Origin of the sequence: Planococcus sp. SE5232 (genome assembly GCF_050686535.1) — a bacterium.
Taxonomy (GTDB): domain Bacteria; phylum Bacillota; class Bacilli; order Bacillales_A; family Planococcaceae; genus Planococcus.
Genome location: NZ_JBOGCP010000003.1, coordinates 230,687 through 288,131 on the forward strand (window position 1 = coordinate 230,687; position 57,445 = coordinate 288,131).

54 protein-coding genes and 2 pseudogenes (1 of these 56 only partly in view) are annotated in these 57,445 nt (G+C 46.0%); 25 read left to right on the plus strand and 31 right to left on the minus strand.

Annotation, left to right across the window (positions count from 1 at the left end):
* Positions 1–23: 23 nt before the first annotated feature.
* From ACRC6Q_RS12335 to ACRC6Q_RS12345, 3 genes are all read left to right on the plus strand, one after another.
* Positions 24–560, plus strand: coding sequence for a cupin domain-containing protein (locus ACRC6Q_RS12335; protein WP_431466655.1), 537 nt, complete (start codon positions 24–26; stop codon positions 558–560).
* A 248-nt stretch (positions 561–808) separates the two neighbouring features.
* Positions 809–1,243, plus strand: a complete 435-nt coding sequence (locus ACRC6Q_RS12340) for an OsmC family protein (protein WP_431466656.1) — start codon at positions 809–811, stop codon at positions 1,241–1,243.
* A gap of 108 nt (positions 1,244–1,351) precedes the next feature.
* The gene (locus ACRC6Q_RS12345; protein WP_431466657.1) at positions 1,352–1,828 is read left to right on the plus strand and encodes an SRPBCC domain-containing protein; all 477 of its coding nucleotides are present in this window, start codon (positions 1,352–1,354) and stop codon (positions 1,826–1,828) included.
* 128 nt (positions 1,829–1,956) lie between these two features.
* Here ACRC6Q_RS12345 and xylE read toward each other — a convergent pair whose 3' ends face one another.
* Complete coding sequence (gene xylE, locus ACRC6Q_RS12350; RefSeq protein ID WP_431466658.1) at positions 1,957–3,366, minus strand: D-xylose transporter XylE; 1,410 nt, start codon at positions 3,364–3,366, stop codon at positions 1,957–1,959.
* Positions 3,367–3,672: 306 nt separating this feature from the next.
* Here xylE and ACRC6Q_RS12355 point away from each other — a divergent pair, with 306 nt between their 5' ends.
* Entirely contained in the window at positions 3,673–4,755 is a 1,083-nt protein-coding gene (locus ACRC6Q_RS12355; RefSeq protein WP_431466659.1) for an AI-2E family transporter, read from the plus strand.
* Positions 4,756–4,841: 86 nt separating this feature from the next.
* On the opposite strand, the gene ACRC6Q_RS12360 is transcribed toward ACRC6Q_RS12355, so the two are convergent.
* Positions 4,842–6,347: a phytoene desaturase family protein gene (locus ACRC6Q_RS12360; RefSeq protein WP_431466660.1), complete on the minus strand. Its 1,506-nt coding sequence runs from the start codon at positions 6,345–6,347 to the stop codon at positions 4,842–4,844.
* Positions 6,348–6,697: 350 nt separating this feature from the next.
* Between ACRC6Q_RS12360 and ACRC6Q_RS12365 the strand changes: the two genes are divergently transcribed.
* Together ACRC6Q_RS12365 and ACRC6Q_RS12370 are read left to right on the plus strand one after the other, a co-directional pair.
* Positions 6,698–7,207, plus strand: coding sequence for a glycine/sarcosine/betaine reductase selenoprotein B family protein (locus ACRC6Q_RS12365; RefSeq protein ID WP_431466661.1), 510 nt, complete (start codon positions 6,698–6,700; stop codon positions 7,205–7,207).
* Positions 7,208–7,222: 15 nt separating this feature from the next.
* Complete coding sequence (locus tag ACRC6Q_RS12370) at positions 7,223–7,462, plus strand: hypothetical protein (RefSeq protein WP_223635426.1); 240 nt, start codon at positions 7,223–7,225, stop codon at positions 7,460–7,462.
* A gap of 186 nt (positions 7,463–7,648) precedes the next feature.
* Here the strand turns inward: ACRC6Q_RS12370 and ACRC6Q_RS12375 are convergent, their stop codons facing one another.
* Complete coding sequence (locus ACRC6Q_RS12375; RefSeq protein ID WP_431466662.1) at positions 7,649–9,181, minus strand: BCCT family transporter; 1,533 nt, start codon at positions 9,179–9,181, stop codon at positions 7,649–7,651.
* 593 nt (positions 9,182–9,774) lie between these two features.
* On the opposite strand from ACRC6Q_RS12375, the gene ACRC6Q_RS12380 reads away from it, so the two are divergent.
* Complete coding sequence (locus tag ACRC6Q_RS12380; RefSeq protein ID WP_223635420.1) at positions 9,775–11,079, plus strand: acetamidase/formamidase family protein; 1,305 nt, start codon at positions 9,775–9,777, stop codon at positions 11,077–11,079.
* A 134-nt stretch (positions 11,080–11,213) separates the two neighbouring features.
* On the opposite strand, the gene ACRC6Q_RS12385 is transcribed toward ACRC6Q_RS12380, so the two are convergent.
* On the minus strand, positions 11,214–12,410 hold the full coding sequence (locus ACRC6Q_RS12385) for a M14 family zinc carboxypeptidase (protein WP_431466663.1): 1,197 nt from the start codon (positions 12,408–12,410) through the stop codon (positions 11,214–11,216).
* Between the two features lie 325 nt (positions 12,411–12,735).
* Entirely contained in the window at positions 12,736–13,734 is a 999-nt protein-coding gene (locus ACRC6Q_RS12390) for an alpha/beta hydrolase (RefSeq protein WP_431466664.1), read from the minus strand.
* Positions 13,735–13,996: 262 nt separating this feature from the next.
* On the opposite strand from ACRC6Q_RS12390, the gene arr reads away from it, so the two are divergent.
* Positions 13,997–14,413 carry an NAD(+)--rifampin ADP-ribosyltransferase gene (gene arr, locus ACRC6Q_RS12395; protein WP_431466665.1) on the plus strand — a complete coding sequence of 139 codons (417 nt, stop codon included), beginning with the start codon at positions 13,997–13,999 and terminating at the stop codon, positions 14,411–14,413.
* A 104-nt stretch (positions 14,414–14,517) separates the two neighbouring features.
* Here the strand turns inward: arr and ACRC6Q_RS12400 are convergent, their stop codons facing one another.
* The 3 genes from ACRC6Q_RS12400 to nadX all read right to left on the minus strand — a co-directional run bounded on the left by ACRC6Q_RS12400 (position 14,518) and on the right by nadX (position 17,379).
* Positions 14,518–14,985 (minus strand): hypothetical protein, encoded by a 468-nt coding sequence (locus ACRC6Q_RS12400; protein ID WP_431466666.1) that lies wholly within the window; start codon positions 14,983–14,985, stop codon positions 14,518–14,520.
* Positions 14,986–15,241: 256 nt separating this feature from the next.
* On the minus strand, positions 15,242–16,420 hold the full coding sequence (locus tag ACRC6Q_RS12405; RefSeq protein WP_431466667.1) for a Zn-dependent hydrolase: 1,179 nt from the start codon (positions 16,418–16,420) through the stop codon (positions 15,242–15,244).
* A gap of 179 nt (positions 16,421–16,599) precedes the next feature.
* Complete coding sequence (gene nadX, locus ACRC6Q_RS12410) at positions 16,600–17,379, minus strand: aspartate dehydrogenase (protein WP_431466668.1); 780 nt, start codon at positions 17,377–17,379, stop codon at positions 16,600–16,602.
* A gap of 534 nt (positions 17,380–17,913) precedes the next feature.
* On the opposite strand from nadX, the gene ACRC6Q_RS12415 reads away from it, so the two are divergent.
* Positions 17,914–18,384 carry an SRPBCC family protein gene (locus ACRC6Q_RS12415; RefSeq protein ID WP_431466669.1) on the plus strand — a complete coding sequence of 157 codons (471 nt, stop codon included), beginning with the start codon at positions 17,914–17,916 and terminating at the stop codon, positions 18,382–18,384.
* 180 nt (positions 18,385–18,564) lie between these two features.
* Entirely contained in the window at positions 18,565–19,368 is an 804-nt protein-coding gene (locus ACRC6Q_RS12420; protein ID WP_431466670.1) for an alpha/beta fold hydrolase, read from the plus strand.
* 147 nt (positions 19,369–19,515) lie between these two features.
* On the opposite strand, the gene ACRC6Q_RS12425 is transcribed toward ACRC6Q_RS12420, so the two are convergent.
* Complete coding sequence (locus ACRC6Q_RS12425; RefSeq protein ID WP_431466671.1) at positions 19,516–20,247, minus strand: glucose 1-dehydrogenase; 732 nt, start codon at positions 20,245–20,247, stop codon at positions 19,516–19,518.
* A 127-nt stretch (positions 20,248–20,374) separates the two neighbouring features.
* Positions 20,375–20,923, minus strand: coding sequence for a flavodoxin family protein (locus ACRC6Q_RS12430; protein ID WP_223635400.1), 549 nt, complete (start codon positions 20,921–20,923; stop codon positions 20,375–20,377).
* A 385-nt stretch (positions 20,924–21,308) separates the two neighbouring features.
* On the opposite strand from ACRC6Q_RS12430, the gene ACRC6Q_RS12435 reads away from it, so the two are divergent.
* Positions 21,309–22,184, plus strand: coding sequence for a YitT family protein (locus ACRC6Q_RS12435; protein WP_431466672.1), 876 nt, complete (start codon positions 21,309–21,311; stop codon positions 22,182–22,184).
* 72 nt (positions 22,185–22,256) lie between these two features.
* Here the strand turns inward: ACRC6Q_RS12435 and ACRC6Q_RS12440 are convergent, their stop codons facing one another.
* Entirely contained in the window at positions 22,257–23,066 is an 810-nt protein-coding gene (locus tag ACRC6Q_RS12440) for a tryptophan-rich sensory protein (RefSeq protein ID WP_431466673.1), read from the minus strand.
* A gap of 408 nt (positions 23,067–23,474) precedes the next feature.
* Here ACRC6Q_RS12440 and ACRC6Q_RS12445 point away from each other — a divergent pair, with 408 nt between their 5' ends.
* Complete coding sequence (locus ACRC6Q_RS12445) at positions 23,475–24,296, plus strand: CPBP family intramembrane glutamic endopeptidase (protein WP_431466674.1); 822 nt, start codon at positions 23,475–23,477, stop codon at positions 24,294–24,296.
* 144 nt (positions 24,297–24,440) lie between these two features.
* Here ACRC6Q_RS12445 and ACRC6Q_RS12450 read toward each other — a convergent pair whose 3' ends face one another.
* The 4 genes from ACRC6Q_RS12450 to ACRC6Q_RS12465 all read right to left on the minus strand — a co-directional run bounded on the left by ACRC6Q_RS12450 (position 24,441) and on the right by ACRC6Q_RS12465 (position 26,801).
* Entirely contained in the window at positions 24,441–24,899 is a 459-nt protein-coding gene (locus ACRC6Q_RS12450) for a type II toxin-antitoxin system PemK/MazF family toxin (protein WP_431466675.1), read from the minus strand.
* On the minus strand, positions 24,899–25,156 hold the full coding sequence (locus ACRC6Q_RS12455) for an AbrB/MazE/SpoVT family DNA-binding domain-containing protein (RefSeq protein ID WP_431466676.1): 258 nt from the start codon (positions 25,154–25,156) through the stop codon (positions 24,899–24,901). Before ACRC6Q_RS12455 ends, ACRC6Q_RS12450 begins: the two co-directional genes overlap by 1 nt.
* 126 nt (positions 25,157–25,282) lie before the next feature.
* Positions 25,283–25,951 carry a DUF1643 domain-containing protein gene (locus tag ACRC6Q_RS12460; protein WP_431466677.1) on the minus strand — a complete coding sequence of 223 codons (669 nt, stop codon included), beginning with the start codon at positions 25,949–25,951 and terminating at the stop codon, positions 25,283–25,285.
* 340 nt (positions 25,952–26,291) lie between these two features.
* Positions 26,292–26,801, minus strand: coding sequence for a YfiT family bacillithiol transferase (locus ACRC6Q_RS12465; protein ID WP_431466678.1), 510 nt, complete (start codon positions 26,799–26,801; stop codon positions 26,292–26,294).
* 224 nt (positions 26,802–27,025) lie between these two features.
* Between ACRC6Q_RS12465 and ACRC6Q_RS12470 the strand changes: the two genes are divergently transcribed.
* Positions 27,026–27,415, plus strand: coding sequence for a VOC family protein (locus ACRC6Q_RS12470; protein ID WP_431466679.1), 390 nt, complete (start codon positions 27,026–27,028; stop codon positions 27,413–27,415).
* A 232-nt stretch (positions 27,416–27,647) separates the two neighbouring features.
* On the opposite strand, the gene ACRC6Q_RS12475 is transcribed toward ACRC6Q_RS12470, so the two are convergent.
* The 3 genes from ACRC6Q_RS12475 to ACRC6Q_RS12485 all read right to left on the minus strand — a co-directional run bounded on the left by ACRC6Q_RS12475 (position 27,648) and on the right by ACRC6Q_RS12485 (position 30,696).
* Positions 27,648–28,877: a DUF1572 domain-containing protein gene (locus ACRC6Q_RS12475; protein ID WP_431466680.1), complete on the minus strand. Its 1,230-nt coding sequence runs from the start codon at positions 28,875–28,877 to the stop codon at positions 27,648–27,650.
* A gap of 272 nt (positions 28,878–29,149) precedes the next feature.
* Positions 29,150–29,944 carry a hypothetical protein gene (locus ACRC6Q_RS12480; protein ID WP_431466681.1) on the minus strand — a complete coding sequence of 265 codons (795 nt, stop codon included), beginning with the start codon at positions 29,942–29,944 and terminating at the stop codon, positions 29,150–29,152.
* 437 nt (positions 29,945–30,381) lie between these two features.
* A complete protein-coding gene (locus ACRC6Q_RS12485) occupies positions 30,382–30,696 on the minus strand; it encodes a hypothetical protein (RefSeq protein ID WP_431466682.1) in 315 nt (104 codons plus the stop codon).
* 294 nt (positions 30,697–30,990) lie between these two features.
* Between ACRC6Q_RS12485 and ACRC6Q_RS12490 the strand changes: the two genes are divergently transcribed.
* Genes ACRC6Q_RS12490 through ACRC6Q_RS12500 form a run of 3 tightly spaced genes read left to right on the plus strand, consistent with a single transcriptional unit; the run spans position 30,991 to position 33,516 of the window.
* Positions 30,991–31,998: a thiamine pyrophosphate-dependent dehydrogenase E1 component subunit alpha gene (locus ACRC6Q_RS12490; protein ID WP_431466799.1), complete on the plus strand. Its 1,008-nt coding sequence runs from the start codon at positions 30,991–30,993 to the stop codon at positions 31,996–31,998.
* A gap of 44 nt (positions 31,999–32,042) precedes the next feature.
* Complete coding sequence (locus tag ACRC6Q_RS12495) at positions 32,043–33,044, plus strand: alpha-ketoacid dehydrogenase subunit beta (RefSeq protein WP_431466800.1); 1,002 nt, start codon at positions 32,043–32,045, stop codon at positions 33,042–33,044.
* A 19-nt stretch (positions 33,045–33,063) separates the two neighbouring features.
* On the plus strand, positions 33,064–33,516 hold the full coding sequence (locus ACRC6Q_RS12500; RefSeq protein ID WP_223635368.1) for a biotin/lipoyl-containing protein: 453 nt from the start codon (positions 33,064–33,066) through the stop codon (positions 33,514–33,516).
* A gap of 80 nt (positions 33,517–33,596) precedes the next feature.
* On the opposite strand, the pseudogene ACRC6Q_RS12505 reads toward ACRC6Q_RS12500, so the two are convergent.
* From ACRC6Q_RS12505 to ACRC6Q_RS12520, 4 genes and pseudogenes are all read right to left on the minus strand, one after another.
* Positions 33,597–33,757 (minus strand): annotated as a pseudogene (locus ACRC6Q_RS12505) (short-chain dehydrogenase); the annotation flags it as partial.
* 117 nt (positions 33,758–33,874) lie between these two features.
* Positions 33,875–34,873: a GNAT family N-acetyltransferase gene (locus tag ACRC6Q_RS12510; protein WP_431466683.1), complete on the minus strand. Its 999-nt coding sequence runs from the start codon at positions 34,871–34,873 to the stop codon at positions 33,875–33,877.
* Between the two features lie 367 nt (positions 34,874–35,240).
* Entirely contained in the window at positions 35,241–35,909 is a 669-nt protein-coding gene (locus ACRC6Q_RS12515; RefSeq protein ID WP_431466684.1) for a type 1 glutamine amidotransferase domain-containing protein, read from the minus strand.
* Between the two features lie 89 nt (positions 35,910–35,998).
* Positions 35,999–38,269 carry an excinuclease ABC subunit UvrA gene (locus tag ACRC6Q_RS12520; RefSeq protein WP_431466685.1) on the minus strand — a complete coding sequence of 757 codons (2,271 nt, stop codon included), beginning with the start codon at positions 38,267–38,269 and terminating at the stop codon, positions 35,999–36,001.
* Positions 38,270–38,694: 425 nt separating this feature from the next.
* Here ACRC6Q_RS12520 and ACRC6Q_RS12525 point away from each other — a divergent pair, with 425 nt between their 5' ends.
* The 3 genes from ACRC6Q_RS12525 (at position 38,695) to ACRC6Q_RS12535 (ending at position 42,044) form a co-directional block, all read left to right on the plus strand.
* Positions 38,695–39,336, plus strand: a complete 642-nt coding sequence (locus tag ACRC6Q_RS12525) for a peptidoglycan-binding domain-containing protein (RefSeq protein WP_431466686.1) — start codon at positions 38,695–38,697, stop codon at positions 39,334–39,336.
* Positions 39,337–39,589: 253 nt separating this feature from the next.
* Positions 39,590–40,582, plus strand: coding sequence for an MsnO8 family LLM class oxidoreductase (locus ACRC6Q_RS12530; protein WP_223635353.1), 993 nt, complete (start codon positions 39,590–39,592; stop codon positions 40,580–40,582).
* Between the two features lie 304 nt (positions 40,583–40,886).
* Positions 40,887–42,044: a DNA/RNA non-specific endonuclease gene (locus ACRC6Q_RS12535; protein ID WP_431466687.1), complete on the plus strand. Its 1,158-nt coding sequence runs from the start codon at positions 40,887–40,889 to the stop codon at positions 42,042–42,044.
* 148 nt (positions 42,045–42,192) lie between these two features.
* On the opposite strand, the gene glpK is transcribed toward ACRC6Q_RS12535, so the two are convergent.
* From glpK to ACRC6Q_RS12560, 5 genes are all read right to left on the minus strand, one after another.
* Complete coding sequence (glpK, locus tag ACRC6Q_RS12540; protein ID WP_431466688.1) at positions 42,193–43,716, minus strand: glycerol kinase GlpK; 1,524 nt, start codon at positions 43,714–43,716, stop codon at positions 42,193–42,195.
* Between the two features lie 24 nt (positions 43,717–43,740).
* On the minus strand, positions 43,741–44,601 hold the full coding sequence (locus ACRC6Q_RS12545) for an MIP/aquaporin family protein (RefSeq protein ID WP_223635345.1): 861 nt from the start codon (positions 44,599–44,601) through the stop codon (positions 43,741–43,743).
* A gap of 448 nt (positions 44,602–45,049) precedes the next feature.
* Positions 45,050–45,616 carry a restriction endonuclease gene (locus ACRC6Q_RS12550; protein ID WP_431466689.1) on the minus strand — a complete coding sequence of 189 codons (567 nt, stop codon included), beginning with the start codon at positions 45,614–45,616 and terminating at the stop codon, positions 45,050–45,052.
* Between the two features lie 58 nt (positions 45,617–45,674).
* The gene (locus tag ACRC6Q_RS12555; RefSeq protein ID WP_431466690.1) at positions 45,675–46,031 is read right to left on the minus strand and encodes a hypothetical protein; all 357 of its coding nucleotides are present in this window, start codon (positions 46,029–46,031) and stop codon (positions 45,675–45,677) included.
* A gap of 330 nt (positions 46,032–46,361) precedes the next feature.
* Positions 46,362–47,204, minus strand: coding sequence for an aldo/keto reductase (locus tag ACRC6Q_RS12560; protein ID WP_431466691.1), 843 nt, complete (start codon positions 47,202–47,204; stop codon positions 46,362–46,364).
* Positions 47,205–47,408: 204 nt separating this feature from the next.
* Here ACRC6Q_RS12560 and ACRC6Q_RS12565 point away from each other — a divergent pair, with 204 nt between their 5' ends.
* The 3 genes from ACRC6Q_RS12565 to ACRC6Q_RS12575 all read left to right on the plus strand — a co-directional run bounded on the left by ACRC6Q_RS12565 (position 47,409) and on the right by ACRC6Q_RS12575 (position 50,464).
* Entirely contained in the window at positions 47,409–48,896 is a 1,488-nt protein-coding gene (locus ACRC6Q_RS12565) for an amidase family protein (protein ID WP_431466692.1), read from the plus strand.
* Between the two features lie 142 nt (positions 48,897–49,038).
* A complete protein-coding gene (locus ACRC6Q_RS12570) occupies positions 49,039–50,082 on the plus strand; it encodes an aromatic acid exporter family protein (RefSeq protein ID WP_431466693.1) in 1,044 nt (347 codons plus the stop codon).
* 208 nt (positions 50,083–50,290) lie between these two features.
* Complete coding sequence (locus ACRC6Q_RS12575; RefSeq protein WP_223635337.1) at positions 50,291–50,464, plus strand: hypothetical protein; 174 nt, start codon at positions 50,291–50,293, stop codon at positions 50,462–50,464.
* Positions 50,465–50,755: 291 nt separating this feature from the next.
* On the opposite strand, the gene ACRC6Q_RS12580 is transcribed toward ACRC6Q_RS12575, so the two are convergent.
* From ACRC6Q_RS12580 to ACRC6Q_RS12590, 3 genes and pseudogenes are all read right to left on the minus strand, one after another.
* Positions 50,756–51,430 carry a metallophosphoesterase family protein gene (locus ACRC6Q_RS12580; protein ID WP_223635335.1) on the minus strand — a complete coding sequence of 225 codons (675 nt, stop codon included), beginning with the start codon at positions 51,428–51,430 and terminating at the stop codon, positions 50,756–50,758.
* Between the two features lie 267 nt (positions 51,431–51,697).
* Positions 51,698–52,471, minus strand: a pseudogene (locus ACRC6Q_RS12585) (uracil-xanthine permease family protein).
* 126 nt (positions 52,472–52,597) lie between these two features.
* Positions 52,598–53,188 carry a TetR/AcrR family transcriptional regulator gene (locus tag ACRC6Q_RS12590; protein WP_223635329.1) on the minus strand — a complete coding sequence of 197 codons (591 nt, stop codon included), beginning with the start codon at positions 53,186–53,188 and terminating at the stop codon, positions 52,598–52,600.
* A 158-nt stretch (positions 53,189–53,346) separates the two neighbouring features.
* Between ACRC6Q_RS12590 and ACRC6Q_RS12595 the strand changes: the two genes are divergently transcribed.
* Both ACRC6Q_RS12595 and ACRC6Q_RS12600 read left to right on the plus strand, forming a co-directional pair.
* Entirely contained in the window at positions 53,347–54,120 is a 774-nt protein-coding gene (locus ACRC6Q_RS12595; RefSeq protein WP_223635325.1) for an SDR family NAD(P)-dependent oxidoreductase, read from the plus strand.
* Positions 54,121–54,245: 125 nt separating this feature from the next.
* Positions 54,246–54,977, plus strand: a complete 732-nt coding sequence (locus ACRC6Q_RS12600) for a glucose 1-dehydrogenase (RefSeq protein ID WP_223635322.1) — start codon at positions 54,246–54,248, stop codon at positions 54,975–54,977.
* Between the two features lie 178 nt (positions 54,978–55,155).
* Here the strand turns inward: ACRC6Q_RS12600 and ACRC6Q_RS12605 are convergent, their stop codons facing one another.
* Positions 55,156–55,611 carry a hypothetical protein gene (locus tag ACRC6Q_RS12605; protein WP_431466694.1) on the minus strand — a complete coding sequence of 152 codons (456 nt, stop codon included), beginning with the start codon at positions 55,609–55,611 and terminating at the stop codon, positions 55,156–55,158.
* Positions 55,612–55,967: 356 nt separating this feature from the next.
* Here ACRC6Q_RS12605 and ACRC6Q_RS12610 point away from each other — a divergent pair, with 356 nt between their 5' ends.
* Positions 55,968–57,445 carry the 5' portion of an FAD-dependent monooxygenase gene (locus ACRC6Q_RS12610; protein WP_431466695.1) on the plus strand. It continues 52 nt past the right edge of the window, so only the first 1,478 of its 1,530 coding nucleotides appear in the window; its start codon is at positions 55,968–55,970; the stop codon falls past the right edge of the window.

The following is a 57,445-nucleotide window of genomic DNA, read 5'->3' on the forward strand; positions in this document are numbered from 1 at the left end:
TAACTATAAAGGAGGTTATACAAATGGCGTCACCACAAACCATCACCAATCCTCGAAGTGGCCAAAGGATGATTTTCCGAAAAACTGCAGAAGACACGAACGGAGCTTTTCTTGAAATTGAAGGCTTTAACCCGCCGTCCGACGAAAAAGAACCGGAACACATTCACCCGAAACAAGAAAGTTCCGCAGAAGTACTTTCCGGGTTCTTGCACTTTTCGATTGATGGCAAAATCCAGATCGTCGGTCCAGGTGAAAAAATAACAATTCCAGCAGGCGTGAGACATTTCTTTTGGAATGAAGGTCCCCTCGAAGCTCATTCCATTCAGTACTTTTATCCTGCAGGAACGATGGATCGTTTTTTGAAGTCCTATTTTGCATTAGCCAAAGCCGGAAAGCTGAACAAAAACGGATTACCCCCTCTGTTGGTGGTAGCCCGTCTCGGATTGAAGCATCAAAATGACATCCGTCTTGTCAAACCACCATGGTTGATGCAAAAAATCCTATACTTGGCCTTGGCGCCCGCAGGAAAAATTCTAGGTGTTCCTACTGAATATGAGTAGCTGCTCTTAGACATCTAATCACTCAGTAATGTGCTCTGAGTGATTAGATGTTTTCATCTCATCATATTATCTATTGGTGGAAATAAGGTCAGAAGTTTTAAACTAAGTAGGAACATTCGTTGATTTTTCCCATTAGCGAATTACAGAAGAGAAGGATTTTTTCTAAAGTTTTAGTGAAGAAATCCAATTTGAATATCTATTCAGATAATTAATGATAAACTGAAAGAAAACTACGAGGAGTATGCCAAATGGAGACAGATCAATTGATGCTCACCACGAAATGGCAAGGGGATTTTGTTTTCTCGGCAGTCGGGCAAGGCGGCCATACGCTGACGATGGATGCGCATAAAGGAGTCGGCAACGAACAAGGCCTTTTGCCGATGCAGGCATTGCTTGGCTCACTTGCAGGATGTGTCGGTATGGACGTCGTCATGATTTTGCGGTCGAAGATGGAAGAGATTCGTTCTCTCGAGATCATCACCGAAGGAGAAAAACGGCGCAACCCACCTAAAGAGTTTCTGTCCATTGTAGTGACCTTACATATTGAAGGTGATATTGCCGCAGAAAAAGTGCTGCATGCCATTGAAGTGAGTGGAGAAAAATATTGTCCTGTCGCCCACTCACTCAAAGCGGATGTCCGCTACCGGCTCATGCTGAATGGTGAAGAAGTCGCTGCTGACTAGCGGCTTTTTTTATAGCATGGAATAGGCTGATTAAGCCCAAGTATCCGGCATAATTTCTAACCCGGATTGGGTATACTATACCAAACGAAATTCAGGAGGTTGTTGAACATGGCGCATCCACCCAGCAACAGAATCGATTCTGCTTCAAGAGTGATTGCAGCAACACCGAAAGCCATCTATCAGGCATTTATGGATCCTGAAGCTTTGCGTTCCTGGCTCCCACCTAAAGGAATGTCCGCTCATCTCGATGTGTTCGATCCTCGTGAAGGCGGAACTCATAAGCTGACGCTGACGTACGAAACCGATCATTCAAATCCCGGCAAAACCTCGGACCATACCGACGTCTCCCAAGGGAGATTTCTTGAACTGGTTCCCGACGCGAAAATCGTGTTGGCCGGCCAGTTTGATTCTGAAGATCCAGCATTTGCCGGCGAGATGATCCAAACCTGGTATTTGGAAGCTGTGTTGGAAGGAACAAAGGTCACCATCGTTTGTGAACATGTTCCTGAAGGGATCCGGAAAGAAGATCATGACGATGGTTTAGCTTCCACACTTGAAAACCTTGCCCAGTTTATTGAGATATAGACTGGGCAAACTCTGCTTCTCTAATGAAGACAAATGAAACCATAAGAATCATTTTTGTTTTCTTTATCTTTTTTAAAAAACCGAGCCGCCCCACCCAGATCATCCTGGATAGAGCGGCTCGGTCCCTTTTATTGATCGACTACTGCTTTTGCGTCTTGTGACTTTTTTAAAATGATTTCAAGTTCTTCCAGTGACTTGCCTTTTGTTTCAGGAATGAACTTCCAAACAAATAAAGCGGAAAGGATGCTCATCACGCCATAGATTCCGTAAGTCATCGCGCCGCTTACTTCCATCATCGGTGGATAAGTTGATGAAACGAAATAATTAGCGGCCCACTGGAATGCAACGGCAATCGCCAATGCCTGCCCTCTGATTTTGTTCGGGAAGATTTCAGACAGCAAGACCCAGACGACCGGACCCCACGACATCATGAACGAAGCCGTGTAGATGATGATGAAGACCAAAGTGGCGGTGCCAATCTGCTCAAAGTATGCAAGACCTGCCACACCGAACATCCCGATGGTCATCCCGATGGAACCGATGATCAATAGCGGCTTGCGGCCGACTTTGTCTACAGTGACAATCGCGATGATCGTGAAGATGACATTGACCAAGCCCATGACGATGGTTTGGAAGAGTGAAGCATCGCGCCCAGCGCCCATGCTTTCAAAGATGCGCGGTGCATAATACAGCGCTACGTTGATGCCGACAAACTGCTGGAACACCGAAAGCAGGATGCCGATGACGATAATTCCTCTACCGTAGGCAAAGAGTTTTTCCTTCTTGTCGTCGAAGGAATTTTTTATTTCATATAAAGTGGCTTTTGCCATAGTGGTATCGTACGTTTTCAGTAAAACACCCATTGCTTTGTCGTCTTTGTGCTGAGACACGAGATATCTCGGTGTTTCCGGAACGAAAAACAACAACAGGAGAAACAGAAACGCGGGAATCGTTTCAGAAGCGAACATGTATCTCCAGCCGAGATCATTGATCCATTCCAAGGTCTGGCCTCGAGCGATTCCCCAGTTGACGAAGTAGACAACCAGCATGCCGAAAATGATGGCGAATTGGTTTAAAGAAACAAGGCGGCCCCTCAATTTCGGAGGAGCGATTTCCCCGATGTACATGGGAGCGACTGCCGAAGCCAGGCCGACGCCGATTCCACCGATGATCCGGTAAAAGTTGAACGTTGCCAGCAAAGCGATAGACGGCTCACCTGGTGTGAAGAACAAAAACTCAGGATACGCAGAGCCAAGCGCGGAAACCAAAAATAAAAATGCGGCCACAATCAATGTGTATTTCCGGCCAATGCCTGCAGAAAAATATCCTGATAAAACTCCCCCGATGATACAGCCAATCAATGCACTGGATACCGTCAACCCGTGGATAAAGGAACTGAGCCCCAGGCTATCGGTGAAATAGGCCTGCAGCGAGCTTTCTGCACCAGAGATAACGGCCGTGTCATAACCGAACAAAAGACCTCCCAGTGTTGCTACTAAGGTAATACCAACGATGTACAAAAGCTTAGAATTATTCATTTGGCTAGCAAGAGCAGCATCACTTCCTGCTCTCTCCTCCTCTCAATCTGTAAGCGTTATCAGTATTGTAGCAATACTCCAATACTTAGTGCAATGATTAAACTAAGTTTTCTTTAAATTTTTATTATTTTGGAATAAATGTTTCTGAGATCTCGTTAGCCCGCTCAGTTTTTACAGCTTTTATGTCAGCGATGTAATATCCGCAACTGATCATGAAGCTCCTAGTTTAACGCGGATGCTTACAGGTAATAGGGAAACAAAGGCTGTTTCTGCGAAACAGGGCAGCCGGAAGCTGGGGGGCTTCGCATGCCGAAAACAAAATGGTTTTTGTTCCTGTACAGCGTTGTTCTTATTCTGATCATTCTGTATCTGGCTGCCCGTATGCCGTTTCTTCTTTATCCGTTCCGTGTCATTTTTTCGACTATCGCTCCAACTGTCATCGTTGGGGGCATCCTCTATTATATTTTCCGTCCGCTCGTCGGGTTGCTGGAAAAGCGGATGGGCCGTGTAACGGCTATCCTGTCGATTTTCTTTTTCTTCACCCTTGCCGTCTTCCTTCTTGGCAGTTGGCTTGGCCCTTTATTGTTAAGCCAAGTCATGACTTTAGTCGATAATTTCCCCTTCATTGTCGGGCGTGTACAAAGCTGGATCAATTGGGCGCTGCAAAGTGACTGGTGGCAATATATTGAAGAACAAAGCGTCATGCCGGCGCTTCAGCCATCCACATTGACCGAGAATTTCTCTACTACCTTTTCTGATCTCGGATCTGGAATCCTTAGCTTTCTCGCCAGCTTTATCAGCATATTAGCCAAACTGGTCATCGTCCCCTTCATCTTGTTTTTCCTGTTGAAAGACGGTGAGCGTCTGCCAGACCGTTTCCTCAAGATCCTTCCTCAGGATTCACGTGACGAAGGGCGGAAAATTCTCCAGGATATGGACGAAAACTTAAGCGCCTATATTCAGGGACAAGCGATTGTCAGCTTGTTTGTCGGTGTGCTTAGTTTGATCGCTTATATGCTGCTCGGCTTGGAATATGCCGTCATCCTTGCCCTTGTTTCCATGTTCACTAACCTGATCCCGTTTCTCGGACCGTTCATCGGTGCGATACCGGTATTGATCGTGGCTTTTTTCCAGGAGCCGCTGCTCGCCTTCTGGACGGCCGTCGCCATCTTGGTCATCCAGCAATTGGAGAGCAATCTCATATCTCCGAATGTCATGGGTCATAAACTTGAAGTGCATCCCGTCACCATCATTTTCCTTCTCTATATCGGAGGAAGTTTTGCCGGAATCATCGGGATGATCCTCGTCATTCCTGTCTATGCGGTCGGCAAAGCCATCGTACAGAATCTATACCGCCTCATCCGGTTGAAGTACCCGGCGCTCCGTTGAAAACCAGACTGCTTGTTTATATGTGTTTGTTCAACACAAAAAGGCTCTCTTTGAAATCCATTGATTTCAAAGAGAGCCTTTTTTAGTTATCCTTTGCTCGCCTGATCGCGCTTCACGATCTTATCGCTCACCTGCTGGCCGCTGAGCGTCACCATCGGCATGCCGCCGCCAGGATTGACGGTCCCTCCGACGAAATAAAGATTGTCGTAGAGTTCGCTTTGTTTTTTATGCTTGAAGCCGCCGTTCCTCTTTTTATCGGAAACGGTTCCGTAGATGGCTCCGCGGTCCGAGCCATAGGTGCGTTCAATATCATGCGGCGTCCAGACGTCGCGTGTCACGATATTTTCGCGCAATCCATGCAAGCCCATGCGTTCCAGCTTGTCGAGCACGACTTCTTCAAACTCCCGGTATTCTTCGGGTGTAAACGGCTTGTCCTGTATATAAGGGATATGCGGCAAAATCTTGATATTCTCATGTCCAGGCGGCGCCTGGGTCGGATCGGTTTTATTGACATTGACCAGATAAATCGTCGGATCGTCCGGCAGCTCGTGCTTTTCGAACACTTTGTCCATCTGTTCACGCAAGTTCTCCGAAAAGAAGAAGTTATGGTGATTCAGCATCGGATAGGTTTTCTTGACGCCCAGATGGAGAACGAGGCCGGAACTTGAAGGCTCATACTTCTCCACGAGTTTCGTGACAAACTTCTCATCCGCGTCCACCATTTTCTTGTAGAACGGAATAACTTCCATATTCGATACATAATAGTCGGCGGTCTTGAACGACCCATCTTCCAGTTCGATGCCCGCGATCTGCTTGTCCTGATTGGTATGCGCCCGGACCACGCCCATGCCGGTATGGATTTGAACGCCTTCTTCGCGCGCCAGCTTCTCTAAGCCTTCCGCCAGTTTATGCGTTCCGCCCTGCACGTACCAACAGCCTTGCGCATGCTGCATGTAGATCATCATGTTGAGGACGGCAGGGGCGCTATAAGGAGAAGAACCGACGTATTTGACGTAATAAGACAGCATATCCCGCAGATGCGGATTGCTGATGCGTTTTGAAATCGCGCTGTACATCGTCGAAGTCAAATCGAATCCGATCAAGGTCGCAAGGATCCCATTTTGCGCAACCGCTTCTTTCGGCGACTCAAAGCCTTCTTTCAAATAGCTTCGTTCAGTCGTCTTGTAAATCCGCTGTGCGTATTTCAATAAAGAGAAATACTCTTTCATATCCCCGTGGGACAACGCAGGATTCGCCCGCTCCATCAAATAGAGGTCATGGTACAGATCCAACACCGTACCATCTGGAAAGAACGAACGCCATTCCAGATCGAGCCGCTTAAGTGTAACGTAATCCGCCATCCGCTTGCCGCTTCCCTGGAACAATTTATCGAAAATATGCGGCATCGTTAAAATCGACGGGCCCAAGTCGAAACCGAAACCATCTTGCTCGAGACGATTCACTTTTCCGCCGATGTGACCATTCTTTTCATATAAAGAAACCGCGTACCCTTTTTGCGCAAGGGAAATAGCCGCGGATAACCCACCGAGTCCTCCCCCGATCACGATTACGGATTTTTTAGGATTCACCATGTATGTACCGCCTTTCTTCTCCAAAGTGATTTTTCATGATGTATTCAAAAAGCACCAAAAGATCTGCATCCCATTTATAATTCCCTAGCCAACCGCTTTAAAAACTTTTTTTATATAGTTTTTGTATAATTTTTATACATACTTTATTATAGAAGCAGAATTGTCTGAATGTCCACATTGAAAGACTTGATTAGGCAATGTTGATAGTACTTTTTAAAATAAAAACCACCCTTCCGGCAATCAGCATGCATTTCAATAAAATAAGCCTAAAGAAAAATTCCATACAGGAATTTTCAACCTGCCAGCGAATACTATCCAGTAGACTAATCGAACTGGAGGAATGGCGGATCATGAAAATGAAGACAAAGCTGAAATCGAAACTGTCGCGGACGTTTTCCAGCAATTTCACGAAGGCCTACCAGAAATTCACCATGAGCCATATGGAAGAAAACAAAAACTTGCCCGAGGCCTTTTTGCAACATCCCTTGTCCAAATGTAAAGTGGCCCTGATTTCGACAGCCGGTGTTCACTTGAAATCGGACAAACCGTTTGATGTGGACAATCCTGCCGGAGATCCTTCGTTTCGGATCATCCCATCAGATATTACAGAACAGGAGCTGACAGTCACACATATCTATTTCGATACCAAGTTCGCCAAAATCGATCCGTCCATCGTCTTCCCGCTCCAGCAGCTGAAAAAGGCAGCAGCGGACGGGAAGGTTGGAACGGTTTCCGAAATCAATATCGGACTGAACGGCGGAATCCTCGACACGACTATTGCGGAAAAAGACTTTATCCCGAAAGTCGTGGAACTCTTCGATAACCAAGGCATTGATGCAGCGCTCCTGGTGCCTGGCTGAGGATCCTGCCATAACGTGCTTGGGCTGTATGCCCGGGCTTTAGAAGCTTCACATATCCCAACAGCCATGATCACCTTGTTTCCGGAAATCACGGACAAAGTCGGTGCTCCGCGAACACTTGAGGTGCCTTTCAAAATGGGCCGTCCGTGCGGTGAACCGTTCGATTTTGAAACGAGGAAAAGAGTACTGGACCAATTGCTCGAACTGCTCACGCTTCCATCCGGTACAAGGGCAATCTATCAGGACAAGTCATAAGGAAGAGGGAACGAGGCTTAAGTTGACGCTCCCAACAAAAAAGGCGGTGCCAACAACTCACTGAGTCGCTGGCACCGCCTTTTCTATTTATTACTGAAGAATTAATGGCCGAAAAGAGACAACAGACAAACCGTTTAACTCGAACACTTGCCTGTTGGCAGATCCAGTATTACAATCTCCTCTCTCTTATCGAACTCTTACTTCTTTTTTGGTTTCTTTCTTTTTAATCAGACCCATTCCCATTTCTCTCGCTTCCAGGTTGACCGCTTTGATCAAACTGAAAGTCATCAAAACAATAACCATGGAAAACGGAAATGCCACGATAATCATGGTATTCTGCAATGCCTGCAGACCACCTGAATAGAGAAGGACAAGCGCTGTAGTAGATAGGAAAAAGCCCCAAATCATTTTAATCCGAACGCTCGGGAAAAGTGATCCATTCGATGTCATCATTCCAAGAACGTACGTACCTGAATCAGCAGATGTAACAAAGAAAGTGACGATGATCATAATGGTCAAAATCGACAAAGCCAGACTGAATGGATACTGCTCCAGCAAGCCAAAGAGCGAAGCTTCTGTCGGTAATGAGGAAAGTGCCACAGCACCTGTGTTTTCTCCTGAAATCGCCGCAGTCCCGAATGTCGAGAACCAAATGAATCCGATAAGCGAAGGAATCAACAAGACGTAAACGACAAATTCCCGGATGGTTCTGCCTCTTGAAACCCGGGCAATGAAAATGCCGACAAACGGCGACCAGGCAATCCACCAAGACCAGTAAAAGATGGTCCAGCCATTGATCCATTCGCGGCCTTGCTCATTAAATGGAGCCAAGCGGAAACTCATATTGACGAATGTCTGGACATAAGCGCCAAGAGTGTCCGTGAACAAATTCATGATCAACAAAGTCGGCCCGAAGATCAGTACACAAATGAACAGGACAGCCGTCAATCCCATATTGGCGTTGCTTAAAATCTTGATCCCTTTGCTCAGGCCGGTTGATGCTGAAACTAAAAACAAAACCGTCAGCACAAGAACGATGACAAGCTGCATCAAGAAACTTGCTGGAACGCCAAACAGGTAGGTCAAGCCGCCGTTGATTTGGGCAGTACCGAATCCAAGGGTAGTCGCTACTCCAATAACTGTTGAAACAACCGCTATGATATCGATTGCTTTTCCGATGAATCCGTCAACGCGGTCGCCCAATAGCGGGCGCAATGTCTTGCTGATTAATCCGAGCTCCCCTTTTCTGAACGTAAAGTAAGCGACGGTCAGTCCGACAATTCCATAAATAGCCCATGCGTGGATCCCCCAATGGAAAAACGTGTACCGCATGGCGTCTTTTGCTGCCTCGTCGGTTCCCGTGATCCCAGTTGGTGAACTGATTGCAAAATGGCTAAGTGGTTCAGCGGTTCCGTAAAAAATCAAGCCAATGCCGACACCGGCACTGAAAATCATCGCAACCCAGGTCGGGCGTGAAAACTCAGGCTTTTCATCCTGTTTTCCAAGTCTAATCTTACCAACCGGGCTGAATAAGAAATACGCACAAACTGCTACAAAAAACGTAACAACCAATAAATAATACCAGCCAAAATGCGTGGTGATGAACGCCTGCATATTGCCGGTCATTTTTTCCAGCGTATCTGGCATGGTGATGCCGAACAAGACAAGCACCAGCATGATCGCCACTGAACTAAAAAATACTCCTGAAACTTTTTTCATCTTAATGTATAGCTCCCGTCTAAAATTATTTGCGGCGGGTTTACTTCTATTGGACTACACATATGTATCATGCAAAACCAATACAACTTATTTTTTATGAAGCAATCGCATTTAACCCATTAAACTGTTCAGGTCTGCTAACTGACCTGTACCGTCTTCCACTTAACTAGTTGTTTTAAAACCTTGTCGAACCGGCCTATTCCTAAGCTTATTCATGCTGGGAACGAGCGGTATTTTGTCAGCCAAAACCGTCCTTTTCCGCTTCCGTGTCACTTTTTTTTCTGAGTCAACAATCAATTATACACGATTTTCATCAAAATTTCAGCTGAACTAGAAAAGTGAAGCTTCATGCACCGAATGGTTCTGACAAAAAAAGAAGGTAGAACCCCTTGTGCCTTTGGGTTTCCGTTCCTTCCTCACCGAACCAAATAAATCATTAAAAAAAATTATTAGTTCCGGATATCTTGGGAAGTTGTGGTCGCCGAACTCCCCTCATACCGATTCATCCACCCGGAGCTAAAAACTATTAAAGATGTTTTCAACGGACTATAATTCAAGTAGTCAGACAATTACAGAAAATGAGGAGGATATTTGTGGACAAAACAGCGGTTGAGACATTATTCGTTAATCATTTTGTAGACGGCATTTTAGATCCCGGAAAAGAAATGCTGGGACCCGTGAAAGACGGCGGAACGATTATCGCCAATACGGCTCCGGGTTGCTGGGGACCCATGATCACCCCAAGCATCAAAGGCGGCCATGAAGTGACGAAACCGGTTTATGTGGAGGGGGCGGAACCTGGAGATGCTATCGCCATCCGAATCCAATCCGTTACCGTGACTTCACAGGCCACCGCTTCCGGCAATGATAAAATGATTGAAGACCGCGCAGACGGTGACGGCTACGTAGCAGCCAAATGTCCCGAATGCGGCACAAAGAATCCCGAAACCGTCATTAAAGGCATCGGCATGGAAGCCATACGCTGTGCGAATTGCGGAGCGGACGCTACTCCGTTTGTCTTCACCAACGGCTATACCATCTTCTTTGGAGAAAAAGGCGATGTCGGCTTGACCTTGCCGCAGGAATCTGCCGAAACCATTGCTCGTGACGGACGTACATTTATGAAAACACCAGAAGCTTCTGTACAGAATCCAGTGGTCACATTTGCGCCGCACGACCTGGTCGGCACAATGGCCCGCATGCGTCCGTTCCTCGGCCAATTGGGGACGACGCCATCACGTCCGACACCGGATTCCCATAATGCGGGTGACTTTGGTTCGTTCCTGGTCGGTGCCCCCCATGATTTCAAGAGCACGCAGGAAGAATTGGAGACCCACCGGACAGACGGACATCTGGACGTCAACCGGGTGCGTGCCGGTGCTGTGCTGATTTGTCCCGTGAAAGTTGCCGGGGGCGGCGTTTACCTCGGCGATATGCACGCCATGCAAGGCGATGGGGAAATCGCTGGGCACACAGCCGACGTTTCCGGCATTGCTCATCTTCAGGTCCACGTTTTGAAAGGCTTGAATATCCAAGGGCCGATCCTGTTGCCGAATGTGGATGACCTGCCTTATACAGCGAAACCTTTCACTGCGGAAGAAAAACAATCCGCACAGCAGATCGCCGACACGTGGAACGTCACGAAAATCGAGAAGTCCTATCCCGTTTCCTTTATCGGCTCCGGACCGAATTTGAACGATGCCACGGAAAACGGTCTGGAACGTGCCGCAGATTTCTTCGGTGTGACCGTACCCGAAATCATGAACCGCTCGACCATCACCGGCGCCATTGAAATCGGCCGCCACCCGGGCGTCGTCACCGTCACTTTCCTGGCGCCTGAGCAGTATTTGAAGAAAACCGATTTGCTGGAGTTGGTAACAACCCAATACGGAGAATGAAAACAACCGCCATTCCGGAAAAGGAATGGCGGTTATCTTTGTATTGGGTTGTGCTGCTGCAGTCAACTTCCACCTAGCAGTGCGCTGATAGTGCTTGGATTGCTTGGAGTGATGGATGATTGCAGCATCCCCGATTAAAATGCTGGACGATAAGCCGTAAGCGGAATCTCTTCGTAAGCTTCCGGATCCAACTGTTCGACGGAACCGTCTGCGACCCCTTCAATGATTCCGGAAAGGCCGCGTTCAACCGATTTGACCAATTGCCCTTTTTCTTTTTGCCCCAGGCTCTGTGTCTGCCCTCTTACTTCAAACAAGACGGTGCCGCTGCCATTCAAAGCGTAGCTTCCGAGTGCTGTTCCGGGAAGGTCAAGCCCTTGCGAATAGAGTGAGATGTTGGTGAATTTCGACTCGCCGTAGGACTGAAGTTCGTTGTATGCCAACAAGTTCAATTGTCTCGAGAAATCGTAATCGTAGTTGTCGGCATACTCGGCATACTTCGCGCCTTCAGGAGTGGATGGATCCGGAACAAATTGTGCCGACAGGGAAAGCGTTACAGGATCAGCTGTGCCATCGACATAGTAAAGGCCCTGGTGGTGCAAGTCGACAAAGACGTCCACATTGCCGAACTCTTCCTGCAGTGAGGTGTAGACGTCACGGGAAGTCTGCGCTTCCGGTGTGATGAACCATCCCGGCTGGTTTGAAGCTCCTGGGAAGTCCTGTGCTTGCGGCACATACTCAAGATCCGGATTGAAATCGCGGTTCACGTCAAACCCGGGATTGGCGCCGTAATCATAGTTTTGGCTGATGCCGCGGTCCAAGTAGTTCCACGAAGGCGTTGCGCCTGCCAATTGAGGGAAGCTTTCCAGCGTCTCACTCCACGTTAGGCTGTTGCGGCGCTTATCCGCTTCCGAAGCATCGGGATTCATCATCGGCATGAAAACGACCGTCACTTCTTCACGGATAGCACGTGATTCCTTTGAATTATTGGATAAGGTTTTCAATAGATTGAGAATCGCGACCGTTCCTGTTTTTTCGTTGCCATGGATTTCACTTTGGACAAGAAGCACCTTGTCTCCCGTACCGACCCGTGCAGTATAGTTATCCAAACCTTCATGAGACTGCCCGGCCACATCCAATTGAACTGTTCCTTTGCTGGTGGCTGCAATTTGCTTCAGACTTTTTTGCAGCTCCTGGTAATCGATAAATCCGGAAATGCCATTATCATGATGATGCTGCGCTGGTTTCGTTTCATTTTCCACCGCATATACCGGCATTGCCAATGCTGTACACAAACTTAATACCCCAACTGTACCCGCCCATTTTCTTTTCAAAAATCCCCACTCCTTCTGTTTTTTTACTTGTAGCTAACACGCTCTTTTGAGGGCCTTTCGATTCTCCTTTTTTCAAGTCTTTTACTTTGCTCAAAAACAGCTTAGCAATAAAATAAAAAATAGTAAATATATTTAGAATATTCAATTCTTTAGTAACAGACGCCCTTAATTTCGTTAGAATTTCTTATACCAATAGACATGTATTGACCTGTATATTTCGACCCACCAAATACCTTACACAAATAAAACCACCTTTCCGAAGAAAGATGGTTTCCGACTGGTGAAGCAACTTCAATTCCCTGCGAACTACAATAATTAGCCGCAATTAGGTATGGTGACGATTCAGAGATGATGGCTGCGGCGCAAAATAATGCACAGTCGCATAGTTAAACGATTCCATCAAAAAGTCCCTCGCCGCTTTGCTGATGTCCGCGTTCGGGTTGGTGATGTCAAAGCCGTGGTAAGCGCCTTTATAGATCCTGAAGTCGACCGGAATGCCTATAGCTCTTAAATTCTCCACATAGCGGATCGTCTCATCCCGGAACGGTTCAAGGTCTCCGACGAACGTGACAGCCGGCGGCAAATTTCGGCAATCGACCGCGCGTCCTGGAGCTGCATAACTCGGCACATTCCGTCCATATAGATCACCAAGATACAGTTTCCAGCCCCAGCGATTGGTAGCTGAATTCCAGACATAAGCGTTATTTTCTCTGGCAGATTCCGATAGCATCCGGTCATCAAGCATTGGATAAAGCGGCATGTGAAACGCCAAGTGAACATCTCCTCTATCACGCGCAAGCAACGCCACTGCCACCGTCAATCCACCACCAGCACTTTCACCTCCCGCCATCAACTGATCTTCGCAGATGCCTAATTCCTCTGTATGGTTTTTCATCCACACCAAGACCTTGTAGCAATCGTCCAGCGCCGCCGGGTAAGGTGCGTCGATCGACAGGCGATAATCCGGTGCCACAATGACGCAATCGCTCGTATCGATCAAACGTTTATACATATCCCCGCTCATCTCCGGAACGCCCTGTGCATAGCCGCCGCCATGCATCCACAGCACTCCCGGCAACTCTTTTACAGTGGCACGCGGTTTGTAGATCCGTACACGAATTGAAGACCCGTCCCCGCGGCTCACCCATTCTTCACTGCAATCCAAGCCCTCCACATCTTTTCCTTTAAAGCGCTTGTCCATCTGCTCTTTCGAGTTGTGCATCGACTGGATAAATTTTTCTTCCGACGATTTCGTCACCAGCCGGTCCAGCAGCATCCCCCTGAACCTCAATTGCTTATTGACCATTTTGCGCGTTACTTTCAATGCGAATCCCCCTTTCAGTTCTGCAATAGCGAAAACTCAATTCCTTCTATTTCATGAAGCTATAAAAATAACCTACTTCTCACTATCAACTTTGAGAAAGTAGGTTTTGATTATAAAAATTATATGCAATAGACAATCATTGTTCGGCATCAGTCTCTCTACTTCTATTATACCGCTAACAACACCTTATTTACAGACTATTCTTGCTCTAATCTCTGCCTTATACTAGTAGACAAAGCTACAGAACAGGAGGCAGATCCGTATGGATGAAAAAAAAGGTATCTTAGACCTTGGCCCTTTCTTTCACGGAACAAAAGCGGAATTGGAGATTGGGGAGTTATTGGAGGCGCAGCACGCATCCAACTACCAGGATAGGAAATCCAATTACATCTATTTCACGGCCACCTTGGAGGCTGCTAAATGGGGAGCAGAATTAGCAGCCTCCAATTCCAAAGAAAGAATTTATCTCGTAGAGCCGTTGGGTGATTTTGAGAATGACCCGAATTTGACCGACAAGCGGTTTCCCGGAAATCCAACACGCTCTTACAGATCTAAGTCGCCTCTCAAAGTCATCGCCGAATTAGGTGCTTGGGAAAGACATTCCGAAGAAGAAATCAATCATATGCTTACATCCTTAAAGGCTTTGCGCGAGCAGGGCAAGGCAATCATAATTGATTGACCTTTTCAAAAGGACCAATTATGAAGCCAGCCGCCATTCCAAAAAGGTCTGGCGACCGGCTTTTTTTAGTGGAAAGACTTTTACAATAGTTGACCGTTCTTGGCCTATAGCGCCCGCTCTTTTCTTTTGAACAGAAGCTTGAAATCAGGTTTCCAGTCGACCCCATCTTCAGACTGTTCCCACACACTCTCTATCACATTTCCGCTTTCATCAATTTCTCCGATAAAACGCTGAAGAAAATCGAGTGGCGAAAAGTCAGCCGCCTCTCTCCACAGCTTCCAAACGCCCCCCTCAAAACTCATCTGATACAAACGCGTTACGCCACGCGTGTCAAAATAATGCTGCACGTAATTGCCCGAAGCCGAATCCCAGTCATAGATGACCGTACTGCTCGGAAATTCTGCTTTATCTATGTGCGTGCGCTGGATGATATACGTTTCATCCAGCCATTCAAATTTTGTTTCACCGACAATCGGATTCGGCTGAAGATGCGGATGGGTCACTTCCACTGTCCACGTGCCGATGAAAAAGCCAAGCCGTTCCATCATCTCTGTGCGAGTTCCTGGTTTCATAAATGACACCCTTTCACTTTTTTTAAAAAGCAGCAAAAGCATATTCTTATATATGTTCTCTGCGTGTGGTCTATTTCCTACAAAAAAGCTTATTTTTAATTTTAAATCAGTGTAGCTTTTCTAATTTTCGTTTCGTTGATGTGAGTATTTTTAACGCCTGGGATGGCGAAGTGATAGCAGATACTTGAATTTCTGTTAGCGAAAAAAGTTGCCATTCCAAAAAGGAATAGCAGCTTTTTTTATTCAGAAGATCTTCTTAGTCCAGTTCAGCCAACTTCAAAACACTCGCTAATAGCACATTCGCACCAGTCTTGATGTCAGCTGGTTCAGCGAATTCTTTCGGGTTGTGGCTGACACCATGCAGGCAAGGAATAAAGATAAGCCCAGAATCCATGACGGCAGCCAGTGAATTGGCGTCGTGGTTCGCGCCACTCATCATGACCCGGTATTCCAGTCCAGCTTCCTTGCATACCCGCTTTACAGTCGCAACTATCTTTTCCGATAAATCGGATGGATACTTTTCGATATTCGGCTTGATGCTCACTCTGTGGTGAGTCGTTGCATAAGCCGTAAACCGGTCCGCTATTTCGCGCATGAATTTTATATTCGTCCCCCTGATTTCAAGGGTGAAGTCCACTCGTCCCGGTACGACGTTCGCTAAATTCGGATGGACATACAGTTCACCGACAGTCCCGACATTCGGTTCGTCAAACGACTTGACGATATGCTCAAATTCCAGCAGGATTTTCGCCGTACTGATCAATGCGTCTTTTCGATCTCTCATCCCGGTAGTCCCGGCATGCGCAGCTTCTCCGTGGACCGTGACGTCCAGCCGCTTGATGCCGGCAATCGCATGGACAATTCCGATAGGCGCATCTTCAGTCTCCAAATTTCTCCCCTGCTCGATGTGGAGTTCCAAATAATCGCTGTAGCGTTCTGCCCCGTACGACTCTTCGATTTGCTGAACGCTGAAAGGCGTACTTTTCAACCGTTCGTTAAAATCATCGTCAATCTGGATAGTTCCGCAAAACGTGCGGCTGCCGAACGTACCGCCCAAAATATTCGATTCTTCACCGCGGAATGAAGCGGCTGTCACAGGTCTCTTTAACGGCGTGCTATTTTCAGCAAGCGTAATCAACAACTCCAATCCCGCAACGACACCAAGCGCGCCGTCATATTTCCCGCCGTGTTTGACCGTATCCAGATGCGATCCGATCAGAATGCCGTTATCACTTTCGGGACCCACAGTTCCGAATACATTGCCGATGGCATCGCGGTGCGTTCGAATCGAATACTGCTGACATTTTTCGACGAACCAGTCCAATGCCGCTTGTTCCTGCTCCGTATAAGCCAGGCGTGTGATCCCTTCACCTTCCGAAGTGATTTGGTTCACTTCCTCCAGCATTGCCAGTAACCGTTCATTGTTCACTTCCACCTTGAATTACCTCCCCACTCATTCATTTGGTTTTACAAATCGGCCGAAAGCCCATACTTCTACTCCCATCAAATGCCAATACACCGATTGCGATCTGACAAATCCTTAAGTGATAAAGTTTTCAACGCACGACCACTTTCACATTGGAGAAATTCATTATTCAAAACTAAAAGCCGGTCTCAATTCCCGATCTTCAAAGCCCCATCCTTATTCTGCAGGACAGCCAAAATACTCAATGCAGCCAGAAGGCTCGTCTTCGGATTGCTCGGCATCGGATGGTTTTCAACCTGCAGCTGCAGCTTGCCGAAATCCCCTTCCGCTTCGATGGTATGGGTATTCTGTTCAACGGCCGGATCGACGATGATGCGCACCGAAGTTTTCTCGATGCCGATCCCTGCCAATGCGAGTGTCATTGCCACATTGACGTTCTTCGGGAATTGTTCGACGGCGTCGCGTGCAGAGCCTTCGAATATCACCTTTTCTTTGTCCGCATCCATTCCGAGCGACGCCGGTGATTTCCTTGTCGTAAGCTGAACCTGCTCCAGGCCGCCAGCTGCTTTCGCCGATTGAAGGACGTCGAGTCCACCGATGGCACCGGACGGCAGATAGATTTGCGTCCCCAAAGACTCAGCCAAGGTTTTAAGTTCATCCAGGAAGCCGGCATCTTTAAAGACGCCAATGCTGCTGACGACGAGGTCTTTTTTATGGGTGACGACGTCTTTCACATAGAGCCGAGCCGCTTCCACAGTCGTGGCTTCTACGACGATATCGAGCGGCAACTTCAAAAACGCTTGAAGATCCGTGTAGAAATCGGCGCTGAACTGCTCACTCAATTGGTGGCCCATTTCCTGGTTGCGTCCGAAAACCGCAATTATTCTTCCATGAGCTTTCTGTTTGCCGTTCACCTGTTCCAATAAATACGTAGCGATATTCCCTGTTCCGATAATTCCGATGTTCATGATCGGCCTCCTCCTCTGGTTAGACGAACCTCTGTATACACTCTTTTTCTGTATTCCTACTTATTCTTTACCCGTAAATGGATAAAGGACATCTCCAAAATCAAAGGAATATTACTCTCTAGTAAGTATGAAGCCTTATTTAACACTATTGCTAATCCAGCTAAATAAACTGATTTTTATGATAATTATTTGCTATTTGAATAAAAATTCTTTATAATAGAAGTGCCTTATTGAAGGAAGTAAAATTTCATGTGAGTAAATTGCAGAACGTTCATTAGATATCCAACCGCTGAAAGCGGCGATTGCCAGGAGAAATTATAACAAGAAGGTCTTCTTTTTACTTTATGTACTATTGACGATTGTATTACGAATCTCATCAGTTGAAGAGAAAGTCACCCCCTGTTCCATTCATGTCCCAAAGAGCCGAAGTTTTCGCATTGCAGCTGAACCGTAAGCCAAGGAGCGATAGTTGAATATCAGACTCCCGGACCCGGATCAAAACCAATTCATTCACCCACTGAGGAGGAACATGGCATGTGGAATATCAAAAAAGGGATTTACATTGATCGGCCGATTGACGAGGTTTATCAATACGCAATCGACCCGACCCATTGGTTCCAATGGTACGTCGGCCTTTCAGAGCCCGAAAATTTAGTCGGCAAAGGGGAAATCGGAACGACAATGGACATGAAATACACCATGCTGGGAATGCATATGCCAATTAAGGTTGAAGTGCTGGAAACATCCAAAAACGGCGACAGCTATTCATGGAAAGGCACGGTCAAAGGAGCCGTAACTTCCCAACAGTTTTGGACATATGTTCCCGAAGGAGAAGGCACGGAAATAACGCTCGACATGGACTATGAACTGCCCGGAAAGCTGATTGGGAAAGTAGCCAATACGCTCATCATCAAAAAACTGATGGACAATTCCGTGGAGCAAACCTTAAGCAACCTGAAAGCCATTTGTGAAACATCCGACACTTACAGCATGCAGGGTGATTGACCCAAGACCATCTGAAAAACCAACTGATGACCATACTCACAATCGTCAATTTTAAACAGCTGCTCTGATGGATTTCATCTTAAAGTGCAGCTGTTTTTTTGAAGCCCCATTTTCCAAGAGTGTTGCAAAATCAAGTTCGTGCCAAAGATGTCTGCACTGTGAAAGGAGCGGAATTCTCCAATGTTGAAACTTGAGAAAATGCTTGCACCGAATAACAGGGAGTTTTCTTATATAGAAGCCGGTGATCCGCTCGGCATCCCGCTCATTTTACTCCACGGCCTCGGTGATTCCTGCCGGACATTTGAGCTGCTGCTTGAGCAGTTGCCGGACCGCATCCGCGCCATCGCTTTTACCCAGCGCGGCCACGACGGCATCGATGCACCTGGAGCGTCTTACAGAACCCAGGATTTCGAAGCTGATTTACTGTTGTTCATGAACCATGCTGCCATCGAGCAAGCCTTCATCCTAGGTGCATCAAGCGGCGGTTTTGCCGCAAGGAACTTCGCGGTCCACCACCCGAAACGAGTACTCGGACTCATCCTGGTCGGTGCCCCTTCCGCGCTCGGCGACAAGCCGGAAATCGTCAAAATACAGGAATCCACTTTGTCCCGGTTAACGGATCCCATCAGCCCGGCATTTATCAAAAGTTTCACGGAAGGTATTTTCGCTAATCCAGTCCCTTCTGACTTTCTTGAGATGGTGAACAGTGAATCACAAAAAGTGCCAGCACGTGTTTGGAAAGAAACGAGCGAGACTGCGCTGAAAGAAAAATTTCCTGATCGCTTGGACCAGGTGAAAGCTGCCACGCTCATAATCTGCGGAGGCCAGGACAGGATCGCATCACCAAAAGACCAGGAAAAACTCACCGATGCCATCACTGGCGCAAGCCTCAAAATCCTTCCAAAGCTTGGCCATATGCTGTACTGGGAAAATCCCGAAAAAGTCGCTGAAGAAATCACCTCTTTTATCGATAACTTTGAATAGGGCTGCATTCAGCGGCATTCAAATACGAATAAAATCGACCTAACCGCGATTCCGTAAAGGAATCGCGGTTAGGTCGGCAGGCACATAAGGCCTTTGTATAATTGGAATCGTTTAGATAATTTTTTTTGCACAGTTTACCTCTTCCTTCTATAATCCCGCGGTCAATCCCCCATCAATGACAAATTCAGCCCCCGTAACATAACCCGATTCATCTGAAGCTAAGTAGACAAGCAAGTCGCTCACTTCTTCTGGCTGGGCTGTGCGCTGCAACGGAATCGCCTTTGCCATCTTACTGACTCGGCTTTTCCTGACCATCGGCGTTTCAATAATCCCCGGATGAACGGAATTGACGCGGATTCCTTCTCCTCCAAACTCGACCGCGGCACTTTTCGTCATGCCTCTTACCGCGAATTTTGAAGCACTGTAAGCTATGGAGTCGGTGTTTCCGCTTAGCCCGCTAATAGAAGAAATATTGATGATGGACCCATTCTCCGCTTTGCTCATTGAGGGATGCACGTACTTCATCCCCAGAAATACCGAGACTTGATTGACGTCAATGACTTTCCGGTACTGGGCTTCTGTCATTTTGCCGATGGGTTTGAGCAACGCAATCCCCGCATTATTGACCAGCACATTGACCGCTCCGAATACGGTTTCTGTCTCCATGACCACCCTTTCCCATTCCGAAGCTTTTGTGACGTCATGCTTCATGAACTTGATGTCGTTTCCGAGATCTCTTGTCGCCGCTTCGCCTTCTTCTGTCAGGATGTCCGTAATTACGACCTTTGCTCCTTCTTCTAAAAACCGTTTGGCATGCGCTGCTCCCATCCCTCTGGCGCCACCGGTTATAATGGCTACTTTGCCATCTAATCTGCCCACTACCAATCCTCTCCTTCTATTTCAGACAATGAATAACACTCTATCAGCTCACTGCTGCTCTGTTTAACCTTTAAAAAAAGACTGCAGCCCCACTCGATTGAACGAAAATGGTCTACAGTCTATAGTTTCAAAGGAGTGCCTCTTCTTTTTCGGTATGCAAAGCCATTTCGATGAAGAATTGGATCTGTTCATCGAATTGCTGCATATGCTGCTTTTCAACCCGGAAGTTGGTGGCGTACTTTATTTTATTGCGCTGCTCTTCAGGAAGCAGGTTGTTGATCCACAGCTCTGATACTGTCGTTGGCTGCTTCGGTGTCAGGGAAGATAATTCGGCCAGTATTTTTTCACCTTGCCCGGTCCGGCCGCTGCATAAGGTGATAAAGGAATAATTCGTAAGTTTATCCTTTTCCCTATTGATGAATGTCCGCATCGGAGCGGCAATCTTTCCTGCCCAAATAGGTGCCACCAAAATGATCGGCCCATAGTCGCTTATCTCAAAATCAAGCGGAGCCAGACGTGAGTTGCGCTTCACCAAGAAATCGGCAAAGATGGAAAGGTTTTTCCGTTTCTTTTTTTCCTTCACTTCGTACATATCACAGCCGATTCTATCACGGAGTTCGAGAGCCAATTTTTCGTTGTTTCCTGAGTGGGAATAGTAGACGACCAACGGTTTCATGGTAGTTCCTCCTAAGAATTTGGCGTTTGGTATTTTGGATTGGCCATGGGCTGTTTAACGCTACACAAGGAGCAAGCATTTATTAAATTCAAGGTCATAATAGTACAATGTCAAAATATTGTCAATATGTCGAATTCGAAACATTTATTTAACAAGCATCTTCAGAAAGGGATTTAATTTTTGAAGGTTTCTCATGATTACGGAACGATGCATTTATACGAATAAAAAAAGGAATATCCCCCATCTTCAGGCCTCGCATATGCACTATAAATGTTCTTATTCGATCCTCTTCAAAATTCACTCTACTAAAATAACAATAAAAGGATTATATTTAATAGTTAGAGTGAAAAAATACCACCATGAAACGACAGAGAAGAGGAATAGAATGACTGCACCAAACACAAAACGAAAAGCCAATAAAGGGAAATTGATGTTACGGGCACTGCCCATTATCATCGGCGCGTTTATCACCGCCTATGGCCTCGAAGCCGTACTGATCCCGAACAATGTATCAGACGGAGGAGTCACAGGCATCAGCATCGTCGGCTCCCAATTATTCGGCTTGCCGCTTGGCTTGCTGATTGCTGTCCTCAACATTCCATTTGTCTATTTAGGCTATAAGCAAATCGGGAAAAGCTTTGCCATCTACTCCATCATCGGCATCGCTTCCCTTGCTTATGCTACAACGCTTATGCATCATATCCCGGCCATCATTGAAGGCGATACCCTATTGGTCACCGTTATTGGGGGCATCATCATCGGTTTTGGGATGGGGCTTGCACTCCGCAACGGGGGTGCGCTCGATGGCATCGACATGCTGGCCGTGCTGCTTTCACGCAAACTGCCTTTCGGAACAAGTGATATGATTTTATTCCTTAACGTATTTGTCTTTATCATCGTTTCTTTCGTCTTCGGCCTGCAGGGCGCTTTCCTATCAGGAATTGCTTACTTCATCGCCTCAAAAGTAATCCATCTGGTCGAAGAAGGATTCAGCGGCTCCAAAACCTACAAAATCATTTCGCGTGAACCAGAGCTGCTCGTCCAGACCATCTACGACCGGCTCGGACGCAACGCCACCTACAATATCGCCAACGGTGCCTATACAAACGAGCAATACAAAGAAATCACGTGCATCATCAACCGGCTCGAAGACAGCAAAATGAAGGAAATCATCTTCGAAATCGACAGCAACGCGTTCGTCGCTGTCTACGATGTAGCCGAAGTAAGGGGCGGGAGTTTCAGGAAACGGGATATTCATTGATTGTCAGAAACAAAAACAGACACAAAACTCTTTAAAAGAGCTTTTGTGTCTGTTTTTACGTGGAGAACTTTCTTACTCCGAATGTTTCAGGAAAAGAGAATTTCCATTTTTGATAAATCTCCAGATCGCCGCAATCAGGAAGATCACGATACCGGCAATCAAGAATCCTTGGATGGCTGTTGCTAACTCCGGATTGACCCGACCGCTCGCATACGAACCGTAGATTCCGAAGAATGCCCATGCTAAAGGCAGTGGGTAGGCAGCGTTCTTGTACTGCGTCAAGTAAATGAGGACAAATGCGATGGCAACCGTCAAGATGATCAGAGTCCAGACCGAATAGGAAATGCCGAAACCGTTCCACTCCAGCTGTACCAAAAGCAACGAGACGTTGACGACGGTTGCGATGGTCACCCATGCACAGTAGAGGGTGAAGCTGAGTCCTGCCAGCGTCGACGGAACTTCAAAGCGATGTGTATAGATTTTCCCGATGATGACGAGCAAGGAGAACAACATGCCTATTATTAAAATCGTGGAAATGCCCAATCGCTCATAAGAGAATGCAACGATCCAGCTCATATTGAACAGCGAGAGAACGATAAACCATGGTGTGATCAACAAGACCAGCTTGCTGACTCTGGCATCTTTCCGTTTGATAAACAAATAGATCAGCGTAATCAACAGCAGACTATAAATGACGCCCCAAATCGAAAACGTAAAAGGCGCCGGGGAAATAAGCGTCAAGTATTGGTCGGAGATGTCCCCTTGGCTCTGCCCATTGAAAAACCCGGAAGATCCGAGGTAATTGACACCGAGCGTCAAAAAGTATAAAACCAAATTCAAAATCGTGAACAGCTTTGTTTTCTTCAGTGTACTTTCGTCCACAATGACTCATCCTTTCATTAGTTATTTTTTATCGTTCCGTGAATACTGCACTGCACAGTAAAATCCAAACAGCACAAAATAATTCCTATACAAGCTTTCTCCATTATCTCTTCCCTGATTAGTTAAATTGTAAAACTGTTCTCTGCAGCAGAAACGAAAATCTGTCTGCACATTGGGGAGTAGGCTGTTGTCTGCTCAAGAAATCTAATTTTTTTACCTAGATTTGATTTCTTCATTTATTAATAGATCTCCAAACATTTTTAAAAACTAAAAGTCATGCTATCATAAAAGCAAAATAGTATCCGCATCTTAAATTAACGTTATTTTCATCATATTTCCTCTAAATAAACTTATATGTCTTTAACGATGTTTCTGTGCTTTAATCTGAAACGAAAGGCGGCGTTGAGGATGTTCGAGGAAAAGAGAACCCGTTTTGTACATGGCTGGATGGCGGCCGCGATCATCGTGGCGGTTTTCATCCTGCTGCAGGCCACTCAAAATGTACTCATCACCAGTGTGATGATGCAATTGATTTTCTATACAGTCCTGCCGGTATGGCTGCTGAGCTACCAGTTCAAAAAACGTAGTGTAAAACTGCGCCACGTCGTGTTCTTCCGCGGCACCGCGCGTTGGCTATTGCCGTTATCCGGGCTCACCGTGCTGGTGCTGCTGTTTTCCATGAGCATCTATTGGCTGCTGTTGCGGGCGCTCATGCCCATCGCCCCAGCTGTAGTCGATTTTGCGCTCACGCCGCAGCCGTTCCCCGACGCGCTATGGTACATGGTGGCGACCAGTTTCATCTTAGCGATCATCGCGCCGATTGCAGAAGAGTTCGTGTTCCGCGGGTTGCTTCTGAACCGGCTGATCGCAACATTCGGCTTCTGGAATGGGCTCGGCTTGTCGAGTCTGATTTTCGGCATCTTCCACGTCAACTTTTTCGGTGCCTTCCTGTTCGCAGTGGTGGCATCGCTCCTGTACCTGAAGACCGGCAATTTACTTGTCCCAATTCTGATGCACATCGCCAATAACCTGATCGCCGTTTACCAAAGTTTCGTCAATCCGTCTTTTCCACAATGGCTGATGGTATCGAGCATCAACGACTTGTATACGAAAAGCGTGCCGAACCTTGTTGTGTTGCTTGCCAGTCTGGCATTGCTGCTGCTCATCATTGCGCGGATGGCTCGGGGGTTGGAGAATAAGGTGAAAGAAACGCGTGTTTTCTGGACTTGAATTCTAAAGGAATGCTGACGGGAACATTCCCTGCATTAAAATGATAATCCAGGAGCTGTTCCAAAAGAACAATTTCCCACTCTATCCCTGTATGCCACAGAATTCACTTAGAATTTTTACACTGGGAAGCGATTTTAAAGCCTTCTACCCAGCGCTGGCCCGCTTGCTTAGCAGAACTGAAACTGCAGAAAATAAAAAGAAGCAACCGCCCACTTTCCTCCTCGGATAGTAGGTGATTACTCTTAAGTAATTGAATTCAAAAGTTTTTTCCATGAGCAACTTAACATAGTACACACATTCATCGAGAAAATCTTCTGTCACAGGAGTATCTTTATACTCTAAATCCCGTTTCGTATAATCCACGCTCTTCATCTGATGAGGAAGAGCAAAACCGGATACGTTAAGACCGGATGGCACTTCGACTTCCATAGGATGGCCCATAGATTTAGAAGTGATTGGACAGACGAAAATGAACGTTGATTTTTCATTGTACTCAGTGTTGCTTAATACAATAGCTGGTCTTCGTTTTTGTATTTCCATGTCTGTGCTTGGGTCAAAGTTCAAGTAGATCAAATCTCCTTGTGCCGGCATATAAGTACCCATTATAACTCTTCTCCGACTGCACCTTTAATCAGCTCTTCACCCTGATTATCACTTGTCAGACCCTTAATAATTTCATTGAGTGACTTGCGTTTTTTCAAAGGCTTAATCATGATTGTCCCATTATCCAACACGGAAATTTCTACTTTTGTATCGACTTCTATTATCGTTTTATTGATGATGGACGCATTGAATCGAACCCCCAGATTATTCCCCCATTTTTTTACTATGGCTTGCTGGTGATCAACGACTTTTGCCATGATTTCCACCTTCCTTCATGCTATCATTTTGTCACGCCCAAAAAGTTTAAACAATGTTTATACACCCTTCACCCTTACATTCAAGCGTGTTTCTAATTTATATCTCCCTTTCTTAGAAATCCTTTTCTAAACCACTTCTGCCGTTCTTTTTAACTGCGCTTCCATATCATCCAGCCACTTGATGCATTTGTTCTGCAGCCAAGGAAATGGATGATAGTACAGCGGGTGCGTTTTATAGGCGAGGCCCTTGATGTCTGCCACCTCCCATAAAAGGGGATACGCATTTTCCGCAGCTGGAATAATCGGCGCTTTAGTGCCCCATCCCGCGATAACCGCATCTGCCCGCTCCACGCAATCCAAAAGTTCAACGTACCGATCCATTGAAAAGATCGTATGGCGGCTATCGCCGCATTTTTTCATGAACCTCTGCCCTTCTTTATACTCGTCAAATTTCCTCGTCCTTAGGTCAGTAAGGTTGATGACATGGACTGAATTCCAGTTCATCCGCTCCATGAGGCGCATCAATTGGTACAGCGTATTATCGGGAGTGGCGGGTGTGAGCGGCAAGTCTGCAACTTCACCTGAAAGCAAAAGAATCGAATCTTCTCCAGCCAACGGAAGACATTGCCCTGGATTCAAGAGCACGAATAACGCATCGACTCCTTCACTTTTTGCGCCTATTCGGCTGATGACAACGAGACTTCGGCAAGTCTGAATTTCCCTGTGCGTCTGCAGTTTATAGAAAGCTGCCTGTGTGTAAAAAAGATTTTCCAATTCCTTGCCTGATTGAAACATACTTTTCCTCCTTCAATTTTTTACTGTCTTTATTGAAGAGGCATCCGTTGAATGCGCGGCAAAACAACCCGCCATTCCATTTTTATGTAATTTCATCTTAACAAAATGGAACGTATGTTTGCAATAGGCAATTCAATTGTTCGGGAAATAAATTTCCAGAATTCCTCCCATGCTTCTGTTTCATAAAAACTTAAGGTTGTTTATTGTAATAAATAAAAATGCATGAAGAATCCGTTCCATTTCTGGATATGTCGGTTTCTTCATGCATTTACTTTGTATAGATGAAATTTTTTCTGAAGCAAAGACTCTTATTAACTTTCGTTTAACACACTGGCACTATTCAGTTCCCCAAAGCAATCTTGATATGTTCCAAATGATGCTCTTCGTGCCAGCATAGTTTCGCCAGTTTGGTGGCAACGCTGATTTCACCATTCGTTTCGTGGGTGAAAACGCGGTCCAATTGCTCTTCAGTCACATGCTGGCCAAGTGCGACGATCCGCTCGTTCAGCCCCTCCAGAATTCGGATTGAACTTTCCACCGGCAGCTCGTTGTCCGGAAGTGCCACCCATTTTTCCTGGTCAAAAGCAGGAATTGTTGGATTGTCGTCCGTCAAAGCCAGCTTCAGGCGCTGATACATATTCAATTGCGAATCCGCAATATGATGCACAAGCTGACGAACTGTCCAACTGCCTTCTCTGTACTTCTTGCCCAATTGCTCTTCATCCAATAGATCGACAGCTTCTTTCAACCGCGTGGTGTATGTTTCGATTTTTCCGAGCCATTCCTGGAGATGTTCAGTTTTCACGTTATCAGGAACCTGTAATTGTCCAATCGGAAATTTTACATCCATTTTCACAACCTCTTTTCCTTATCCGTATTTGTGTACCATTGCATTAACGCTCAATATACCAATGAGACCGGACTTTGTAAACTGGAAGGCTGTGGCGCAAACTCCGGCAGGACTTAATTTCACCTCGTCAGTAGTTGAGCTTACAGTTTGAAGAACTTGCCTTATGGGAAATGTAGCAAATATAATGAGCTTCAATCAACCAAATTTGCGAGGGAGTGGTCCAGTTGATCAACAAGCTTGGGCAAGTGATGGTGTATGTGGAGGATCAGGACAAAGCAGTGAAGTTCTGGACGGAAAAAGCAGGGTTTACTGTGGTCGCCGATGAAGGCTCGAAAGAACAGGGCTTGAGGTGGATCGAAATCGCCCCTACCGAAGACGCGGAGACGACAATCGTGCTGCACGACAAAGAAGTGGTTTCGAAACTGTCACCCGAATTGGAACTCGGTACGCCTTCCCTCATGTTCTATACCGACGGCGTGGAAGGACTGTACGCTGATTTCAAGAAAAGAGGCGTTATGACCGGCGACCTAGTGAACATGGGAACCGGCAGAAGCTTCAACTTTGCGGATGACGAAGGAAATTATTTTGCGGTGATGGAGAGGGTTAATAACTGAGACAGACAGTAAAATCCGGAAAGTAAAAGAAGTACTTTTACTTTCCGGATTTTCTTTGTCATGTGGGCGAGTATGGACAATCTGGTTCTTCCCTTAAAATCCTATCATCATTTTCGGATCCACTTTCAGAAAATCTATATATTCTTTTAGTGCCCGTATATGACACTTCTAAATTAGTGGCATATATTGTGTCTTGCAAAGCAAGCGGGTTTTCTAGTACCAGTTCCTCACCTTAGTTCGGAACATACGCATATAGCTTACCTTCATCCGCCACCTCAACTAATATCTCTGAAGGAACTTCCTGAGCAGTTGTTTTTTGCTGATCGATTCTTGCCGGGACAAGTTCTTTTAAGCTCTCCAAATCACGGTATTTCAACGCTTTTATGCCTAAGTTGATCTTTACTTTGTAATTTTCTTCGATACTTCTGACTTTATCTTCAATGTTATTGATTATTGAATTGTTCTCAACAATCAAATCAGCCAAGGTTTGGGATTTCACATTTACTTCTCCGTAATTCCTTATGGTGCTGAGATATGGCTCGTAACATTCTTCAATGAACTTCACATTTAATCGAACCAGTTCTTGTTTCTTTTCAAACTGTTCAACGAGGTTTTCATACTCTTTTTTCACCGGGGCTCCACCCCATTTGCGAATATTTTCATATTCCTTTAAGCCTTCAATACGCGCGCCGATCGCTTTTAGATCTTTCGTTAGAACTTTCAAATCTTGGAGAGTGTCTGCGTAAAATCCTTCTATTTTATGGTCTTCCACTCCGCCAAGAGTAATCCCATTTCTTCGGAAACGTTCTATTACTTCTTTAAAATAGCCAAATCTCGATTCGATTTTTCCGGTAAAATCATTTTCCCTGTTTTGAACGAGAACATCTAACTTTCTTTCAATGCTTTTTAGGGAACTTTGAATTTCAACCAATTGTTGTTGGCCGACAACAGCAGCTAGCAGTCCATAACTTGCATGTACCACTAATCCTGGATTGATCTTTTTCACCAATACCCCCTGCTTATAAATCCCTTTCAAACCTTGTTTATTTACCGCAGGAAGATAACCTTTGCCATTTGCCTTTTCAATCAGCGTCATGCTTTTATCCTTCAATCCTTTTACAACTTCAGGGCTGAATTCCACCTTATACGTTTTATAATCTTTAATAATCATCGATCCAGCTGCAAGGGTTTGTTGAATATCCATCTTCAAAACTGCCGGAATTTCAATTTTTTTGTATTTGGTTTTTATGGTTTCTTCGTTTTGAACTTCCGTAATTTGAGGCATGAACTGTTCATTTGCGTCTTCTTCCACATCCGGTTCAACGTTTGTAATGACCGCTTTACTTTCTGGGGTTGGGATTTGTTCGACATCTGAACTTGTTATATTTTTTCTGCGAAGGTACATAACAAGAACCCCCAACAAAATCACCCAAACGGCTGCTATTAGAAAGATATTTTCCACACCTGATCCCTCATTTCTTTTAAGCTTTTTGAATCCGGCTATATTCAATCCTGATGTTAGACATCAAGTTTTTTAAAGAGCTTTCCAGTTTCCTGAAAAGCTCTTTTTTCTTAGCTATTTACTTTTAGTATTCCTTATATGTTCTTTATGTGCGATTCTATGGCAATTACTTATCAATATCGCTAAGTTTACCAGATTTCAGAGAAACGTGGTTGTATGTCCTAACCTAATTTTTCTCCCGATCAATTTTCATTAAGCTTAGAAAGTACGAGCTACTTCCGATCGCGGTATCTGTACAAAGATTCATAGGACTGGACTCGTCGATCCGTTTCAAAAGAAGAGCGGCTCCAGATGCTCGCTTCATCAAAGGATTCCTCCGTCTCGACCAACTTCAATTCCCCCGCTTCCAGCGTCATGATATCCGACTCGATTACCTTTAGTTCTTGTTGTTTGGAATCCAGCGCTCGAATACGCAATTGGACTTCTTTTTGTGTATCTAAATTGTTTTTGAGGAAAAATGAGTTTTGGTACGGTTGAGAATGGCAGTTTGATGTATGCGTCCGTAAGCATTTCCTTTCGGAACTCATAAACAGCACGGTGATTTCCTCGGGGGCTTGTTGCTGTTCAGATAGAGCCAGCGCATTTTCAACTTTATGGATATACGATGCTTTCTCCGCTAATGGATACACCCACATGATGAAAAATAGAATAGTGGTACAAAACACCGCTGTGAAAACCCATACTGCCTTGGGGTTATGGAATGATTTGGGTGCACCTTTAAACATGCGTCGGACAATCAGATTAATGATGACAATCACCAGCAGAAATGCGGCACAAACAATAAGTGCAACTATGCTTTCAGATCCATTCTGAAAAAAAGAAAGCTGATATGCGTCGGAGAAATAATAATTTAAACCAACGCTGGTAAAGATCACTGCAATGAGAGTGGCTAGAGATATTTTCCAGTGTGTGTTTTTCTTTTTGCCCCTTTTCAAACTCATGGTGGTCCAGAAAAACCAGGCACATGGAAGAATAAAGAGAAAGATGACAAGTGAAACGGTGCCCATTAAATCATGCCTTTCGTGAAAAAAAGTGAGAAACGAACCGTTAAAAGTGAGTGAATAAGGTGAGGTTTTTAAAGAACTGCTTTAATTATACGGAAGCCATGCTTAAAAAGATTCAACTATATAACGGAAAGCTGGAAGAAGGATTTTTCTGCAAGTAATTTCTCCATGTTCTTATAGCTCTATATAAAAAAACGTATCCCGCGGTTCCCGGATACGGCTTTCATTGCTTGCAATTTTACTCAGTAATATAGAAGTGGCATTGGAACAAAGAAGTGATTTAACGGTGTTGTTTGTTCTTTTTGGAGGAAGCAGCATAGACGCCTAAAAAGATAACCAACAATGCTGGAATGACTGCAGCCATGAAATTACCTCCTGGTTTCATTAGACTTGTTGATTCTAATAATTAAAAAGTTTCATCAGCTCATCGAGAGCACCCATTATGAATGGCTCTCTTCTTTACTGTAAAATTCGTAAGCCAAATAGCCGATCAACATCCCGATTCCTGATCCTAATACAATGGCGTTGCCCAATGAAATACTGAAAATGATACCCACAACTACACCGAGTGCGCTTCCGAAAATCATGCCAAGCGGAATCAAACTGTCCAACAGTGTTTGAGCTTCGGTGGTGTCTTTCTTTCCGAGCGTTCCCTTCTTTTGTTTGGCTTTAAGCAGGGTAATGACAAATATAGCAATCGCCCCAACAAACGCAATTGGCAAAACAATGAGGATGATGTCCATCAACGGCTCCATTTGAAGAACTCCCTTCCCAAGCCTATGAACTTAAGCGTAACAAAAGAGAAGGAAATATCAACTCTCTTCCTCTACGAGTTGATTCAACGAAACCTGTGCCACTCTAAACCCATAATGTAAACTGAAGCATTTTGCGGCCAGTGACGCAATTTTTACATTACCACTTAAATAATCTGAATATTGACATAAATTAAGAAAAAGGTGTTATTATGAAGATGTTTATATACATTCAAAAATGTTGCCGGCCATTGGATGCACGTCTTTATCTAGTTGAAAGGAGGAAAAGCAGTGACTATGTTTGAAGAAAAGCAACCCGCAGTATCTATGGAGAAGATGGAATGGATGTACGAACAGATGGTGAAGATCCGTTACTACGAAGACCAGATGGCGGAAGCGTACATGGAAGGCAAAACGCCGGTATTCAATATCGGAGCCGGGACTGTGCCGGGTGAAATGCACTTAGCCACCGGGCAGGAACCAGCCGCAGTGGGCATCGGTGCGCACTTGACGAAAGACGACACGGTGACGGCTCCTCACCGTCCCCATCACCATGCTATTGCCAAAGGGGTCGATTTGAAGAAAATGACCGCTGAGATTTTCGGGAAGGAAACGGGGCTTGGCAAAGGGAAAGGCGGACATATGCACTTGTTCGACCCGGAAGTGAAATTTTCTTGCGGAGGCATTGTCGGGGCCGGCATCCCCCATGCAGTCGGCGCAGCGATGACCAGCAAAATGAAAGGCAAAGACTGGGTAGCTGTCGCTTTCATCGGAGAAGGTGCAGCGAACGCCGGGGCTTTCCACGAATCACTGAATCTGGCAGCCGTTTGGAATCTGCCGCTCATTGTCGTCGTAGAAGACAATTCGTACGGCATTTCTGTGGCGAAAAAAGCGTCCACGTCCGTCGAGTCGAATGATTTACGGGCGTCTGCTTATGGCATTGCCGGTGCCTACGTAAAAGACAACGACCCGATCGCCATGTATAAAGCAGCTGAGGAAGCGGTGGCCAGAGCGCGCAACGGTCAAGGACCGACCATCATTGAAATCGAAACCTACCGCTACCTGGGCCATTTCCAGGGAGATCCAGAACTGTACCGGGATCAAACGGAAGTGCCGGGGCTTCGCCAACTGGATCCGCTCAATAAACTGAGAAAGATGTTGGCCGAATCCGAGAACATCAGCGAAGCTGATTTGGAAACCATGGAAAAGCGCGCCAAACAAGAAGTGGATGAAGCCTACCAGTTTGCAAGAGACAGCAGCTATCCCGATCCGGAATCTGCATTGAAAGATGTCTTCCATCCATAAAACAGAAAAGGAGCCGATCTATTGTGGAAACAGCAAAAAAACGGATGTTGACCGGCAATAAAGCGATGGCTGAAGCCATTTCACAGGAAATGGAACGCGATTCGAATGTCTTTGTCTTGGGAGAGGATATCGGGAAATATGGAGGCATCTTTGGTTCGACACAAGGATTGATCGAGAAATTCGGACCGGAACGGGTGCTGGATACCCCGATTTCCGAAACCGCTTTTATCGGTGCAGCCATTGGCGCTGCCGCTGAAGGCATGAGGCCGATTGCCGAATTGATGTTCGTCGACTTTTTTGGCGTCTGCATGGACCAGATCTATAACCACATGGCGAAAATCCCGTATATGTCAGGCGGCAACGTCAAACTGCCGATGGTGCTGATGACTGCTGTCGGCGGCGGCTACCGGGATGCGGGTCAGCATTCGCAGACACTTTATGCGACCTTTGCCCATATGCCGGGCATGAAAGTGGTCGCACCATCCAATCCGTACGACTTGAAAGGGATGATGGTGTCAGCGATCCGCGATGACAATCCGGTTGTCTTCATGTTCCATAAATCACTCCAGGGGTTGGGCTGGATGGAGCAGTTGGATGTCGCCATCGACAATGTGCCGGAAGAATCCTATACCGTTCCGTTGAATAAAGCAAAAGTCGTCCGGGAAGGCAAAGACGTGACGATCGTCGGCATTCAAATGATGACCCATTACGCGGTCGAAGCGGCGGAGCGCCTTGCCAAAGACGGCATCGAAGCGGAAGTCATCGATTTGCGGTCACTGGCACCGATTGATAAAGGCACCATCATCGAGTCCGTGAAGAAAACCCATCGCCTGCTTGTAGTCGATGAAGATTACCTGTCCTACGGAATGACAGCAGAAGTTTCAGCGATTGTCGCGGAAGAAGCCTTCTTCGAAATGGAAGCGCCGATCAGCCGACTGGCCATTCCCGATGTGCCGATTCCGTACAGCGGCGTGTTGGAAGACTTCGTCATTCCGGGACCGAATAAAATCTATGAGCAAGTGAAAAAGATGATGGACGAAGCATAGTGACTCTGGAGGTGGTGGAATGATTGAAGTCCGATTGCCGCAATTGGATGAGGATGTAGAGGAGAGTTTAATGGTCCTCTGGTTTGTATCAGTTGGCGATTTCGTGGAAAAAGGACAGCCATTAGTGGAAGTCCAGACGGAAAAAGCCGTTTCCGAAATAATCGCTGAAAGCAGCGGAACCATACAGGAAATTGCGGTCAAAAGAGGCGATTCTGCAAAAGTCGGAGATGTGCTGGCAACCATCGATCCTGAAGGGACTGCCGGAAAAGGAACAGCCCAGGATGAACCGCCTGCACAGGAAGCGAAAGCCGAAACAAACGCTGATAGCCAGGCATCCAGCAGCTTCGTGCGAGTCTCGCCGAGGCTAAGGCGGCTGGCAAAAGATCTCGGAGTCAATCTGGAGACGGTTAAAGGAACAGGAAAAAACGGCAGCATCACGGAAGAAGATATCCGGGACGAGTCGGGGCTTTGAAACAACGGGACTTGCACTCTAGTAATCCCCTGGCAGGCATACCAAGAAGGAGACGGCCCCAAATGAGACCGCCTCCTTTTTGTGCTGCCTGCCATGAACGAAGAATCCTTTGAAGCCATAAGCAACGTCGTTTTTGCCATTTCTTCCGATTTTCGAGACACTGCATCGGTGTCATGGACCTCAACTTTACTGTGCTTTCTTCCGGAATGATCGGCGTATCGATGAAGCCCGGTGTCAGTGAGATCAATGGGAATGGATTGACAAAGTAATTACAAGTTGACGGCTAACCATCTGCAGAAGAAAAACAGCCTGCTTTTCCTCTAAAACGCTGCAAGCTGTCGTATTTATATTATGAAGATCATCCACGGTAAAGCGGAAAATAGTCAGGATTCTCAATAGCGCCTCTGCTCAACTGATAATCCGACAGAAGCTTGTAGGCCATTTCGTTGCGGATTTTCTTGCCGGTCAGGATGTCCAGCGGTGTGGTTTTCGTGAACCCGCGCTTGAAGCGGTATAGCTCGTCGCTTGTAGCTCCGCCAAGATGCAGTTGTTTTTTGTTATGCTCGACTCCCCAGCGGCAGCCTTCGTTCAGCACCAGGCTATTGCCCGCGACGCAGAAAAATTCAGGGTCATTCGCCGCCAGATGGTAATGCAGGAACTCCCTGTGATGCACATACAATGATCCCGAAATATAGTGGCCTTCGTATTTCGCGTAGACGATGAATTGTTTGCCTTTCAGCAAAGTGAACGATTCCGCCAGCAACTCTTTCGAGAACCGGTAATGATTCGGAATGTTATTCCGATTCGCCATGATTTCATAGAGCCTGTGAAACTCATCAACCGTGGAACCCGTATAGTCATACTCAATTTCCACGTTATTTTTCAAAGCCCGGCGGACTTGCTGGCGCGTGCTGGATTTGAATTCTTCCATAAAATAATCGTCCACGGTCAAGTCGATGTACATCGATATTCCACGGTTGTCGATGCTATAGATTTCCTCAAAGTCTTTGGCATTCTTCACCCATGAATTGAAGCGGACGTACTCCGAAACGATGTGATGGTCCATGCAGTATTCTTGGAATGCGGCATCGAATGCTGCCACAAGCTCTTTTTTTCTGCCTGCTGCACAGCTGATGATCAACGGTCCACCTGGGCCAAAAGGGGTGATGGTATCGTAGTATGTGATGCCCACTACTTCAATTGGGATCGGCCGCACAACAAATTGGTAATGGACACGACCGAAGTCCGTCACAAACTCAAAAACCTCATTTTTCCCTTTCTCCTGTTTCGCGTATGCACTGCCCCATTCCGGTAAGAAAAAGATGTCAGGCAATAAAGAGGGCGTCTTAACTGTCATTTCATATTTCCTCCTTTGGATAGCTGCAAGCTAAAGCTCAGAATTTCATATCGAGTCTAAATTGATGATAATCAAAGAGGGTTAAAACTAAGTTAAAGCCGGGTTTAATGTAAGTTTGGATAAGCTCTGGATCAAAACGTTTATAGATTACTCTTTTTCTCTCACGTATATCAGAGCTTACTCGGCGTACCAGCCGTTTTATCTCCCAGTCTTACTTTTCAACAAGGACCTCTTGTCTGCTGAAAATCGATTTTGGACAAAAAAAAATACAGGACATTGCGATGATCCATTGCAATGTCCTGCAGTTGATATTTATATGTTTTTTGAATTTAGGGCTCTGTAAGTGAAAATCCATCACACCATTTGCCTAGTTGTTTCGTTTATCCAAAGCTTTCACCAATTCTTCAGCCAATGCTTCAGAAGAAAACGGGTCACGCCCGGTCACTAATTGGTCATTGCCCCAAACCACTTTTTGCTCAGCGGAATAATTAGCCACTTTGCTCATCTCACCTTCCAAGCTGAATGGCAGAATCGCCGGAAGCCCTTCCGGTTCGACCGCTTCCGGATAGCCTGTTACGTCCAAGCCGGAAATGATGCTTTTGCCATCCGGACGTTTTGTCCAAAGCAATGGAGCCGGGCCGTGGCATACGGCTGAAACAATGTTTCCATTGTCGTAAACGGCATTGATGATTTTATGCAAGGTTTCGTTTTCAGCCAGGTCATACATCGCTCCGTGGCCACCCACGATGAACACCGCGTCATACTCTTCCGGAATGACTTCCGAAAGCTTTTTGGTGTTGTCCGCTAATCCCGATTCATACATTTTTTTGTATTTGCCTTCCGGGTCATAGTCTTCGCTGATGCTGGCTTGGTCGAGTGTCGGTTTTCCACCTTTTGGTGAAGCCAGGTCCATTTGATGCCCTGCTTTCTCCAATACCTCCATCGGCGCAAACAATTCTTCGGCCCACCAGCCGGTTTCGTAATTATTTTCTGTATCTTTATGTCCACTTGATAACACTGCTAATACGTTAGCCATTTTAAGTTTCCTCCTTTAAATCATCCTGACACTAAGTTTTCCCGAATATTTTCCCGCTTAAACAAACTGACAACTCCTGTGAATTAAGATTACTCCTCCACACCTTTTCTCAGCCACTTCGCCGTCAAGGTGTCCGACTGGAGCATCTTTTCCGGCGTTCCTTCAAACAACACTTCGCCGCCTTTTTTGCCTCCGCCTGGACCCATTTCGATGACCCAGTCGCTCGCCGCGATAAAGTTTAAATTGTGTTCAACGAGGATGACCGAATTCCCTTTGTTTACGAGGCTTTGGAAAACGTCCAATAGATGATCATTGTCTTTTGTGTGCAGGCCTAATGAAGGTTCATCCAACAAATAGATTTGCCCTTCTTTTTTCAGGTGGCTGGCAAGTTTGAGGCGCTGCACTTCTCCACCGCTCAACGAACTGGTTGTCTGTCCGAGTGTCAGGTATCCCAATCCGACATCTTTTAAGGTATCTACTTTTTTGACGATTTTCGGCATTTTCAAATACCGATTGGTTTCGTCGATCGATAGTTCCAATATCTCCACAATATTTTTTCCTAAGTGTCGATACGACAGCGCTTCATCCGAATACCGCGTGCCTCTGCAGGCTTCACACGTGACGGTCACGGGATCCGCAAAAGCTACGTCCGGCGTGGTGACGCCTTTGCCCTCGCAGACCGGACAGGCTCCTGTCGAATTAAAGCTGAACAAGCCCACCGGCTGTCCCGTTTCTTTGGCCAGAATCGACCGGATGTCGTCCATGATTCCCATGTAAGTAGCAAGTGTCGAACGGCTGGAAGTGCCGATGCTGCCTTGGCTGACCGCGATGGTTTCGGGATAGTTCTCCATAAATGCGCCGAACAGCAACGAACTCTTGCCGGATCCTGAAACGCCGCATACCGACACGAGGACGTTTTTCGGAATGTCCACACAGACATTTTTTAAGTTGTTGGCCGAAGCATTTTTGATTGAAAAACTGTTTTCTGCCTGTCGCGGGGTTTTATTCACACTGACCTTATGATCCAAATCGGTGATGGCTGAAGCTTTCTTTAACCCTGCCTGTGCACCTTGATACACCACTTCGCCGCCGCTCACTCCAGCTCCAGGACCCATTTCGATGATTTCATCTGCCGTTTTAATGACTGCTAAATTATGTTCGATCACGACGACGGTATTGTGATTGTCTCTTAAATTTTTCAACATATGCGTCAGCATGTCGATTTCTTCCGGATGCAGCCCTGCGCTGGGTTCATCGAAAATATACGTGATGTTGTTTAAACTGCTTCCTAAATGGCGGGCAATTTTCACGCGCTGCGCTTCCCCGCCTGACAAGGTTCCCATTTTCCGTGCCAGACTCAAATAACCCAGCCCCAAGTCGACCAGCTGCTTTACATTCGGAAACGCTTGCTGTGCAATTGATGTTCCGACAGGGTCGTGTATTTTCGCCAGTTCCCCCAGCAATTCTGTCAGCTCCAGATGGTCGTATTGTGCGATATTCAAGCCGTTGATTTTGCATTCCAGCACTTTCGGATTCAATCCCGAACCTTCGCAGGTAGGGCACGGGGTGTGCGTCGTCATCGCTAAGACATCTTCCTGGGACGTTCTCTTCAACTTCGTGAGATCGCGATTAATGTACAGGCGAATAAAGCGCGGAAGGATGCCGTCCCATTCGATTTCCGTAGTGCCATCTTTGTAATAATAAGTTCCAAATGCCCGCTCGCCTTCCGGCGGTCCGTAGACTAGAAGATTGTATTTTTCTTCCGGGAAATCTTTTATGGGGAGATCGGGGTCGAATAATCCGCCGTCCACCATCCATCTGCCCTGCCAGCCGGGCGGCGCCAGCGGCTTGAATCGCACTGCAGAGTCCCGGAGCGATTTCGTGTGATCGATGATTTTGTTGATATCGGGTACAACGATTTCCCCGAAGCCGTTGCATACCGGACAATTGCCGAAAGAACTTTCACGCGAAAATTCGGTGGCTGATCCGATCGGCGGACTGCCGATCCGTGAAAACAACAGCCGGATTAAAGGATCAATATCCATATAAGTCCCAACAGTCGAGCGGGAATTGCCTCTGATGGGTTTCTGTTCCACGACGACAACCGGGCTTAAGTGCTGCATCAAGTCGGCATGCGGCCTTTCGTACCTCGGCATCAGATGCCGGATATACAGTGGATAATTCAACGTCATTTGTCTTCTGCTTTCTGTTGCTAAGGTATCAAAAACGACGGAGCTTTTTCCTGAACCCGACAAGCCGGTAAACACATTTATTTTTTCTTTCGGGATATTTAAATCGATATTCTTCAAGTTATTTTCTTGAAGACCTCTCAAAATGATTTCATCTCTTTTATCTGCCATCTTAACATTCTCCTTTTCCAATCAATCAAGGAATTACCCTACTTTTAAAAGGTTTCCCTATTTTAGCTTGGCTTACACCATTCTCTGTTTAAGCACGATATCACGTTTGGTCCTTGCATACAGCATAATTTGATTCACAAAAAATCCTTAAAAAGAAAAAGATACACCCGCAATCGTGTTGCAGCGGGTGTGTTCTCGTATGGAATACAAATTGTCATGTAGGGTCTGAGATGAGTATGCAAGTATACCGAAAGTGAATCCCAACATTCCAAAAACAAACCCTATAATTCCGAAAGTATCCATCGAATCCCTCCTATCCTATTCATTAAGCCGTAAATTCATTTTCTTAATGGGCTGAATTGTCGTTTCGTTTAAAAATAGACTGGGTACATAGGAGGCAAATACAAATTCTGGAGGAATCAGCCGTGAAGAAGAAATCGATTCCCGTATTATTGGCATTCGGGTTATTGGTCGCATCCCCCTTCTCCTTTCATCCGGTGGAAGCCACAAGCCATGCATCTGCAGCTAATGAAGACAAACTGCCAGCCCGTCTTGCGAATTTAATGGACATTGCCCCGGAACATCAGTTTATTTTGCGCAATGGAAGTGCACGCATTGAAGTGGAACTCCTCCAATGGACATTAGATCATTATGGACTGGAAACAGCGGTTGACGGTATCTTTGGTCCTGAGACAGAAAGAAATGTCCGGCAGTATCAGAAGGACAAAGGCTTGAAAGTCGACGGCATTGTCGGTACGTATACGTGGGCGGCGTTATACGGGGAACATGAAGAACCTGTAGACCCAGAAGGGAAATTGCCCGCCGAGCTCAGAAACTTAATGGATATTGCACCGGAGCATCAGTTTATCCTGCGTCAAGGAAGTGTGCGCATTGAAGTGGAACTTCTCCAATGGACATTAAATGAGTATGGTCTAGAAACAGCGGTTGATGGGATCTTCGGACCTGAAACCGACAGAAATGTCCGGCAATACCAAGCAGACAAAGGCTTGAAAGTCGATGGCATTGTCGGCACGAATACGTGGACGGCCATATACGGAGAATATTAGAAAACTTCATTTCCGTAGTGTTGTTCGTGAAGGAAATTCATTTAAGCTTTGTGCAAAGTTCACCAACATAAGAAATGCCCATCCGGAAAAGCGGTTGGGCATTTTCATTTCCAATTAAACAAAACCGCTTCCCAGGGAAACTAGTTAATCTTAGATTAAAAAACAGACGAAGACAGATGAAATGATTTCAGTATGCCGGACTGCTATACTCCTCTATATGCAAACCTGCAGTTAATGAAAGGAAGTTATATAGATGAAATTAAGCGTATTGGACCAAGCACCCGTCACGACAGGAAATACGGCAGAAGATGCGATGCAAAAAGCGGTGGAACTTGCGGTTCTCGCCGATAACTTAGGCTACAGCCGGATGTGGATGGCTGAACATCATGGCTCCGGCGCATTTTCCAGCTCAGCCCCCGAAGTTACGGCTGCCTACTTAAGCGCAAAAACAGAGAGGATTCGAATCGGCACTGGCGGCGTAATGATGATGCACTACTCACCTTTGAAGCTGGCTGAAGTGTTCAAGACATTGAGCGCATTGGCACCGGGCCGCATCGACTTCGGTGTCGGACGTGCCCCGGGCGGCGACCACAGTTCCATCTACGCCTTGTCTCAAGGACGACGAACGATGACCGATGATATGTACGGGAAATTCGACACGGCGCTGAAACTGATCAACGACGAAACACCCGAAGACACTATGTACAATAAAACCATCGCTTCCCCAACAAATATCAAACTGCCGGAAGCCTGGCTGCTCGGCTCAAGCGGCAACAGCGCACTAGAAGCTGGACGAATGGGTGTCGGCTATTCGTTCGCCCAGTTTTTCAACGGCGGCATGACGAAAGACATTTTAGATTCCTACCGGGCACATTTCTCGCCTTCCGCTTTTATGGAAAAGCCCGAGATTTCGGTATCGTATTTAGTGACAACGGCTGAAACGGCCGAAGAAGCGGAATACGAAGCATTGCCGCAGGACATTGCGCGTCTGATGTTGATGAAAGGCCGCATCATGCCGCTCATGACACCTGAACAAGCACAAAACTCTGCGCTTTCAGAAATGGACCGCATGCAAATCCAGGAAAGCCGTAAAATCCATTTGGTCGGTTCCGCTACAGACGTGGCAGATCAATTACAGCGGGAACAAATCGAGTACGGTTTTGAAGAAGCGATGATCTGCAGCATCCCGCATTCCCAGGAAAAACGATTGGATGTCTACCGTTTATTGGCACAGCAATTAATTTAATGGACTGATGTAGAAAACGGCCGTGCCAGAAACTGAATAGTTTCCCGCACGGCCGTTTTAATTATCAGACAGATTTTCTTCTATCAGAGTTTCTTCTATATAAGATATTTCTTAATATGTGTCTTTTATTCCAATCAAAGTTAGTTTTTTGTCGCATGTGAATGAATAAAGAAATTTATATAACTAAATATTTCCAAACATAAATTTACTACACCCTAGTATTTACCTTTCATCTCATGTTATAGTCATCTGTGGAAAATAGCAGGAAAGATTTAGAATATGGGAATTCAGGGGGAGCGATTAAATGGATGTCGTATTTGTTTTATTGATGCTGGTTGCCTTATTGGCTTTCGCTGCGAGCATTGTCATGTTGCTCGTCAGTGCTTTGTTCAAAAAGGGGCTGTCTGTTAAGCAAGCTGGTCTTGCGGCTGGGCTTTCATTCGCAGTACTAATCGGTTCCGGTATCGGCGTCGGCTCTACAGCAGAAGAGGTCGAACCTACAGCTGGCGTCGATAGTGAACAGGTGGAAGCGCAGAAAGAAAAAGAAGATGAAAAACAGCGTATCGCCCTGGAAGAAGCCGAGATCCAGGCTGCAGAAGAAAAGGAAAAAGAAGAAGCACGCTTGGCAGCTGAGAAAGAAGCCGAAGAAAAAGCGGCGGCTGAGGAGCTTGCGAAAGAGAAAGAAGCCCAACTCCAAAATGAGCAGTTCGCAGGATACAAACTGATCGAAGTGGATGGCGGCGATTTGTCGGGAACGCGTGAAGCCAAAATCGTCGCTGACATTGGGTATGGGGACCGTGAATATTGGGCCTTTACGAATGAACACGGGCAGCTGGAGCGTGTCGTTGCGGACGAAATCATTGTACAGGATGACAGCAGCGAAACTGTCTTATCGTCCGGCAGGTATTACTCGGATGAGGCAAAGGTTCCGGGCGTCGAAAGTGATGTATTAGATGAAGGGCATGTCATTGCAGATTCTCTCGGAGGTGTGGCGAACGCCTATAATATCACCCCGCAAGAAAGTACACTCAACCGGCACGGTGATCAAGCCTATATGGAAGACGCAATCCGTGACGCAGGTGGAGCGACGAATTTTGAAGCCATCATCACCTATCCGGATACGGAAACGCAGATCCCTTCAAGTTACCAGTATACCTATACGGTAATGGGCAACGAAGTCGTTGATGCTTTTGATAACATAAACCCCGATGAAGTGAACGCGTCTCTCGGTTTGACGGACAGTGAGCCGGCTGCTTCAAGCAGTTCAACTACAGAGACTGAGCCTGCCGAGTCGCCCACTGCAAACACAAGCGGTGATGTATCCACTGTCGATACAAACGGCAATGGACAGGTGACGATCAAAGAAGCAAAAGCAGCGGGTTTCAGTATGCCCATCACGAGTGATCATTGGTTATATCCCTATATGCGGGATAATGATAACGATGGAATGGTCGGAGAGTAAGTTCATGTAAGACTGATGCAAGGTTCACCAAATTAAGAAATGCCCATCCGGAAAATCGGACGGGCATTGTCGTGTTCTATTAAGGGCCGAGCAACCAGCCGTGAATCAGTTTGTCGAACGGCTGCTGGTGCTTTGACCATTACCGCTGTTACAAGACGATCGGCGCTTTTTTTGCTTCTTGTTTAAATGTTCTTGTAGCTTTTACTGCTTGTTTCCAGCCGTCGTATAAGTGTTCACTTTGTTCGGCAGGCATTTCGCTGGTAAACGTTTCATCGATTTGCCATTGCTTGGCGATCTCTTCTTTGTCTTTCCAGAATCCAACTGCGAGTCCTGCCAGGTAAGCTGCACCCAGTGCTGTCGTTTCCTGGATCATTGGGCGTTCCACCGGAACATCCAGAATGTCGCTTTGGAATTGCATCAGGAAATCATTCGATACCGCACCGCCATCTACACGCAAGGTTTTCAATTCAATGCCTGCATCTTTGATCATGACGTCCACCACATCTTTTGTCTGGTAAGCGAGTGATTCAAGTGTCGCCCGGATAAAATGTGCTTTCGTCGTGCCGCGCGTCAAGCCGAAAATTGCGCCTCGGGCATCTGTGTCCCAATAAGGAGTCCCTAGGCCGACAAATGCCGGCACCATGTAGACGCCGTCCGTTGATTCGACCGATGTGGCGTACGCTTCACTTTCCGGTGCCTGATCCAGAATCTTCAAACCGTCACGCAGCCATTGAATGGCGGAACCGGCAACGAAGATACTGCCTTCTAACGCATATTCCACTTTGCCGTCAACGCCCCAAGCCAACGTGGTCAATAGGCCATGCTCAGAAACCACCCCTTCTTCGCCGGTGTTCATCAGCATGAAACAGCCTGTTCCGTACGTATTTTTTGCCATCCCTTTTTCGAAGCATGCCTGCCCGAACAAAGCAGCCTGCTGATCGCCGGCCATGCCGGCAATCGGAACTTCATGGCCGAAGAAATGATAATCAACTGTATGGGCGTAGACTTCAGATGACTGGCGAACTTCCGGCAGCATGCTTTTCGGTACGGTCAGAATGTCCAAAAGCTCCTGATCCCATTCCAAATCGTAGATATTGTACATCAAAGTGCGGGATGCGTTGCTGTAATCCGTGACATGGGTTTTTCCGCCTGACAACTTGTAAACAAGCCAGGAATCAACCGTTCCGAACATCAAATCGCCATTATCCGCTTTTTCGCGCGCCCCTTCCACATTGTCCAAAATCCATTTGACTTTCGTACCGGAAAAATAAGCATCAATGAGAAGGCCTGTTTTCTTGCGGAAAAGTTCTTCATGTCCTTGTTCCTTCAACTCTTTGCAGATGTCGCCTGTCTGGCGCGACTGCCAGACAATCGCTTTGTAAATCGGCTTCCCGGTGTTGCGATCCCAAACGACAGCGGTCTCGCGCTGGTTCGTGATCCCAATCCCTGCAATCTGGTCTGGGTCGACATCCGCTTTCCGCAATACGCCCGCCATACAAGCTAAAACAGAAGTCCAGATTTCATTGGCGTCATGCTCCACCCAACCCGGTTTCGGGAAAAATTGTTCAAACTCCTGCTGCGCTGTTTCAACAATTTCCCCTTTATGGTTAAACAATACCGCACGTGAACTTGTTGTTCCTTGGTCGATCGACAGGATATAATCTTTGCTCATTTTCTATTCCTCCTCGTATGTGTTTTATGGACGTACTTTTGTCATTTCGCTGTTTTCTACTAAGGTATCTTCAATTTCATTGGCCACTGTGTAGCCTTTCTTCAGTTCGGCGTTCGCCGCTCCGAATAAAATTAACGCCATGATTGCACTGAGTCCCCAGAAGAGCAGGCTAAAGTCGCCTGTAAACATGGCCTTGTAGAAAACGGCTCCATAGATACCGCCGAAAATCGGCCCGACTACAGGAACCCAGGCATAACTCCAATCTGAACTGCCTTTGCCTGGAATCGGCAGCAACGCATGTGCAATCCGGGGGCCGAGGTCACGCGCCGGGTTGATGGCGTATCCTGTAGGACCGCCGAGCGACATACCGATGGCAATGATCAATGCACCGACAATCAATGGATTCAAACCTTCCGTGAATTGGTTGGCACCGATGAACAATAAGCCCATCACAAGAACAGCGGTTCCGATGATTTCACTCACCAAGTTCGAAAATGGGCTACGTACAGCAGGTATCGTAGCGAACACACCCAGTTTTGCACCTTGGTCTTCTGTGCGTTTCCAATGCGGCAAGTAATTTAAAAAGACGATAGCTGCCCCGATGATAGCACCCAAAATCTGTGCTGCTATGTAAACCGGCACTTGCGCCCAAGGGAAATCGCCTACTGCGGCAAACCCAAGCGTCACCGCCGGATTTAAATGCGCTCCCGAAAAACCGCCTACTGCATAAACCCCCATCGTCACTGCCAATCCCCAAGCAATCGTAATGACTATCCAGCCACTGTTTTCGGCTTTGGAATCTTTTAATACCACCCCAGCGACTACACCCGCCCCAAAAATAATCAGAATCATGGTACCGATCACTTCTGCTAAAAACTCCGACATCCACTATCACTCCTTTTCTTTTTTAAAGTAAAAACCGTGCAACTGGCCAATAAAAAAATTCGCACTCAATGAAAGTCCTCCTTGGTAGAAGTACTCATTGATGTGCGAATCTCTAGGCTCCAACACAGCTCTTAACTTGTTATCTATAAGGTATACTTAAAAGAAAGCGCTGTCAATACCAATTTTAGAATTTTCAGGGAAATAGTAAGAAGTTGATTTCCGAGTTGTTTTTCGAACTTCTGCTGATTTTATTTTTTTCTGCATGAATTGATTCGTCTAGAAACCCATCCTATGCCCGGGGCTCTTCACTTCTGCTGGTTGTTGGTTGTTTTACTCCGAACCTTTACGATCTGTCGAAAAGGGATTAAAACACACCTGTAAAATGATGCTACAGGTGTGGCTTTAATGCAAAATCCGGCTTTTTAGATTTATCAACCCAAAAGCCAAACTATAATCTTTCTACTTTCCCAACATTAGCCGCGCCTGTATTCTCTTGGCTCTTCTTCATCTCAAGCATCCATTTCATCAACAATTCACGGTCCACCAAACGCACCCTGTTGGATGCAGCCAATTTTTTAGCCGGCTCAGTATAATAGCTATTGGTGACCACCCAACATTCATCTGCGTTAAAGTGATTTTTGGCAGTCGAGATTTCCTGGACGGCCTTTAATCCCACATTCTTTTTATAGCGCTTGGCCTGTACCACAATCTTTTTATTTTTGGCCGATAAGATGAGGTCAGCTCCGAAGTCACCAGTAGTCGGTGTTAATTGAACCTGGTATCCTTTTTCGCGGAACAGAACCCGAAGATACTCTTCAAACTCTCTTCCTGTCATTTCATCTATATTCAAGATGCCTGATTTTTTCAGTTTATTGTATCTCAATGTCTTTTTCATAAGTCCCAGCAACGCTGAACTTATGAAAAAGAATGCCAGAATTCCAATTAACATAGGATTGGCAAGCACAACATTCCACATCATCTCTAGTCCCATTCCAAAACCTTCGGTAAACTCCATAATTTATTTGTCTCACTTTCTTTATGTAAGTTGATTTTTTCGCTCCTCAGAGAAAAAGTTAACGCTTTAGTTCATTTACAATTCTTTGAAGTCCCGTTAAATTCCCTTTTCCCAAGGTGGCATAGTAATTGATGTGCTTTTGTGCTGCAGTTAATGCCCTTTTATAGTATTGCTCTCCGAAATCTCTTCGGATACTTTCAAATAAAAATCTGTTTGTTTCATTATTAAATGCCCTCTTGTATTCTTCTCCATTCATCATGGCTAAAAAAATCGTGATATATGCTTGAGCGGATTCTTCATTCATTCCAGAAACGCGATTGATTTCACTTTTCCCATCATTTCTAGTCAATTGTCCCGAATAAACTTTCTTTGCTATCGGATAAGCTTCTTGGCTCATTTTCATCGTAATTTTCATCTTCTCTTCCCCCTTTTAGTTAATCCATACATTCTTCAACTAATCTATTCACTAAAATTTCTTACTACTCAATCCATGAGTAAATCGTACCATAAAACTTAATTTTTAATACATAATTTTTCCAATTTCAATAAATAAATTTAGTTCATCCAGGAAATAAGATACCTAATATTAAGTACGTAGAGTTCCCATAAACGATTATAAGATTCCTTTTCAAATAAAAACCGCCGCCGGAATAGCTTCCGGCGGCGATTTTTCAAATGTGACAATTGAATTAAATTAAATAAAGCCAATACCGGCTATTCACACAGCGAATGGCGAGTACCCATTTTAAAATTCTTCATGCGTAGCCGGGTCCATATCAAACAGTCTGCCATCTGGACGGGTTAGTTGTGCGATCGCGCTCATTTCGGTTTCGCTTAAGGCAAAATCAAAAATGGCCAGGTTTTCCCGCTGCCGCTGAGGAGAAGTGGAGCGCGGAATCGAAACAGAGCCGATCTGGTATTGCCAGCGCAGCACAACTTGTGGAATGGTCTTATTGTGAGTTTCGGCAATTTTGCGCATCGTTTCGTTCGACAGGATATCTGCCGCTCTGGCAATCGGACTCCATGATTGCGTTTGGATACCGTGCTCCGCGTGTACGCGCCGCTGTTCTTCCTGATTGAAGAACGGATGCAATTCCACTTGGTTTATACTCGGCGTTACCCCGGTCTCCTGAATAATACGACCCAGATGCTCAGGCAGGAAATTGCTGACGCCGATTGACCGGACAAGCCCCCATTTCTTTGCGTCAATCAAGGCCTGCCATGCTTCAACGTAGAGGTCTTGATTCGGAAGCGGCCAGTGAATCACGTAGAGGTCGAAATAATCCAGCTTGGAACGGTACAGCGATTCCTGAATCGCCACCAGCGCTTTTTCATAACTATGGTACCGTCCTGGCAGCTTGGAAGTAATCCACAAATCTTCACGGGAAACGCCGCTGCGTTTGATGCCTTCTCCCACCGCTCCTTCGTTCTCATAATTATACGCCGTGTCAATCAGGCGATAACCGGCATTGATCCCACTGCTGACTGCGTTCGCCCCTGCATTGCCCCACAGTCCATATGTACCGAGTCCCGTAACAGGTAAAGTCGTTCCGTCGTTCAATGCCACTTCTGGTATTGCTTTTTCCATCTGCTTTCACTCCTCTCATTTCTTTTTTCAGATTACGCTTACATCACTGCAAACTCAAACTTTTCGACCCTCGCTACCCATGCCGCAGTCTCCACTAAAACACAATTGGCTCTGAATGAAATTCAGTTGAAATCCAAACTTTCTCTACTATTATGAATTGGTGTACACTTAACTACATTCCCATAAAAAGTTAGGAGCCCTCAGATGGAGACAACCTCTTTTAAATTAATTGAAGCGACAATCAAAGAAATTCAACAGGCCTTTCAGGAAGACAGGCTGACTTCCGTGGAATTGGTGCAGGCTTATCTCGACCGCATCGAGACATTCGACCGAAATGGGCCGAAGATCAATTCCGTCTTAACCATCAATCCAGACGCACTGAAAATCGCAGCACAGCTGGATGAGTTGCGCGGGCAGGATGGTCAAGGACCGCTATACGGCATTCCCGTGTTGCTGAAAGACAATATCGAAACAGCGGACCCGATGCCGACGACAGCCGGTGCCATCGCCCTGGAGCGGAATTTTGCCAAGCAGGATTCCTTTGTCGCTGCGCAGCTTCGGAACGCAGGTGCCATCATTCTCGGCAAAGTGAACCTGAGCGAATGGGCTTTTTTCATGTCGAAAGAAGGTGTGAGCGGCTACAGTTCACTTGGCGGGCAAGTGCTGAACCCTTATGGCGTCGATACCTTTAAAGCAGAGGATGTCGGCGGGTCGAGTTCAGGGACCGGCGCTGCCATCGCGTCGAATTTCGCTGTTGTCGGCGTCGGTACCGAAACTTCGGGATCGATTTTGAGCCCGGCGAGTGCCAATTCCATCGTCGGCATCAAGCCGACAGTCGGGCTCGTCAGCCGCTCCCGCATCATCCCGATTTCCGAAAGCCAGGATACAGCAGGACCAATGGCGCGCACGGTCGCGGACGCCGCAATCCTGCTGGGCGCCATGACCGGCGTCGACGAACAGGACCTGGCGACACAGGCAAGTGCCGGGCGAGCTTTGGCCGATTACACCCCACACTTGAAGACAGATGGCTTGGAAGGTGCCCGCATCGGCGTCGATTTAACCTTCCTGAACAATGAAGAACCGGAAGAACTGGCCATCATGATGGAGGCGATCGACCAAATGAAATCGTTCGGCGCGATCGTCGAAGAAGTGACGATTCCCCAGCAGTCATTCGAATCGGACGTCTTGTGGTATGAATTCAAGCGAGGCGTCAACGCGTATCTTGAAACCGTGCCGGAAGAGGTGCCGGTCAAATCACTGGCGGATGTCATCGCGTTCAATAAACAAGATCCCGAGCGCCGCATGAAATTCGGCCAAGAGGAACTGGAAAAGTCGCAGTCCTTAAGCGACGATCCGACTGACCCAACGTACGTGGAACACCGAGAAATCGATGTGCGCTCCTCCACGCTAGATGGGCTGGATCTTGTCATGAGTGAACATCAGCTGGATGCGCTGTTATTCCAAAATAACCGCGGTGCCGCGAAGCCGGCAAGAGCGGGCTATCCGTCCATCACTGTCCCTGCCGGCTACACGAGCAGCGGGCATCCCGTCGGTGTCACGTTCAGCGCCCAGGCTTTCAGAGAACCGCGCCTGATTGAACTCGCCTACTCCTATGAACAGGCGACCCGAAAACGGCAGGCACCCGTTCTTCAAAAATTTGTTTCTTCCGCGCTGCCCAATTCACAAAGCTGAATAATTGTAAAAAGACACATCCGCAGTCATTCTCTTGCGGGTGTGTCTTCGTATGGAATACAAATTGTCTTGCAGTCTACCCAGAGATGGATGATATACTGAATTACAGCAAAAATACTACATAAAAGATGGTGGCTAACATATGAAACGATCCTTCCAGGGCAGTCGAATTTTAAAAACAGGCATAGCGATCTTTTTGACAGCCACTATTTGTTTATGGTTCAACTGGCCTCCTGTCTTTGCGGTTATCACGGCCATTGTGTCGATTGAGCCGACTGTCAGCGATTCGATTAAAAAGGGACTTGTACGATTCCCGGCATCTGCGATCGGTTCGGCATTCGCTGTTCTGTTTATTACACTCTTCGGCAATGCCCCGATCACTTATACACTCGCTGCTGTTTTCACTATTTTAGTCTGTTACAGACTAAATCTGCACGCCGGCCTGCTCGTTGCCACATTGACATCTGTCGCAATGGTCGAAGTCATCCACGATCATGTACTGATCTCTTTCTTCATTCGACTCGGTACAACGACTGTTGGTTTGCTTGTGTCCGTCGTGGTAAACATGCTCGTTTTCCCGCCAAACTACCGGACAGAAATTCTAAAAAGCATTCAAATCATCAGTGAACGTGCAGGAACGATGCTGGAACATACCTTCCATACGATTCTCTTCGAGGGGGACGCAAATCTTCAACAAGATAAGGAACTTGTGAAACGGTTGACGACGGAAATCAGAAAAACAGAGAAATTAATCCATTACCACCGGGATGATTTCAGTCTATACCCCCGGATCCGTGACCGGGAAGCCGGGCTTCGCATGGCGGAAAGGCAATTGCTCTTTTTACATAACCTGGAATTCCATTTGAACGCGCTGCTCCGCATTCCGTTGCATAGCATCAAGTGGTCACCAGCTGAGCGGAATATCATTATGCGTGCCGTCGCAGAGCTCGCGGACGACTTGCAGCATTCCAATGAATACGATCACGAAACGCATCAGCAGCAACTAAAAATCATCACCGACTTCTTTTGGGAAGACAGCAAAGGCATCTCGACAAGCGACGCCATGCACCCGATCCTATTCCCGCCGGAATTCAAGATTCTTTACGAACTCATCACCATTTATGATTTGGTCGATAATTTCTTTGACCCGAATAGTGTGAAGGCTGCGAGGGAAGCAGAGAAGTGATTGATTTAAAAAAGGCCGTGTCGGAAAATGAATTGTTTCCGTTACGGCCTTTTTATATTGGGGAAATAGTCTTGAACCTAGTTCAACACAGGAGCAATTTTAATGATATAACAGTTTTCAGAATCCCTATGTATAGTCTTAATAGACGTGGATGACGATTTACGAGGTGGACTTGCATAAAAGCATTTTCTTTGGATATCCAAAGAAAATGGATTTAATCGAATGGTTAGATGAAACACTCGATCCATATTGGGATTATTACCAACTTGAAGGGCAAGACGGAATCTTTTCTGCCGAAATTTATCATTACATGCAGCAACTAGTGGAACTCCAGGAGACGATCCGCAACTGGGAACCGGATCATCGAAAGTATGAAAAATAGTTAAAGACAGTCCATGCTAAAAAGAAGTAACCGCCCTCCCTGCAGGATTGTAGGGGTTACTCTTAGAACATCTCCAATTTGGCCAGCTGTTCTTATACGGATTGCCCTGCATCGGCGAGTATTAACGCACTCGGTTTTTTGCAGGTCTGAATTATAGCCCATTAAGTTTTAGGCTCGATTATTTATAATCAATTCGGCTCTGCTTCTCCAGGGAGCGACACAATTAAAAGAAAACCCCTTAACCGTTTAGAAATGATTCTTTACCAGGGATAAGATTTTCATTTCTCCCCTTCAATACTTCCTCACGCTGTAGACTTTTCGGCTCGGCAACTCAAGACAATTCAACTGTCCGCCATAAACCGCGCCTCCATCAATGCCGATAATCCGATTGTCGCCAAAATAGACATCATTATTTCTTGTCCCGCGCATTAAAAACGCCGGTGTATGGCCAAATACTACGGTCTTCTCTCCCGAATAGACTTTATAAAATTCATCGCGGATCCACATCAAGATCGCCGGGTCTGTCTGCCCAATCGGCGTATCCGGCTGAACGCCCGCATGCACAAAAATGAAGTCATCCGTTTCATGGTAATAGTCCGTTTCCTTAATAAAATCGATGTGCTCCCAAAAAACAGCTGCCGTTGGAAGTGTCATGTCTTTTATGGATGGATCATAGCTTTGCAATGTCGCAAGTGCCCCATTCCTTGCCCAGATCTGCTTCGCACCGGGTTCATCGTTTACAGCGTCCAGCATCATTTGATCATGATTGCCCCTTAAGACAATAGCACCCCGCTTTTTCAATTCGATGACCCGCTCCAAAACCCCTTTTGAATCCGGGCCGCGGTCCCCGTAATCCCCCAGTAAAATCAGCTGATCTCCGACGGCGTCATATTCCGCCTTCTGCAGCAGCTCATCAAAAAGTTCAAGCTCTCCGTGAATATCGCTGATGGCCAAGATTCTTTTCATCGTCTGCACCCCTCTGCACTTGTTACTCCTTATATTCCTTTTTGCCGGATAAAAATGTCTCTCGGACCAGATTTTAATTTCCTGCGGAGCGACACAGCAAGAGTCGTTTAGAACTTTCTATTTGTGTAGGGCATGATTCTTTGAATGTTCAGTAGTCCCTTGACTCCCCTTATGTTCAACCTAATTCTCACACATTTTTTTCCGAATGTATAAAAAAACACACCCGCAATTGGAATCCAGCGGGCGCGTTTGTGTATGGAATCTAGTTTATGATTTGAATCCTTTTTCAGAGGGGCGTGATTTCGCATATGCGTCTTCCTTCATTGAATCCTCTGGAATGACTAGGTTCAATACAATAGCAACAAAACAGGCGATTGTTATTCCAGATCCGCCAAACAACAACTTAATAACTTCTGGGAATGCGTTCATCGCATCGGGTACTTGACTTAATCCGAGTCCAAATACTAAAGACAATCCAATGATGATCTTTGCTCTTTCATTTAAAGGCTCTGACGTCAATATGTCTATGCCTGTTAACGTAATCTGAGAAAAGATAATGACTGTGGCGCCTCCAATAACTGCTGGTGGCATTGTAGATACAAGAGCTCCAATCTTAGGGATAAGACCAGCCAATATTAAAAACGCAGCGCCAACAGCTACGACTTATCTACTCATTACTTTTGTAAATGCGATCATTCCTACATTTTGACTAAAAGATGTATTTGGCAAAGAATTAAAAATCGCTCCCAGAGAAGATGTAAAACCATTTGCTATTACTGAGCCGGAAAGCTCATTTTCTGTGGGTTCTCTGCCTGCTCCCCCAGTAGTCATTGCTGTAACATCTCCAACTGTCTCAACAGATGTCACGATAAACATAATTAACATAGGGAGTATAGCTCCCCAGTAAAATTCCATGGGGAAATAAAAGGGTTGTGGAACTGAAAACCAGCTAGCTTCTCTTATTGCTGTAAATTCCACCATCCCCAGTGGCAAAGCCACCATATAGCCAATGACAATTCCTATTAAAACGGTTTTGTTCATTTTGCTACCTCATCCCTTTCAATTCAGCTATCATCCATCTACTACTGATTTCTTCTTTTTTCTTATGCAGTATTATTATATATCTTGAATTAAGTTCAACATAGGGAAGCAGTTTTATTATTCACTTTAAGAAAAATTAAAATAGACTTTGTCAACTTTCAAGTAAAGAATATTTGTGAGTTGCTCCGCCATATATTGTGGGGAATGAAGAAACTCACCCTCAATCCATTGCTTGATCATCCCGAGCACGGCATAGGCCTGGTAACTGGTAAAAATGTTTTGATCAATTAAAGAATCACCAGTTTCTTTATAAATATTTGTAGTTGCATTTTCCAAAAATCCTTTAAGAATTTTGGTGAATTCGTTTTGGAAATTTAAACTGTTTTCATTAGTTAATAATACTTGATAATAGTATTGGTGTTGATGGACATGTTCAAACAGTGTAAGAGTAGATGGTAAAACTGACTCGTCAATTTGGAATTCAGAGCCGCTCTGGTAAGGAGCTTTCATAGCGGCAAGCAAATCATAGGCTGACCTTTTAACCACTTCTTCAAGAATTTCTTCTTTTTTATAATAATGATAATAGTAAGTACTGCGATTAACACGCGCCTGAAGCGTGATATCCGATATGGTGATCGTTTCAAATGGCTTTCTAAGCATCAAAGTAACCAGCGCTTTTCGGATTTTCGACTTTGCACTAATATGTCGGCTTTGCATTCATCTATCCACCTGCCCTTTCTTTTCTTTTAGCACTGACCAACAATTCCTTACTAATTTGTTGGTTGAGTCTTTCTTTCATTATATTAGACTGAGGGATAAGAGCGATATTAAAGCGCTTTCATAATTTCGAAAATTTCATCATAGGAGGAATTATTATGTCGAGATTGGATGGTAAAGTAGCAATTATTACAGGAGCTGCAAGCGGTATGGGATTGGCTGGCGCACAATTGTTTGCAAAAGAAGGAGCAAAAATCGTTGCCACAGATGTGGTAACTGATGCTTTAGAAGAAAAAGTGAATGAAATCAAATTGAATGGCGGAGAAGCAATTGCCCTTCGTTTAGACGTATCACAACCTGATTCATGGAAAGAAGTTATCGAAAAAACTATAGAGACCTATGGCAAAATTGATATCCTCGTGAATAATGCAGGAATTCATATTGCCAAGGGCATTTTAGAAGCCGAAATGGATGATTGGAATAAAGTAATGGCCATCAACTCTACTGGCGTATGGTTAGGGATGCAGGCAGTTATTCCTCATATGCAAAAAAATGGAGGAGGTTCAATTGTCAATACATCTTCAATTGCAGCAATCCTTGGCGGTATGGGCGATGGGCACGGCGCAGCGTACAGCGCCTCTAAAGGAGCAGTCCGCGCATTGACTAAACATGCAGCCCAGTGGTTTGGAAAAGATAATATCCGTGTGAATTCAGTTCATCCGGGCGCAATCTATACAGGCATGGTTGAAAAGGCAGGCATTAAATCTAGAGAAGAAATGGGCACAAATTATGAAGGCCGATCAGCTTTACCACCTTATGCTGGAGAAGCTTTAGACATTGCGAACGCTTATCTATACTTAGCCTCTGACGAATCTAAATATGTGACAGGTTTAGAAATGGTCGTGGACGGCGGATGGATTTCCCGTTCGTAACAACTTTTAACTAAACGCAGTGCATGGTCAAACTCGGTTAAACCTATTTCCTTCTTTGGACTCCTACCTAAAGGAGAAGATCTATTATTGCTTCCAAAATTAAAAATGAAGGAGGAGAAATTTAAATGAACAGATTAGAAGGTAAAGTTATTTTGATCACTGGCGGTGCTCGCGGTATGGGAGAAACAGGTGTACGCAGATTGGCAGCTGAAGGGGCAAAAGTGGTATTCACGGATATTTCGGAAGAAGCAGGTAAACAACTTGAAAGTCAATTCAGCGAAAACGTTAGCTTCTTCAAACAGGATGTATCAAACGAACAGGACTGGAAAGATGTAATCCAACATACTGAAGAAACATTCGGTCCATTGGATGTATTGGTCAACAACGCTGGGATCGACTTGCCGGCCGAAGAAATTGAAAAAGTGGAAACCGCTTCTTATCAAAAAGTTATCGATGTCAACCAACTTTCGGTCTTCTTGGGCATGAAGCATGCTACAACTTCCATGCGAAAAAATGGCGGTGGCTCAATCGTCAATATTTCTTCGTTGGCTGGCATCATTGGAGCTCAGCAGAAAATTGCTTACACCGCTTCAAAATTCGCTGTACGCGGAATGACAAAAGCAGCTGCTTTGGAACTTGGACAATATGGCATCCGCGTTAACTCGGTACATCCCGGCTTTATCAAAACAGCTATGACAGAGGGGCTTGTCACACCGGAACTCGAAGCGAGCTTCCCGCTTCGTCGTGCGGGTGAACCCGATGAAGTGACGAATATCGTCGTCTATCTTGCTTCAGATGAATCCAGTTATTCCACTGGTGCCGAGTTCGTCATAGATGGAGGACTGGGGGCACAATAACAAACCAGATGAAGTTAAATAAAGCTATGTCGAAGGGTCATGAAAATGACTTTTCAGCATAGCTCTTTTTCTTTTTTAAAAGAAGTAATACTTACATACGGGACATTTTTTACAATCAGGTCTTTAGAGGAATCGCTGATTTGGTTCTAGGAGTTCCCTCAGTCGGCTATGTCATCAATCATTTATGAACAGCCGTAATCTCTTCCATCAACCGTACCCATTCTTCTCTCTTGAAATCATACAATTCCAGTTCTGTTTTTCTCAGCACCAGGTGGATGCTGTCGAATTTCTCGTCCGATCGGAATCTCCACCAGCTTTTCACTGTGGATGTCTTGGTGCCTGGCTCATAATAAGTCAATGTAAATTCGGGATCGATGATGTCGTCTACTCGATCGATCTCTATATGATTGTGCGGGAAATCAATATAAAGGCCAAGCGCCGCTTTATGAGGCGTAATGGACCCAATTTTATACGCCGAGTGCGCGTCCTTCTTCTCAAGTGCGCCACTCCAAGGAACCGGATTATCGCTCAAGATCAATATCCGGCCGGCCTCATCGGTTTCAATCCGGCAATTCGGCAAACTGTTAAACACTTCTGTCATCTCGTTCATTTTTTGTTCTACGGTTTTGTTCATTTTGTTATCCCATTCCTTTCAACTCATCTATCAACCATGAATGCTGCACTTTCTGCCAGGCAAGGTCATACTGTTTTTTCTAATCCACTACCTGTTATTCTATCACGTCCCGCTGATTGCTTCGTGTTTAACTTGGAGTGTATGGTCAGAATCGCTTAAAATTGTTTCTTGCACGGAACACTTTTTTTGCTTGAAATGGGTCGATTAAGGATATAGTAGCTGTACAAGATCTTTTCGATTCGGTATCACCTGCTTTTTTCTGATAAGAACTTTTCCTATACTCGATTTTTTAGCTTTACACGACACTTGAAACTGAATCGATCAGCAGGCGTGTTAATCATTAGGAGGTCTCTAGGATGAACCCACAAATCTTAATCGTCGGAGCTGGCCCCACTGGACTGGCTCTTGCCTATAGCCTGGCGCGTCAAGGCGTGCCGTTTCGGATCATCGATAAAAACGCAGGAACCGGCACAGCGTCACGGGCGCTCGCCGTGCATGCGCGCATATTGGAGCAGTACGAGCAACTGGGCCTGGCCCAACGCAACATCAAGCGGGGGCATCCGATTTTGTCGCTGGATGTCAGCGACGGCAAACGGGTGAGAGCCACAGTGAAATTCCATGAGTTGGGCAAAGGGCTGAGCCCGTTTCCGTTTATCTTGAGTTTGCCGCAGGACGAGCACGAAGAAATTCTCGTGGACGAATTAAGTAAAATCGGCATCGAAGTCGAATGGAACACCTCGTTGCTTTCGTTTGAAGACACAGGAGTTGGCGTGAACGCCGTGATGCAGCAACAAGGACAGCCAGAAGAAACAGCGGAATTCGCCTATTTATGCGGATGCGACGGGGCCGGCAGCATGGTACGAAAAGGACTGGGATTCGACTTTCCCGGCGGTACGTACAAGCAATTATTCTTTGTCGCTGATATCGTAACCGAACAGCCGGTAGACGATATGGAAAAGATGGACATGTACATGGACAATGACGGCTTTATGCTGTATATGAACGTCCGCAACGCCAACACCAAACGAATTCTTGGCATTGTGCCCGAGGAATTCAACGAACGCACCGATGTCGAGTACCATGAAATCACCAATTACATTGAAAGCAAAATCCGCGTGAGCGCGGCCAAGGTCAATTGGTTTTCGACCTACCGCGTCCATAACCGAGTCAGCGAGCGATTTGCCAAAGGGCGCACCTTTATCCTGGGCGATGCCGGCCATCTGCACAGTCCGACCGGCGGACAAGGCATGAACACCGGCATTGGGGACGCCATCAATTTGGGGTGGAAACTCGCTGCGGTGGTTCAAGGCAAAGCTGCTCCCAGAATATTGAGCACCTACGAACAAGAGCGCATCGCCTTTGCGCGCCGGTTGATCGCGACGACCGACAAAGCATTCCAAACGATCGTCAATCAAAAACTGCCCGGCACGTTGCTGCGGGAGTATGCCGTACCTTACATCTTGCCGTCCGTATTCAAATTTTCCTTCCCCTCAAAAAATGCATTTAAGTTCTTGTCTCAAATCCACATCAATTACCGCAACAGCCACTTGAGCAAAGGCAAAGCCGGCAAAGTCTACGGCGGCATGCGCTTGCCGTGGATTGAAACCGCAAACGGTGATAATTTTGCGCCGCTGCGCTCCGTCGATTGGCAAATTCATATATACGGCAAAGCGCAGCCCGAGCTCATCGACTTTGCCCGCTCGCAGTCGCTCCAGCTCCATGAGTTTGCCTGGGAAGCTAGAATGAAAGACGCAGGATTCAAACAAGATGCGCTGTACCTGATTCGACCGGATGGGCATGTGGGGCTTGCGACTGAAAAGCAGTGGCTGCGTGT

Coding starts and splice junctions, on each gene's coding strand:
- ACRC6Q_RS12335 (WP_431466655.1), top strand. CDS start 24: ATGGCGTCACCACAAACCATCACCAATCCTCGAAGTGGCCAAAGGATG.
- ACRC6Q_RS12340 (WP_431466656.1), top strand. CDS start 809: ATGGAGACAGATCAATTGATGCTCACCACGAAATGGCAAGGGGATTTT.
- ACRC6Q_RS12345 (WP_431466657.1), top strand. CDS start 1,352: ATGGCGCATCCACCCAGCAACAGAATCGATTCTGCTTCAAGAGTGATT.
- xylE (WP_431466658.1), bottom strand. CDS start 3,366: ATGAATAATTCTAAGCTTTTGTACATCGTTGGTATTACCTTAGTAGCA.
- ACRC6Q_RS12355 (WP_431466659.1), top strand. CDS start 3,673: ATGCCGAAAACAAAATGGTTTTTGTTCCTGTACAGCGTTGTTCTTATT.
- ACRC6Q_RS12360 (WP_431466660.1), bottom strand. CDS start 6,347: ATGGTGAATCCTAAAAAATCCGTAATCGTGATCGGGGGAGGACTCGGT.
- ACRC6Q_RS12365 (WP_431466661.1), top strand. CDS start 6,698: ATGAAAATGAAGACAAAGCTGAAATCGAAACTGTCGCGGACGTTTTCC.
- ACRC6Q_RS12375 (WP_431466662.1), bottom strand. CDS start 9,181: ATGAAAAAAGTTTCAGGAGTATTTTTTAGTTCAGTGGCGATCATGCTG.
- arr (WP_431466665.1), top strand. CDS start 13,997: ATGGATGAAAAAAAAGGTATCTTAGACCTTGGCCCTTTCTTTCACGGA.
- ACRC6Q_RS12400 (WP_431466666.1), bottom strand. CDS start 14,985: ATGAAACCAGGAACTCGCACAGAGATGATGGAACGGCTTGGCTTTTTC.
- nadX (WP_431466668.1), bottom strand. CDS start 17,379: ATGAACATCGGAATTATCGGAACAGGGAATATCGCTACGTATTTATTG.
- ACRC6Q_RS12415 (WP_431466669.1), top strand. CDS start 17,914: ATGTGGAATATCAAAAAAGGGATTTACATTGATCGGCCGATTGACGAG.
- ACRC6Q_RS12420 (WP_431466670.1), top strand. CDS start 18,565: ATGTTGAAACTTGAGAAAATGCTTGCACCGAATAACAGGGAGTTTTCT.
- ACRC6Q_RS12430 (WP_223635400.1), bottom strand. CDS start 20,923: ATGAAACCGTTGGTCGTCTACTATTCCCACTCAGGAAACAACGAAAAA.
- ACRC6Q_RS12435 (WP_431466672.1), top strand. CDS start 21,309: ATGACTGCACCAAACACAAAACGAAAAGCCAATAAAGGGAAATTGATG.
- ACRC6Q_RS12445 (WP_431466674.1), top strand. CDS start 23,475: ATGTTCGAGGAAAAGAGAACCCGTTTTGTACATGGCTGGATGGCGGCC.
- ACRC6Q_RS12450 (WP_431466675.1), bottom strand. CDS start 24,899: ATGGGTACTTATATGCCGGCACAAGGAGATTTGATCTACTTGAACTTT.
- ACRC6Q_RS12455 (WP_431466676.1), bottom strand. CDS start 25,156: ATGGCAAAAGTCGTTGATCACCAGCAAGCCATAGTAAAAAAATGGGGG.
- ACRC6Q_RS12460 (WP_431466677.1), bottom strand. CDS start 25,951: ATGTTTCAATCAGGCAAGGAATTGGAAAATCTTTTTTACACACAGGCA.
- ACRC6Q_RS12465 (WP_431466678.1), bottom strand. CDS start 26,801: ATGGATGTAAAATTTCCGATTGGACAATTACAGGTTCCTGATAACGTG.
- ACRC6Q_RS12480 (WP_431466681.1), bottom strand. CDS start 29,944: ATGGGCACCGTTTCACTTGTCATCTTTCTCTTTATTCTTCCATGTGCC.
- ACRC6Q_RS12485 (WP_431466682.1), bottom strand. CDS start 30,696: ATGGAGCCGTTGATGGACATCATCCTCATTGTTTTGCCAATTGCGTTT.
- ACRC6Q_RS12490 (WP_431466799.1), top strand. CDS start 30,991: ATGTTTGAAGAAAAGCAACCCGCAGTATCTATGGAGAAGATGGAATGG.
- ACRC6Q_RS12495 (WP_431466800.1), top strand. CDS start 32,043: ATGTTGACCGGCAATAAAGCGATGGCTGAAGCCATTTCACAGGAAATG.
- ACRC6Q_RS12500 (WP_223635368.1), top strand. CDS start 33,064: ATGATTGAAGTCCGATTGCCGCAATTGGATGAGGATGTAGAGGAGAGT.
- ACRC6Q_RS12510 (WP_431466683.1), bottom strand. CDS start 34,873: ATGACAGTTAAGACGCCCTCTTTATTGCCTGACATCTTTTTCTTACCG.
- ACRC6Q_RS12515 (WP_431466684.1), bottom strand. CDS start 35,909: ATGGCTAACGTATTAGCAGTGTTATCAAGTGGACATAAAGATACAGAA.
- ACRC6Q_RS12520 (WP_431466685.1), bottom strand. CDS start 38,269: ATGGCAGATAAAAGAGATGAAATCATTTTGAGAGGTCTTCAAGAAAAT.
- ACRC6Q_RS12530 (WP_223635353.1), top strand. CDS start 39,590: ATGAAATTAAGCGTATTGGACCAAGCACCCGTCACGACAGGAAATACG.
- ACRC6Q_RS12535 (WP_431466687.1), top strand. CDS start 40,887: ATGGATGTCGTATTTGTTTTATTGATGCTGGTTGCCTTATTGGCTTTC.
- glpK (WP_431466688.1), bottom strand. CDS start 43,716: ATGAGCAAAGATTATATCCTGTCGATCGACCAAGGAACAACAAGTTCA.
- ACRC6Q_RS12545 (WP_223635345.1), bottom strand. CDS start 44,601: ATGTCGGAGTTTTTAGCAGAAGTGATCGGTACCATGATTCTGATTATT.
- ACRC6Q_RS12550 (WP_431466689.1), bottom strand. CDS start 45,616: ATGGAGTTTACCGAAGGTTTTGGAATGGGACTAGAGATGATGTGGAAT.
- ACRC6Q_RS12555 (WP_431466690.1), bottom strand. CDS start 46,031: ATGAAAATTACGATGAAAATGAGCCAAGAAGCTTATCCGATAGCAAAG.
- ACRC6Q_RS12560 (WP_431466691.1), bottom strand. CDS start 47,204: ATGGAAAAAGCAATACCAGAAGTGGCATTGAACGACGGAACGACTTTA.
- ACRC6Q_RS12565 (WP_431466692.1), top strand. CDS start 47,409: ATGGAGACAACCTCTTTTAAATTAATTGAAGCGACAATCAAAGAAATT.
- ACRC6Q_RS12570 (WP_431466693.1), top strand. CDS start 49,039: ATGAAACGATCCTTCCAGGGCAGTCGAATTTTAAAAACAGGCATAGCG.
- ACRC6Q_RS12575 (WP_223635337.1), top strand. CDS start 50,291: ATGGATTTAATCGAATGGTTAGATGAAACACTCGATCCATATTGGGAT.
- ACRC6Q_RS12580 (WP_223635335.1), bottom strand. CDS start 51,430: ATGAAAAGAATCTTGGCCATCAGCGATATTCACGGAGAGCTTGAACTT.
- ACRC6Q_RS12590 (WP_223635329.1), bottom strand. CDS start 53,188: ATGCAAAGCCGACATATTAGTGCAAAGTCGAAAATCCGAAAAGCGCTG.
- ACRC6Q_RS12595 (WP_223635325.1), top strand. CDS start 53,347: ATGTCGAGATTGGATGGTAAAGTAGCAATTATTACAGGAGCTGCAAGC.
- ACRC6Q_RS12600 (WP_223635322.1), top strand. CDS start 54,246: ATGAACAGATTAGAAGGTAAAGTTATTTTGATCACTGGCGGTGCTCGC.
- ACRC6Q_RS12605 (WP_431466694.1), bottom strand. CDS start 55,611: ATGAACAAAACCGTAGAACAAAAAATGAACGAGATGACAGAAGTGTTT.